A 55,709-nucleotide genomic window follows, 5' to 3' on the forward strand; every position below is an offset into this window, starting at 1 on the left:
CGGAGCTTGGCGTGCTGGTTCATGGGGTTTGTGTAGCGGGTTTTGGAGACGGCGTGTAGGGCCAGATGATTAGCCGATCTCCCCCCTCGTGGGGGAGATGGCCGGCAGGACAGAGGGGGGCGCGAAGGATCGCCAACTGTTGGCATGATCCGCAAGCGACCAAAGACCGATGGTCAGCCAGTGCAAGAGCTGGCAGGCAGGCGGGACAGCGCCCCCCTCTGGCCTGCCGGCCATCTCCCCCACAAGGGGGGAGATTACGCAATCACTCCGCCGTGCCTTCCTCGTACTCGGCCGACATGGTCAGCCATTTTTCCTCGTGGCCGGCCAGTGTCTGGGCAAGCTGCGAGCGCTCTTTGGCCAGGCGCGTCGCGGTCGAGGGATCCTTTTCGTAGATCGCCGGATTGGCCAGTTCGTCCTCGATGCCGTCGATGCGCTTGCGGATACGGTCCATCAGCGCCTCGGTGGCGCGGATTTCCTTGGCGAGCGGTTCGAAAGCAGCGCGGCGCTGCGCCGCCTCGCGCCGGCGGTCGGCTTTCGAAGCCTTCTCGGCCTCGCGCCGCTCGCGGCGGTCGCCGGACACGCCGGTGACCAGCGTCTTATAGTCCTCCAGATCGCCGTCATATGGGTTGACGGCGCCGTCCTTGACCAGCCACAGCCGGTCGGCGGTCGCCTCCAGCAGATGGCGGTCGTGCGAGATCAGGATGACGGCACCGGGAAATTCGTTCAGCGCGTGAATCAGAGATTCACGGCTGTCGATGTCGAGGTGATTGGTCGGCTCGTCGAGGATGAACAGGTTCGGCCCCTCGAAGGCCGACAGACCCATCAACAGCCGCGCCTTCTCGCCGCCTGAAAGATCCTTGGCGGCCGTGTTCATCTTCTCGGTGGTGAGACCAAACTGGGCGACGCGGCCGCGCACTTTCGATTCCGGCGCCTCCGGCATCAGCCGGCGGACATGCTCGTATGCGTTTTCTTCGGGACGCAGATCGTCGAGCTGGTGCTGGGCAAAGATCGCCACCTTCAGCCCGGGCGCCACCGTCATGGTGCCGCTCTCCTGCTTAAGCCGGCCGGACAGCAATTTGGCGAAGGTCGACTTGCCGTTGCCATTGGCGCCGAGCAGCGCGATGCGATCGTCGGCATCGATGCGCAACGTCATCTTCTTCAGGATCGGCTGCCCCTCGGTGTAGCCGACATTGACGTTGTTCAGCGCGATGATCGGCGATGCCACGGTCTTCCCCGGCTCAGGGAAGGAGAATGGCCGCGCCGTATCGTTGACGATAGCCGCGATTGGCTTCATCTTTTCCAACGCCTTGATGCGCGACTGCGCCTGCCTCGCCTTCGAGGCCTTGGCGCGGAAGCGCTCGACGAAGGATTCCATGTGCTTGCGGGCGGCTTCCTGCTTGACGCGGCCCTTCTCCTGCAATTCCTTCTGCTCGGTATACTGGCGCTCGAACTGGTCGTAGCCGCCGCGCCAGAACGTCAGCTTCTTCTGGTCGAGATGGACGATCGAATTGACGGCGCGGTTGAGCAGGTCGCGATCGTGCGAGATCAGCAGCACCGTGCGCGGATATTTCGAGACATAGTTTTCCAGCCACAGCGTACCCTCGAGATCGAGATAGTTGGTTGGCTCGTCGAGCAGCAGAAGGTCGGGCTCGGAAAACAGCACGGCCGCGAGCGCCACGCGCATGCGCCAGCCGCCGGAGAAAGAGGAAGCCGGGCGGCGCTGCGCCGCGTCGTCGAAGCCGAGGCCGGCAAGAATGGTGGCCGCGCGGGACTCGGCTGAATGCGCATCGATATCGGCCAGCCGCATGTGGATGTCGGCGATGCGGTGCGGATCGGTGGCGGTCTTTTCCTCTTCGAGCAGCGCCGTCCGTTCGAGGTCGGCCTTCAGCACGATCTCGATCAGCGGCTCCTCGGTGCCCGGGGCTTCCTGCGCCACCTGGCCGATGCGCGTGTTCTTCGGCAGGCCGATGGATCCGGTCTCGGAGGGAAAATCACCGGTGATGGCCTTGAACAGCGTGGTCTTGCCGGTGCCGTTGCGGCCGACAAGGCCGGCCTTGGTGCCGGCCGGCAAGGTCAGCGAGGCATGGTCGAGAAGCAGGCGTCCGGCCATGCGGAGCGAAAGGTCGTTGATGATCAGCATGGCCGCGCTTTTGCACTGGACATCAACGCTTCGCAAGGCCTTGCTGGCCAGTTGACCGCACAAGGCCTGGAAACGACGCCCGCAAAGGCGCCGTCAATGCAGCCGATCAGCGGCTTGCCACACGGGTCCGGGCAGCGCTCAGGCCGTTACCTTGCGCTTCGTTGCCTTGGCCGCGGCGGGCGCTGCCGCCGGCTTGCGGCCGAGTCCCGTCGACTTCGCCAGAGCGGACCGCGTCGCCGAATAGTTTGGAGCGACCATCGGATAGTCGGGCGGCAGGCCCCATTTGGCCCGATAGTCGTCCGGGCTCAGGCCATAGTCCGTCCGGAGATGCCGCTTGAGCGACTTGAATTTCTTTCCGTCCTCCAGGCAGACGATGTAATCGGGAAACACCGACTTCTTCGGGTTCACGGCCGGCACCAGGCTCGGGCTTTCCGCGACAACCGCGCCGGCCAGCTTCCGAACCGACGCGCTGACGCTGGCAATCAGGTCAGGCAGGCCGGAAGCCGGAAGCGGATTGTTGCCGACATAGGCCGAGACAATATCAGCCGTCAGCTCGATAACGGTCTTATCCTCGATATTTGACAATTCTTTTCATCCTATTTGCGACAAAGCCCTCCACCCCAGCGAAGACTTTTATCGATGTATCTCTTTAACCGAGCCCACCAACGGATCGTCAAGCCTAAACCGAATCAAGACTTGCCACCATATATCTTTTATGAAAATCGATGCGTTGCAAATTAGAAAATCTAATACTTAGTACTGACAGACTTCGCGCCTAGGTTGTGCGCCAATATCTCAAGAATATGCTTCCAACGGGCACAACGCCTGAAATTCATTTGCTCGACCGCCTTTTCGGCCCTCATCGCGGCATAAAGTGAGCGCCTCGGCGCCAAACTCCTGACCAGCAAATGCGCTTCCTGCCCGGCAGCACGTTCGTTTCGTCAAACACAGCTTTCCGCCTCCGAGCCGCTCCAAGCCGATCGCGACGCCGTGCAGATGCTGCCCAACGCCGAAGCTCGACACTTTCCAGGCGGTGCCGTGGCCGATGCTGGCTTCGCGACCCATCGCATAACACAGTCGGGAATGGCATAGGCGTTCGCTTTACTTCTCCAGGATGGGGACAACACTTGGCAATCACTCGATAAATTCGCCCACCCCTGTAAAGTTAGGAATGCTGGTGCTAGCGTAAGCCCAGCTTAAGGTCGAAACTGTGCGTTTGCTCAATCAGGTTAACCTCAATTCGTTGAAAATCGTGGAGAGTGCTGCCAGGCACGGGAATTTCACGCGCGCCGGCGAAGAGCAGTTCATCACCGCTTCGGCGGTCAGCCAGCGTGTCAAAAGCCTGGAGGACCAGCTGCGCTTCAAGATCTTCCAGCGCGGTGGCAATGCGGTATCTCTGACGCCGGAGGGCGAGACCTATGTGTCGCGCGTTCGCGAGGCGCTGGAGCGGATCGTCGCCGCCAGCATGGAAGCGACCGGGCAATCACAGGAACATGTGCTGAAGATATCGGTGCTGCCGACCTTTGCCGCACGCTGGCTGTTTCCGCGCCTGCCGCTGTTTCAGCAGCGATATCCCGACATCACCATGCGGGTCTCGACCTCCTATGCGACGCACGAATTCACGACTTCGGAGTTCGACCTCGAAATCCGCTATGGCTATGGCGACGGCGGACTTTCCGGGCTGCAGGCCGATCTGCTCTTTCGGGAAGACCTGACGCCTGTGTGCAGCCGCAAGCTGTTCCATGACGTTCTCGGCGACAAGCCGTCGAAGGTGACACCCGACGACCTCAAGCACTTCACGCTCCTGCATTCCGACACCTGCACCCAGAACTGGCAATCCTGGCTTGGCTTTGCCGGTGCAAGCTTCGTGCTCAGCGAGACCAGAAGCATCTATTTCGATTCGTGCATGATGTCCTACGAGGCAGCCAATGCCGGGATGGGCTTTGCGGTGGCCAATCGCGCCTACATGGCCAGCGATATCCACGCCGAAAGGCTGGTGGCTCCATTCGCCGTCCACCACCCGAACACGGCCGGCTGGTATTTCGTCTCCCCCCATAAGACGCTTGCGACACGCAAGGTGCTGCTGTTCAAACAATGGATCATGGCAGAGGCGGCTTTGACGCAGAGCCAATTGGATTGTGAGATCGACGCCTGACTGTCTGCCGGCGGCGAAATCACGCATATGCGCGCCCCTCCTCGGTGCGCTGAAAAGACGCCAGATCGAGCTGCACTGAAGGGCGGCCCAGAACCGTCAGGATCATATGCGCCTGGCCGCGGTGGTGGGTCTGGTGATTGAACACATGATCCAGCGCCGGCGCCAGCCTTTGCGAGACAGTGCGCATGTCCGAGACTGTCATGTAGGTGAAGCGACCCGTCAACGCTTTGTCGCTCAGGCCGCCGATCCAGTCGATGATCCTCCTGTCCTCCGCCTCGCGTGCCATTCGCAGGCCGGGCAAGGCCCGGTAGAGGATAGCATCCAGTGTCGTCGGCGCGTCGCCCTCGCCGGTGAAGCGCTTCATCCAGATGCGGTCGGCTGTCAGAAGGTGATTGAGCGTGCCCATCAACGAGCCGAAGAAGGCGCCGACATCGCGATTGAATTCCTCTTCGTCGAGTTCGGTGGCGGCATCGTAGATGCGGCCATTGGCCCATTGATTATAGGCCGCAAACATCATGAAGTGCTGTCTCATCTTCTTCTCCGCCGAGCCCGTTTCGGGTATCGGGAGCGATACCTAGACCGCAAGGGAGCCGACGCCAATGACCATTGTGCTTTATGATCTCGTCGGGCGCGACGAGAGCCGTCCGTTCAGCCCGCATTGCTGGAAGACGACGATGGCGCTGGCCCATAAGGGGCTCGAAATCAGCACCGTGCCGACGCGTTTCCTCGAAGTGCCCAGCGTCGAGGGCGGTGTATCGAAACTCGTTCCGGTGATCCGCGACGGGGACACCGTCGTCGCCGATTCCTTCGCCATCGCTCTCTATCTCGAAGAGGCCTATCCGGAGCGGCCGACGCTGTTCGGCGGCGAAGGCGGGAAGGCGATGGCGCGCTTCGTCGAGCGCTGGTCGCAGCTGACCATCCATCCTTATGTGACCACCGCCGCGATCATGGATCTCCACGCCATGCAGGACGCCGCGAACGCCGCCTATTTCCGCCAGAGCCGGGAGCAGCGCCTGGGCAAGAAACTGGAAGACGTGATGGCCGCGCGGGAAGCCGGGCTCACCAGTTTCAGGGCCTCGCTGGAGCCGCTGCGCTCGACGCTGAGCTACCAACCGTTCATCGGCGGCGCCTCACCGCTGTTTGCCGACTACATCGTCTTTGGCGCACTGCAATGGGCGCGTATAGCCTCGCCCTATCGGCTGCTCGACGACGGCGACCTGGTGGCGCAATGGTTCGCCCGCTGCCTCGACCTGCATGGCGGGTTGGGACGAAAGGTAGCCGCGGCGGCATGAGGTCGCGGCGCCTGGCCTTGCCGCAAGGCGAGCGCAATGGCCTTCAATCCTTGCGAACAGGTTGGAGCGAGACGGCCAGACCTACTTGGTCGCCGCCTTTTTTGGCTTGCTGGTCTTTGTGACGGCCTTGGCCTCGTTGGGGGCAGCTTTCGTGTTGCCGGCGCCGGTTGCCTTCTTGGCCGGTTTTTTGGCTGCCGGCGGCTTCCCCGTGGCATCCTCCCGATCGATATCGGCCGCGGCCTGGTTCCAGTGACGTTCGTGCTGACCGGCCGGTTGCCCTTCTTCCTGCCAGATCTGATGTGCACGGTTGCGAATGCGCTCCTGACGATCGTCTGTCATGGTCATATTGTCTCCATTCGGGCCGACTTCAGCGCGGCGCCGACACGCGACTATAGCAAGCAAAGCGCAGCATTGCAGCTCTCCGATCTCGCCTCTGGCCCATCCTGTCGACGCCGGCCCGCCACAGAAACGTGCACCGCGCCCGCCTCCCCTTGGCAATGGGCCGGGCGACTTGTATAGAGCCCGCCACTCTCAATTCCATTCTCAGAAGGACGACCCCATGGCGCTCGAACGCACCTTTTCCATGATCAAGCCGGACGCAACCCGGCGCAACCTCACCGGCGCCATCACCAAAATGCTGGAAGACGCCGGCCTGCGCGTCGTCGCTTCGCGTCGTGTGTGGATGAGCCGCCGCGAGGCGGAAGGCTTTTACGCCGTTCACAAGGAGCGTCCCTTCTTCGGCGAACTGGTTGAGTCCATGTCTTCGGCGCCGACGATCGTCCAGGTGCTGGAGGGCGAGAACGCCATTGCCAAGAACCGCGAAGTGATGGGCGCCACCAACCCGGCCAATGCCGCCGAAGGAACAATCCGCAAGGTGCATGCGCTGTCCATCGGCGAAAACTCGGTGCACGGCTCCGACGCGCCGGAAACCGCCGCGCAGGAGATCAAGTACTGGTTCTCCGATACGGAGATCGTCGGCTGAGCCGACCTCATCAAGCGTGACCTGGAAAGGCCGGCGTTCAGCCGGCCTTTCTCATTGGCTGAACGGTCAGGTCCCGCGCACGAATTGCAGCATATGCGCGCCACCCGGATCAACCTGGCCGACGGTATGCCGGTCGGCTCGAACGGCCCGCCGCCGCCCGCGACGGGTTCCGTTCACTTCGGCTGACGGTCTTTTACGTTCGCATGAGCGTTCGCTGCCTCGGTGTCGGTGGCCGGCGTCTGGGTGTCGGCGCCGGTGAACGGACTGCCCTGCCCAGGCGCGAGGTCGCCACTGTGGCCAGCCTTGTTGGTCTGGAAGGGTTGGCTGTCGGGGCTGAGACCATGCTGCTCGGCATTGAACAGATGGTCGTCCGCCCTCGCAAGGCCGGTAAGGGCAAGGAGCGATACGCCTGTGGCAGCAAGGATAAGCGCATGCGTTTTCATCTCTGGACTCCTTCGAGTTAAGGCCAGAACGAGCCGCAGCAGGTCTGGCGGCTTCAACGAAGGGACATTCGAGAACATCCCTTTTGCCTACCCGCCATATCTGAGAGAAACGCTCCTCCTGCCCGGATTATTCCGGCTGAAGCGCGTTGGTTACGAAATATGTGTCAGCTCGCGGCGCTGAAGCGCAGGATTTCGCGGCCGTCCTTGTCGGCGATGGTGAGCTTGCCGGCATCGATCTTGTACGACGCCGCTTTGGTCAATGCATCGAACAGCGCCTTTTCCTCGGCCATGACCTCCGGCGCACAAGCCTTGTAGGTCGAGCCGACATCGCTGATGGCGATCGCCTGGCCGTCGACCTTGACCGTGGCGAAATAGCTGTTGCAGGGGCCGTGGCCGCCGGCGTTGCCCGCTTCGCTGATTTTGAACGTCGCTTGCGGCGCGGTGATCGCGCCGATGCCATCGACATAGTCGACCAACCAGAGCTGCCCAACCACGGAAGCCCCCGGCTCGGTGCTCAGCGTGACGATCTTGAGCATGATCGTCTGCGGCACGTCGGTCAGCGGGTCGACCTGATGGCGCACGTCGCTGATGAACAGAAGCTTGTCATCGACTGTAATGCGCGCTTGCAGCGCATAGGTCATCTGCGACCGGATGACGGAAGGGTCGAACTTTATCTCGAAACCGATCGGCACCTGGCCGGTGGGTTTTACATTCTGCTCGCGGATGATTTTGGCCGGCGCATCGGCAAGCGAGACATCGGCAAGCTGGATCGAAAGAACGGCGCTGGGCGGCAAGGCGATGCGCTCACGATAGATCACTTCGCCCCTGATCGCCTTTTCGGCTGCAACCGACGTTTCCGGCACCGCCAATATGCCGACGACAAGCGGCAAGAAACCGAAGACCAGGAACTCCGCGATCCTGTCCAGCATGATCACCTCCCTTGCCCAAGCCGACCAACCGCGCCCAATTGGCCAAAGGATTACGGTCAATGCATGGCTGCGGCGCAGGTTTATTCGGACGGTTTCCAGCGCCGCGCGGCGTTGGCGTCGGTTTCCTTGGCGTCGACCCAGCCGCCCTCGGAGCCGTCGGCGCGATGCTCCTTCTTCCAGAAGGGCGCCCGCGATTTCAGATAATCCATAAGGAAATCGGCCGCCTCGAACGCCGCCTGGCGATGCGCAGACGCGGCCACCACCAGCACGATGTTCTCACCAGGCGTGATCTTGCCGTGCCGGTGAATGACCGTCAGGCCCTGCAGCGGCCAGCGCTGAACCGCCTCGGCGGCGATGCGGCCGATTTCAGCTTCCGCCATGCCGGGATAATGTTCGAGTTCAAGCGCCGAAAGCGTGCCTTGCTCGTCTCGGCAGAGACCGGAGAAGGTGACCACCGCGCCGATGTCGGCACGGCCTTGCGTCAGCCGGGCGATCTCGGCGGCGACGTCGAAATCCCCGGCCTGGATCCGCACGGTCGGCACCATGGCGGCCGACATGGTTGTCAGCCTCCGGTCATGGGCGGGAACAGGGCGATCTCGCGCGCGCCCGATATCTTCTCGCGATGGTCGACATGTTCCTGGTTGATGGCGACACGGATCACGTCGGGATATTGCAGCGCGTTCTCATAGCCCTCGCCGCGCGACTTCAGCCAGCGCAACAGGTCAGCAACCGTTTCGATGCCGTCAGGCAAGTCCACGTTTTCCTCGGGCATGCCTATGCGCTCGCGCACCCAGGCAAAATAGATAAGGCGGGTCGTCATCTCACTCGTCCATGATGTGCTTGAGGCCGGCGCGGAAATAATCATAGCCGGTGTAGAGCGTGACGAGCGCCGCGATCCAGAGCAGCACCAGGCCGGTCTGCGTGGTCAGCGGGAAGATCTTGTCGCCGGCCGGTCCCGCCAGCAGGAAGGCGATGGCGACCATCTGGATGGTGGTCTTCCACTTGGCAAGCTGCGTCACCGGCACCGAGACCTTGAGCGCCGCCAGATATTCGCGCAGGCCCGAAACCAGGATCTCGCGGCACAAGATGATGATCGCCGCCCACAGCGACCAGCCAGCGATACCGGCGTGACGATCCGTGTCGGCCGCCAGCAGCAAAAGACAGGTGGCGACCAGCAGCTTGTCGGCGATCGGATCGAGCATCTTGCCGATGTTGGAGGTCTGCTGCCAGGCGCGCGCAAAATAGCCGTCGAAGTAGTCGGTAACCGACGCCAGCAGGAAAATGACCAGCGCCGACCAACGGGCAAAATCGCTCGATTTCAGGTGTCCTTCCAGAAAAAAGCACAGCACGACCAGCGGCACCGCGATGATGCGGGCGTAGGTCAGTATGTTGGGCAGGTTGAACGCGCGCTGGGCCATATCTTGGGGACTCTTTCTGCCTGCGTACTCAAATCAGATGCGAATGTGGGGGGTCAACAGGCGAAAATCGATTGGCCAGTCGAAAATAGCCGAATCTGTCTTGGGGGCGATGCATGCCGCGACACGCATCAGCTCTCGTGGAAATGATTGTAGACCAGTTTCGCGACCTGCTCGGAAATGCCGTCCACTTTCCTCAGATCCTCGATCGCGGCGCGGCTGACCGCCTTGGCGGTGCCGAAATGCAGCAGCAGGGCGCGCTTGCGGCCGGGACCGATGCCGTTGATCTCGTCGAGCGGGCTCTTGGCCATCTCCTTCTTGCGCCTGGCCCGATGCGAGCCGATGGCGAAGCGATGAACCTCGTCGCGCAGCCGCTGGACGAAATAGAGCACGGGATCGCGCACCGGCAGCGAGAACGAGTCCCTGCCCTTGACGAAGAAGCGCTCCCGGCCGGCATCGCGGTCCTGGCCCTTGGCGATGCCGATGGCCACGACGCGGTCCTCGATGCCGAGATCCGAAAGGATCTTGCGCACCGCAGTCATCTGGCCCTGGCCGCCGTCGATCAGGATGACGTCGGGCCAGGCCGGGAAGCTGCCGGAGATGTCTTCTTCCATGTCGGCGCCGGCTTCACCGGCAGCCGCATCATCGGGCGCGACATCGCCATGCTCCTTGAGCAGCCGTGAAAAGCGCCGCTCCATCACCTCGCGCATCATGCCGAAATCGTCGCCGGGCGTAATCTCGGTCGAGCGGATGTTGAATTTCCGGTACTGGTTCTTCACAAACCCTTCCGGCCCGGCGACGACCATGGCGCCGACGGCGTTGGTGCCCATGATGTGCGAGTTGTCGTAGACCTCGATGCGCACCGGCGGCTTGGCAAGGCCGAAAGTCTCGGCGAAACCGGCGAGCAGCCGGCCTTGCGTCGAGGTCTCCGCCAGCCGGCGGCCAAGCGCCTCACGCGCATTCTGCAACGCGTTGTCGGTCAGGTCCTTCTTCTCGCCACGCTGCGGCACCGAGATTGCCACCTTGCGGCCGGCGCGGGTCGAAAGCGCCTCGGCAAGCAGTTCCTGGTCCTCGACGCCGTGCGATAGCAGGATCGAGCGCGGCGTCGGCTTGTCGTCGTAGAATTGCGCCAGGAACGAGCCTAGCACCTCCGATCCCTCCAGCGCCGGATCGGCCTTGGGGAAATAGGCGCGGTTGCCCCAGTTCTGGCCGGTGCGGAAGAAGAACACCTGGATGCAGACCTGGCCGCCTTCCTGATGGATGGCGAAGACGTCGGCTTCGTCGACGGTCTGCGGGTTGATGCCCTGGTGGCTCTGCACATGCGACAGGGCCGCCAGCCGGTCGCGGTAGATAGCGGCGCGCTCGAAATCGAGGTCCTGGGAAGCCTGCTGCATGGCGGCCGAAATTTCGGTCTTCACTTTCTGGCTGCGGCCGGAGAGGAAATCCTTCGCCTCGGCGACCAGTTCGGCATAGTCCTGATGCGATATCTCGCCGGTGCATGGGCCGGCGCAGCGCTTGATCTGGTAGAGCAGGCACGGCCGGGTACGGTTCTCGTAGAACGAGTTGGTACAGCTGCGCAGCAGAAAGGCGCGCTGCAGCGAATTGATGGTGCGGCCAACGGCGCCGGCCGAAGCGAAGGGACCGAAATAATCGCCTTTTCGCGACCGCGCGCCGCGATGCTTGTAGATGCCGGGCGAGACATGGTCGCCGGTCAGAAGAATGTAGGGGAACGACTTGTCGTCCCGCATCAGCACATTGAATCGCGGCCGCAGGCGCTTGATAAGATTGGCCTCGAGCAGCAGCGCCTCGATCTCGGTGCGGGTGACGACGAACTCCATCGTCGACGTCTCGCGCACCATGCGGCCGATGCGATTGGTGTGGAACCGGCCTTGCGCGTAGTTGGTGACGCGCTTCTTCAGGCTGCGCGCCTTGCCGACATAGAGCACGTCGCCGGCGGCGTTCATCATCCGGTAGACGCCGGGCGCGTTGGGCAGCCGCTTGACCAACGTCTGGATCACCTCGGCGCCGACCATGCCGTCGGCGTCGCCGGCATGCGGCGTCCAGTCGATGGCCGTGAACCCGACGTCCGGGCCTACCGGCTCGACAATCTCCTCGTGTGCCTCATCCTCGATGTCGATTTCGGGGGGAAGATCATCGGGGCCGCCCCGTGCCTTGTTTTTGTGATCCAAAGGACTCATTCCGCCATGCCTGTCACATCCGGCGTCTGCCATGCAAGATGCTGCCCGCCATCAAGTGCGATCATCTGGCCGGTGACGGAGCGCGCCTCCCAGAGATAACGGATGGTAGCGCCGAATTCCGGCAATTCCGGGCCGCGCTTCAGGATCAGGCCGGCGACCTGCGCGGCAAAATCGGAATCATCCTGGCGCGTGTTCTTCAGCGTCGGGCCCGGACCGATGGCGTTGACGCGAATGCGGGGCCCAAGCGCCTGGGCCATCATCTGCGTCTGCGTCCACAATGCCGACTTCGACAGCGCATAGGAAAAATAGCGCGGAGTCGGCCGCCAGACACGCTGGTCGATGATGTTGACGATCAGCCCCTCCTGCCCTGCGGGCAAGGACCGGGCTAAGTTCTGCGCCAACAGCGCAGGGGTTTTCACATGGATGGCGAAGTGGCGGTCCCAGGCCTGCCAGTCGAAATCCTCAACCGAATCGTCGACGAACAGCGATGCGTTGTTGACCAGCAGCGAGATCGGCCCGAGCGCTGCCTGTGCCTGGCCGATCAGGCCGGCGACATCGTCCATGTCGGTCAGATCGGCGCCGACCACCGCAGCGCGGCCGCCGGACCGGTTGATCCGGACGGCCAGGGCTTGCGCCTCATCATGCGAGCGGTTGGCGTGGATGGCGACGGCAAAACCATGGCCGGCAAGATCTTCGACGATCGCTTTGCCGATCCGTTTCGCCCCGCCCGTCACCAGCGCCGCGGTGGCTTTGCTCATGTGCTGTCAATCCTCGGTTTGGGCACGAAAAGACGGTGCCGGCAAAATATGGCCTGTCATCTCTTAAACGGCGTTCGCACCTGGGGCAGCATTGTGGCGAAACGCCCTGACGGGCATCGCGACTCGCCAGTCAACCAGGCCAGCCGAACCCCAATATAGGGCGCTGGACTCCTTGCACCAAGCGGCGTGCAGCGCGGCATGATCCGGCTGCTGACATTTCGCTGTTGCGAAGATGCAACGTCAAGTTTCTGCCTCATTCGTGCCGGGGAATGACCCAAGTTCAGGTTCGCTTCAGCCGCATTTCGACACGACATTTGGAACCGACGAACGCCAGATCCGTTTCACCCCCCGGACGGGTCGATGGCGATCGTGAAAAACAAGCCTGTGTCCTGTGGCTTAAGGAGTAAACAACAATGCAAGCCAATCTCAAATTCGCACGGCCGCTGGCCGTAGCGCTCGGGCTCTTTGCCCTCGGTGGTACCGCCTTTGCCGCGGATGTGGTTTCGGAAGAGCCGCCGGCACCCGCCCCGGTTGCCGAACTTCCGGTCGCCTCCTGGGCCGGCCCCTATGTCGGTCTCAATGTTGGCTACGGCTTCAGCGGCCGTACCAAGGAGAAGGATTTCGGCGTTGAAACCGATACCAAAGGTTTCGTCGGCAGCGTCTTCGGCGGCTATCAGTGGCAGCAGGAGAACTTTGTCTACGGTGCTGAAGCCGAACTCGGCTACAACGGCGTCAAGGGCGACGACAACGGCATCAACTCCAAGGCCGGCTTCGAAGGCTCGCTGCGTGCCCGTCTCGGCTACGCCGTGACCCCGGAAATCCTGCTCTACGGCACTGGCGGTCTCGCCGGCAGAAGCCTGAAGGTAGAGGACACCGTCCTTGGTGTCAGCGATACCGCTACCATGCTCGGCTGGACCGCCGGCCTCGGCACCGACATCAAGCTGACCGACAATGTGTTCGGCCGCGTCGAATATCGCTATACCGATTTCGGCAGCAAGAGCTTCGATGGCATTGGCAAGGTCAAGGCCACCGACAACCGCGTCACCTTCGGCGTCGGTATGAAGTTCTAAGTCGTCCAAGCCACGACACGAAAAAGCCGGGCCTCGCGCCCGGCTTTTTTTGTGTCCGCCGATCAGGCGGGTCATCAATCAGCTGGGGACGCAATCCTTCAGCTCTGGAAACTTCTCGTCGAAGCGCGCCGCCCAGCGTGTCAGCCGAGCGCGACCTTTCTCCCATTTGCCGGCGAAGCGAAGGGCGAGATAGCCAAGACAGGCGCGCAGCGCCATCTGACCGGCGGTGATCTTCTTGGGCAATTTTGGCGGGTTGGAATTGAGCAGGTCGAGCGCCTGCGTGATCTTCGCCCACTGGCGGTCCAGCCATGGTTGATAGACCATTTCTTCGGGCCGCGTGCGGCGCTCATAGACCATCGAAAGCGCGCAGTCGCAGATACCATCGGCCAGCGCCTCCAGCACTTCCGCCTCCAGCCGCTTGTCGGGATTGCGCGGGAAAAGCGCATTCTTCGAAACACGATTGAGATGCTGGGTGATGGCGCGGCTGTCATGGATCGAACGGCCGTCTTCGAGCACCAGGACCGGAATTTTGCCGAGCGGATTGGCGTCGATCAGGACAGCCTGTTTGTCCTCGGTCTTGACCGCTACCGCTTCGATGGCGATGCCGGCATAGGCTGCGGCCATGCGCACCTTGGAGCTGTAGGGGGAAGATGAGGCGTAGAGCAGCTTCGGCATGGTCGGGTTCCTGTTAGCATATGGGCAGTGTCGACCGGACAGATCTCTGCGATCAACGGCCAGGCGGCAACAAAATAATCGCCAGGAACCGGCTGCGGTTTCCACTCATGATCATCATGACAGGCCTACGGACTGGTATGCCGGAGATACAAGAAAAAGGCAGCAGGCCGACGGGACTCGAGCCTGCTTTCGGGCCTCACCGCGTGCATTGCGCTGGAGCCTTACGCACCGAGAAGGAGAGGACCAGATCGGGCGAGCGAGGCAGCCAACCGGCGCCTCGCTTTGCTTGCCCTCATTCCCTTCCTCCACGCCCAGCCCCGCAGGCTGGACCCATTGCCGGAAATGCCCCGATCCAGAGAGCGCCGGAGCGTCCTTGTCACGCCCGCAACGGACGCGACGCCCCAACGGTCCGGTTTACTTCTTGGCCGGAGCCTTCGCCTTCGCAGGTGCCGCCTTTGCCTTCGGAGCGGCGGCTTTTTTCACCGCCGGCTTTGTCGCGGCTGCCGCGGCCTTCTTTGGCGGAGCTTTGGCCGGAGCCTTGGCTGCAGCCTTCGCGGGCGCTGCTTTCTTGGCCGCGGGTTTTGCCGCCGCCTTGGCCGCAGGCTTCTTGGCCGGTGCTGCCTTGGCCGCAGGCTTCTTTGCCGGTGCTGCCTTCGCTGCGGGTTTTGCCGCCGCCTTGGCGGGCGCTGCTTTCTTGGCCACCGGCTTCGCGGCAGGCTTTGCCGCGGCTACGGGTTTTTTTGCCGGCGCCTTGGCCGCGGCTGCCTTCGGCTTGGCGGCGGGCGCTGCTTTCTTCACTGCGGTTGCGGCCTTCGCCGCCACTGCTTTTGCGGGTGCTTTCTTTGCCGGTGTCTTGGATGCCGGCGCTTTAGATGACTGCTTAGCCATGTCATGCCCCTTCACGTTATGCCGACGGCCGTGAATGACCCCGGCGCGCAATGCATATCTGACTCGCGGCTCGCTAGCCAGCGAAGCAATGTCATGATTTTCGCAGTGTAAATTTTGACCGCGGACGAGGCATGATCGCGCTGATCATCGCACGGATGCGATGCTGATCTTCGGATATCGTCAGCGGTTCGACACCGACATTCTCAATGCGTCACAAGACCGGTCTGCCGTGAAGTGCTGAAGGTCAGCGACGTATCTTGTGCATTGATCTTCGGCCGCCAACATCATGACCTGTCGCTTCATCGATACGGTTATCTTCTGTTGCGGGGCGGATCTACGCGGATCAGGAGAGCAAAGGGGTCACCAATTCGCCCGTTACCTTGTCAAACAGTTTTCCGTCACTCGGAGAATTGACAGATAACTCTATATTCCAGAGTATTCTGCAAGGGATAGGAGCGTGCTGAATGTCGGTTGCAGAGGAGCAAGCGTCGCCGTCCGAGATCGCCGGGATTGCGTCCGATAATATCGGTCCTGTCATCGATGGCCCGTGCCTTTGCCGCGCCGGAGCCGATCGATGAGCGCCGACGAGATCATCCATCAGAGTACGCGACTCAGGATCATGGCCGCCCTGAACATGCTGGAAAGGCGGGAGGCATTGGAGTTCACGCAGCTGAAAGCCATGATCGAAGCCACAGACGGCAATCTCGGCGCGCATCTCGACACGCTGGCAAGGGCCGGCTACGTCAATGTCGAAAAGCTGTTCGTCGGACGGCGGCCGCAGACGCGGATCAAGGCGACGACGATCGGACGGCGCGCGTTTCGTGGCCACGTTGCTTTTCTACGCAGGATTCTCGATCAGGCCGAGACGCCGCCGCGCAGAAAATAGGCCGTTGCCGATCGATGCCTCTTAGCGCGTGGCGACGCCGGCACCAATCATGACACCGCCTGCCGCGCGGCGGTGTGTCTCCGCTTCCAGCAGCCGGCTCGAACGCACCCGGTTCAAATAGCCATACTGGAAGAGTTTAAGCAGATCGGCCGGACCGTAACCGGGACGACCGTTCCCCTGGGCTCGATACGGGGCAAATCCTGACGCCTGCAAATCCAGCCCATCGACGAAGCGAACCGGATTGTCTGACATAGTATCCAACGCTCAGGCCGAAGCAGCATCTGCGAGCGATCAATCCCAGAGCCGGCGATCGACTCTTGGCAGGTACGCGCACCTGTGGGATCTTCTTTTATGTTCCGATGAGAAGATTTGTCATGGATGGCTTGAAGACTTTTATCCTGGAAGCAAAATCGGCGACATATGTCGGAGGCGGCAGCCCGTCACCGGCATGCCGGAATGCGTCACACGACATCGGTTACAAGCGTGGTTCTTGGCACTATCTGGATAGCTATTTTGGAGGTACCGATTTTCTTGGACAGGAAGTCGTCTGGCAAGGTGACGATCCCGTTTGGGCCATGAACTATTATGGCCGTATCCTAGATCCGGAAATGATCGACGCGACCATTGCCGGTACAGTTATCAAGGAGTCGTTGTCAGCCTTGTACGGACTCGGCAGATTCCTCGGTGCATTCGAATATGTCGTTCGACAATACCGTTACGTTGACAACAGCAACGAGAACGTTGAGGGGTTCCTCGGAATCGAGCGGATCTACGTCGAACACAAGGAGGTCTATCGGTTAGACTATCACGGAGGACTTGTTAGGCCATAACCGCAAGTTGCGGATCAAACGCGCCTGCATAGCTCACACAATTGCGGATCGCCGTAATGGGCGGGCCGGCCCCAACGCGAAGGCGGCCACCATGGCGCATAGGCCAAAAGCGCATACAGACCGCCGCCGAGCGCCTTCCAGGTTTCCGGCGCGCGTGGGTCGACGGTGAACCGGCCGCGACAGGCCACGAGGTCACCGACAGCAATGCGCCGTAGATCAGCAGGACCCAAAGCCCGCCGTATAGGCGATCATGCAATTCGCCCAGTCCAGCCACTGTATCCTCTCGGGCGCAAGGTCGCTGCCGCCCGAAAAAACCGGCTGCTGGGATTTAGCGCAGGACGCGGCAGCGGCCGTTGTAGACCATCCAGCGGTCGAAGCCCGAGACGCAGAATTCGACGTTGTCGCCGATCGAGGCAAAGCCCTGCCCTTCTTCGATCAGATACCAGATCGTCCGGTCGCGGCCGTCGGACAGGCTGACGGTGGCGCCGCAGTAGCGGCGACCGATCGGCCAGGTCTCGTTGGCGGGCAAATAGCGGTGCTGGTGGATGCGCTGGAAATCGGTGATCTGCACATCGGGCAGATGCGGCACGTGATGCACCTGATAGGAGAAGCGGCTGGTGATCTTGTTCAGCACCCAGGGCTGGCCGCAGACGCCACTGTCCTCATCAATATAGACGGCAAGGTCGGCCGCGTGTGCCGCCTGGGTGACGCCGAGAGGTGCGGCAAGCGGGGTGCAGAGCGAAATCAGGGCAGCAAGTGCGGATTTGGCGAAGCGAGTCATGACAGCCTCTCAAGGTCGATTGCGCGCACTGTGCGGATTCGCTGACGTTCGGTCAAGCGATTGTGATTGACTCGGTTTCCGCCTTCGAAATAGCCAGAGCCGGCGCTCGCAAGCGGTTGTCGCTGTCGCCTCTACGCGGCCTCGCCCGCCAACCACTCCAGCGACCAGTGCGCGGGTTTTTCCACGGCGAGCAGTTTGTGCAGTGCCGGCAGCACGCCTCGCAACTCGGCTTCCAGCGTGAAGGGCGGATTGACCACCACCATGCCGCTGCCGTCGAGGCTGGGTTCCGAAGAGGCCGGCCTGATCTCGAATTCGATGTCGAGCAGTTTCGGAATGCCGGATTGCTTCAGCGCTTTCCTGAAGGCGATGATCGCCCTGCGGTCCTTGATCGGATACCACAGCGCATAGATGCCACCCGGCCACCGCTTGTGCGCTCTTATAAGCCCGTCGGCGAGGCGGTCGAACTCGCCCGCCTCCTCGAAAGGCGGATCGATGAGCACCAGCCCGCGCTTTTCCTTCGGCGGCAGGTGGGCGCCGAGCGCCAGCCAGCCGTCGAGTTCCATCACCCTGGTCTGGAAATCTCCGGCGAACTCCGCCTTCAGCTTCGCGGCATCCTTGGGATGCAGTTCGATCGCCGAAAGCCGATCCTGCTTGCGCAGGAGATTGCGCGCGAGCCGGGGCGAGCCCGGATATTTCTTCACGCCGCCCTCAGGATTGAGCGACCGCACCGTCTCCAGATAGGGCGCGAGCAGCGCCGCCGTCCTGGCGTCGAGCGAAGCATCGATGAGGCGACCGATGCCGCCTTGCCATTCGCCGGTCTTTTGCGCCTCGAGCGACGACAGATCGTAGCGGCCGATGCCGGCGTGGGTGTCGACGACGCGAAACGCCTTGTCCTTCTGCTTCAGATATTCGAGCAGCCGCGTCAGCACGACATGCTTGACGACGTCGGCGAAATTCCCGGCGTGATAGGCGTGGCGGTAGTTCACTTGGAGCCCCTGCCCCAGCGCGGCGGTGGCGGCTGCGAGTTCGGATTCTCCGGCCGGCCGGCACGCGTACGCAAGGACAGCATGAAGCCGATCAGGCCAACCGCCATCAGCGAGAAGCCGACCGGCCGCGCACGGCTGTCGGTCTCGCCGATACCGGAGCGCAAGACGAGATCGACCGCCCGCATCGGAATGTCCTCGGCATCGCCCGGGCCGACGGTGAAGACGTAAGGGCCAGGGCTGACGGCCGCGATCACGCCGGCCTCGTCACGAAAGATCTTGTCGGGCAGTTGCGGGCTGGCCTGGCGCGGATTGTCCACGTGGTTGAACTGCAAAGTCGAGGCAAGCACCGTGCGGCCGCTGGCGGCCGCGGTCAGCGTCAATATCGTGCGCTGCTGCGAAACGATGCGCTCGGCCCTGGCAGTGAGGTCGACCAGCACCCGCACCGGCGCGTCGCGGCCGGAGAGCGGCACTGTCACCGGCCTGAAACGGCCCTGCTCATAGACCCGCCACGTACCGATCTCATGGCCGGAAAAATTGGTCATCGCCCAGGGGTAGATGACACCGATGCCGGTGCCGGCCAGCAAGATCAGGACAAACAGAAAGCGCATTCAGACAATCACCAGAGATATCGTGACCTTGCCCATAGCGCCCCGACGATCAAAAGGCGATGGCCAGCTTCAGCAGCCATCCCGTTCCAGGGCTTCGCGACTTGCGCACATCGAGCAAGACGGCAAGGGCCGGTGCGCGCCATCGGTGCACGAATAGCATTTCATTCACACTTGAGCGACCGCCAAAGCCGACGCTGGGCTCACTGCTCCGCCCGGATATTCCAACTGAGGCGCAGTACTGCCCGCCTATGCCTTGCGCTCCCAGCGGCGGGCTGGCGTCTGCTGCCAGTAGGTCACCATATGGCCGGCGCCCTTCATCGTCTTCCAGCGGCCGCGGGCGGCCTCGACCTGGGCGGCGTCGTGGCCGTCGAACAGGAACACGGCACGCTCATAGCCGGCAAGTTCGGGTGGCACCGCGCCATCGACCAGGAACCTTATCTTGGCCCCGTTGGGATTGCCGTCGCCGGTGGTCAGGAGAATCGGCTGCTCGTCCGGAAAGGCTTCGCGATCGGTCGCATGGGCGAGAAACGAATCGTCGCGGAAGGTCCACAGATGCTGGTCGAGCGCGTCGCGGCGCTCCTCGGTGCCAGTCTGCACCACGGCGCGCCAGCCACGGTCGACGCTGCGTTCCAAAAGGCCTGGCAGCGTGTCCTCCAGCGTCGATTCGGTCAGGTGATAGAACAGGACGTCGGCCATGGATCCAGGTCAGCTCTCGTAATGGTCGCGCACCAGCCGGTCGAGCAGCCGAACACCGAAACCCGAAGCCCAGGACTGGTTGATCTCGTTCGACGGCGAGCCGATCGCCGTGCCGGCAATGTCGAGATGCGCCCAGGGCGTGTCCTTGACGAAGCGCTGCAGGAATTGCGCCGCGATGATGGCGCCGCCATAGCGGCCGCCAATATTCTTCATGTCGGCGTTCTTGGAATCGATCAGCTTGTCATATTCCGTGCCGAGCGGCATGCGCCACAGCCGTTCCTGCGTCGCCTGTCCCGCCGCCGTCAGCCTTTGCGCCAGTTCGTCATTGTTGGAGAACAGGCCGGCATAGTGCTGGCCGAGCGCGACCATGATGGCGCCGGTGAGCGTCGCCAGATTGACCATGAATTTCGGTCGAAAGCGGTCGTTGCAGTACCACAGCGCGTCGGCCAGCACGAGGCGTCCTTCCGCGTCGGTGTTGAGCACCTCGATGGTTTGGCCCGACATCGAGGTGACGATGTCGCCGGGGCGCTGCGCGTGGCCGTCGACGGCATTTTCGACCAGCCCGATGATGCCGACGACATTGGCCTTCGCCTTGCGGGCGGCCAAAGCGTGCATCAAGCCGGTGACGGCGGCAGCGCCACCCATGTCGCCCTTCATGTCTTCCATGCCCGATGCCGGCTTGATCGAATTGCCGCCCGTGTCGAAAGTCACGCCCTTGCCGACAAAGGCCACCGGGCTGTCCTTGGGCTTGCCGCCGTTCCATTGCATGACGACCATGCGGGCACCGCGCGGCGAACCTTGCGCGACGCCGAGCAGCGAGCCCATGCCGAGCTTCTTCATCTCCTTCTCGGTCAAGATCTCGACCTTGACACCGAGCGCCTCGAGTTCGTCTGCGCGGGCGGCGAACTCGACCGGCCCCAACGCGTTGGCCGGCTCGTTGACCAGGTCGCGCGCCAGGAGCACGCCGTCGACCACCGCTTCAAGCTCGGCGAAGGCCTTCTTGGCGCCTGCCGGGTCGGCGGTGTGGATGGTGACCTTGACCGGCTTTTTCGGATCGGGCTTGCCGTTGTCCTTGTCCTTCCTGGTCTTGTATTTGTCGAAGGAGTAGCCGCGAAGAAGGATGCCCGCGGCAAGGTTCGCGGCGTCCTTACCATTGGGCGAGGCACCGATCAGGTCGAGCACCACGGCCGCGTCGGTCGCCTTGCGCAGCGACGACGCGATGCTGCCGCCAAGCTTCAGCCAGGCATATTCGTCGAGCCCCGACACCTTGCCGGCACCGATCGCCACCAGCCTGTCGAGCGAGCCTCCTTCCGGCGCCAGGATTTCGAGGACGCTGGCGAACTTGCCCGTGAACTCGCCGACAGGGAAAGCCCGCTCCAGCGTCTTGCCGGAATCGTAGGCCCTGGCGGTGTCGCTCAGGCCACCATCATCCGCCGACAGCACGAAGACCGTGCCCTTCCTGTTCGCCGCCGCTTGAGGCGCAGCGAATTTTGCGAAGGCGATCGACGGTCTCTGGTTCATCATGTCCTGCTTTCGGGGAGTGCGTGGTTCTGCGGGAAGCGGTTAATGCGCTCCGCGACATTTGGTCGTTTTCCGGCATTTGGCAAGACTTTGCCGAATTCGCTCCCCATATGACACATGGAATCGATGGCGATTCGTCGCGGCACGGCCCCGCTTCTTGCCGCAACCTCTTGTTAACCATCGATGTTCGCCCTTTCTTATCCATTCCCCCCGACACTCCGGCCAACCGCGGCGCGCGATGTGGGACGGGACCGGATCGCCTGCCTGACCGGGCCCGAGGGGGCCAGTTGTGCGGGCGTCGCCGGACAGCTACCTTTACGCGGTGGCATGATGCCGTTCGAGAAAATCGAGTAAAGCCTTCATGAAGGTCATTGAACGCTACATCATGCGCCGCGCTCTCGTGGTCTTCATGGCAGCGCTGGTCTGGACGCTGGCGATCGTCTGGACCACGCAGGTACTGGCCAAGATCGACCTCGTCACCGACAGCGGTCAGTCGGCGCTGACCTTCTTCGAGGTCGCATCCCTCATCCTTCCTTCGATTATCCCCATCGTCGTGCCTTTCGCGCTGGTGGTGGCGGTCGCCCAGACACTCAGCGTCATGAATTCGGATTCGGAACTCGCTGTCGTCAACGCATCGGGTGCTTCGCGCTGGACCATTGTGCGGCCGATCATGCTTCTGGCGCTCGCGGCCAGCGTCTTCTCCTTTGCCGTCGACAACGGCATCGATCCCTATGCGCGGCAGAAAAACCGCGCGCTGGTGGCTGAGTCGCACGCCGATCTGCTGTCGCTGATCATCCAGGAAGGCACCTTCCGCAAAATAGAGGACGGGCTGTTCCTGCAGATCGGCGAGCGGCTTCCCAATAATCGGCTGGGCGGCATTTTCGTCGCCGATTCGCGCGAGGAAGGCGTCAACCTCGTCTATTACGCCAAGACGGGCAGCATCATCGAACGCGGCGGCGAGAAGGTGCTGATGATGAATGACGGCGTCATCCATCGCAAAACGCTGACCGGCGACCTGTCGATCATCCGGTTCACATCCTACGCCTTCGACATGTCGGCCTTCATGACGGCGGCGTCCGAGGTGACGCTGCTGCCGAAGGACCGGACGACGCAGTACCTGCTCAATCCGAGTGCCAACGACAAGCATTATCAGCAAAGTCCCCAGGAGTACCGGGCCGAAGTCGACCAGCGGTTTTCGGAATGGACCTATTCGATGGTCTTCGCACTCATTGCACTCGCCGTCGCCGGCGACGCGCGCTCGCACCGCGAAGCACGCGTCAATCCGCTGATCACGGCCATCGCGATATCGCTGTTCGTGCGCTGGCTGGGCTTCTTTGCCGCCAGCAAGGCCGATGAGATCCCGCAATATGGCTATATGGTCTATGGCGTGCCCATCGTGGCATCGGCGGTGGCGATCTGGTTCATCGTCTCCAACCGGACCATGGAACTGCCGGTGGCCTGGGCGGACTGGATGACAAACCTGGCCACGCGCGTCGGCGACGGCTGGAACGCCCTCAAGCTGAGACTTTCCAGGCGCGACACTTCAGGGCAAAGGGTCGGCTGATGGGTTGGACGCTGGGCCGCTACTTCTTCTTCCGCTACGTGACGATAACCATCTGGTTCTTCATCGGCCTGCTGGCATTGGTGTTCCTGATCGATTTCACCGAACTGTCCGGCCGCACCACCGGCCTGCCCGGCTTTACCTACGGGACGGCGGTGGCCATCTCGGCGCTCCGGATGCCGATGATCATGCTGCAGACGGTGCCGTTTGTCGGCCTGTTCTCGGCGATGGCGACATTGGTCTCGCTCAATCGCAGATATGAACTGGTCATCGCACGCTCGGCGGGGGTGTCCGCCTGGCAATTCCTGTTGCCATGCTGCATCGGTGCGTTGCTGTTCGGCATCGTGTCGGTCGGGATCATCAACCCGCTCGCCGCGCATGCCTTTTCCTGGTCCGAGCAGATCGAGACCCAGCTGCGCTCCGGCAAATCAAACGTGGTTTCGGCCGATGCAGCCCCCTGGATCCGCCAAAAAACCGGCTCGGTGGACACCATCATCGGCGCGCGGGCGATTCTCAACCAGGGCCTGGAGATGGCCGACGCCGTCTTTTTCATCCTCGACCAGCAGGGCAATATCGTCGAGCGCAAGGACGCCGCGCATGCCTACCTTCGGGAAGGCTATTGGGAATTGCAGGATGTGAAGACGTTCCAGAACGGCACTATCCTGCCTGCCGCAAGCGATCGCGTGCCGACCAATCTGAAGCCCGAATTCGTGCAGGAGCGGCTGGCGCGCCCGGAAACCATTCCGTTCTACGACCTGCCCGGAAAAATCGAGGTTGCCCGCTCGTTCGGCCTCAAGGCAAATGCCTTTGCCATGCAGTTTGATTCGCTGGTGGCGTTGCCGTTCCTCCTCGTCGCCATGACGCTGATTGCGGCAACAGTTTCAATGCGATTTGCGAGGATGGGGCAGTCGGCGACGATGATTCTGGGTGGCGTCGTTGCCGGGTTTCTGCTTTATGTCGTTTCGGTGCTGGTAAAGGCATTCGGCGTGGCGGGGTTCGTGCCGACTGTCATAGCCGCCTGGGTGCCGGTCGTGGTAGCTATGTTCTTCGGGGTGACTTTCCTGCTATACAAGGAAGACGGCTAGTGAGGGAGGCGTTTTTGCCCAGCAACAGGCAGGCCGGTTTGGCGCGCCTCTATGCGGCGACCGCCTTGGCGTGCCTGTTCGCCTGCGCCGTCCCGCTGCCGGTGTTCGCGCAGGACGTTGGCGACATGTCGACCAGCGTTCCGTCGGGCTCGCAGATGCTGCTGGCGGCCGATACGCTGGTTTACAACAACGACAACCAGACCGTGACCGCCGTCGGTGGTGTGCAGATCGACTATGGCGGCAATCGCCTTGTCGCCCAGAAGGTCGAGTATAACCGCAACACCAAGCGGATGGTCGCGAGCGGCAATGTCGAGGTCGTCAACAGCGACGGCACCAAGATCAATTCGCAACATATCGACATCACCGACGATTTCGCCGACGGCTTCGTCAATGCATTGCGCGTCGAAACCATCGACAAGGCCTATTTCGCCGCCGAAAGCGCCGAACGCATGGGTGGTGTGCTGACCACCTTCCACAATGGCGTCTACACCGCCTGCGAGCCGTGCGAGGACAAGCCCGACAAAGCGCCGACCTGGCGCGTGAAGGCGAAAAAGATCATCTGGAACGGCGAGAAGAAGACGGTCCGCTTCGAGAACGCGAATTTCGAGTTCTTCGGCTTCCCGCTCGCCTATCTCCCGGCATTCGAGATCGCCGACCCGACGGTCAAGCGCAAGAGCGGCTTTCTGATCCCCGGCATCATCTACAAAAGCGATCTCGGCGTCGGCGTGAAGGTTCCCTACTATTTCGCGTTGTCGCCGACCTATGACCTGACCGTCACCGGCACCGGCTATACCAAGCAAGGCTTCCTCGGCGAGGCCGAATGGCGCCAGCGCTTCAACAATGGCGAATACAGCTTGAAGATCGCCGGGATCCATCAGCGGGATCCCGACGCCTTCATCGATGCCGCCGGTCGCAATGTAGATTCGGGTCCGGCGGGCGATCCCAACAAGTTCCGCGGCATGATGGGCACCCAGGGCCAGTTCGCCATCAATTCGCGCTGGAATTTCGGCTGGGACGTGCTGTTGCAGACCGACAAGAACTTCTCGAATATCTACAACATCGACAAGTACAATGCGTATGTCCACCAGTCTTCGGTCTACCTGAACGGCCTCAACGGCCGCAATTATTTCGACGTGCGCGCCATGCATTTCGAGGTGCAGGAAAATACGCTCGACGACAATCCGGCGGCGCGAAGCGGTCAGCAGCCCTGGGTGCTGCCGTCGCTCGACTATGCCTACATCCCCGACGCATCGGTTGCCGGCGGCCAGTTGTCGCTCAACGTCAACACGCGTGTCATCCGTCGCGACGATCTCGACCAGACTTTCAACACTCCATACGACTCCGCCACGCCCGTGCAGCGTGTCCGTGGCATCGAAGGCGAATCGGGCCGGCTCACCGCCGAAAGCGAGTGGAAGCGAAGCTACGTCACCGATGACGGACTTGTGCTGACGCCGTTGCTCGCGCTGCAGGGCGACGTGGACTACCTCGACGCGTCATCTGGTTCGCTCGCCGCCATCAACGAGATGGCGGCCAATCCCCTCATAGCCACCAGCGACGACATGCGCTCGTCGTTTGCACGTTACATGGCGACCGCCGGGCTCGAGATGCGCTGGCCGTTGCTGTTTTCCATGGCCAGCGGATCCAGCCATGTGTTCGAACCGATGGCGCAGGTCTTCATGCGGCCGAACGAGCAATATGTCGGCGGCCTTTCCGTCCCGAACGAAGACGCCCAGAGCATGGTCTTCGACGCGACCACATTGTTCGAACGCGACAAATTCTCCGGTTACGATCGCGTGGAAGGCGGTTCGCGTGCCAATGTCGGCCTGCGTTATTCCGGCTCCTACAACAATGGCTGGGGCACCAATGCCATCCTGGGCCAGTCCTACCAGATCGGTGGCGAGAACTCTTTCGCCGCGCCGGACCTGGTCAATGTCGGCGCCTATTCCGGCCTTCAGACGACCACGTCGGATTATGTAGGCCTGTTTGGCATCAACAGCCCCAACGGCTTCGCGGCCTCGGTCAGCGGTCGTTTCGACGAACAGACCTTCGAGGTCCGCCGTGCCGAGGTGAAGGCCGCCTATTCAGGCCTGCCGGTGTCGCTGAGCGCCAAATATGCCTTCATCCAGGCCCAGCCGCTCTACGGTTTCACGACCGACCGTCACGAGGTCACGCTCGGTGCATCGACGCATCTTGCCGAGAACTGGCGCGTCTTCGGGACCGGAACCTACGATCTGCAGCAGAGCCTGCTGGTCAAGGACGGGGTCGGCTTCGCCTATAACGATTCCTGCTTCACCTACCTGATGACGTACTCGCAGTCGCGCGACCTGAACACCAGGGAGGTGACGCAGAGCATCGGTTTTAACCTGTCGTTCCGCACCCTCGGTGATTTCGGTACATCGAGCAGCGCCATCGACACGATCCAGTAGTCCGCGACATCGTTTCGCCGCATAGGGCTGGCACGGATTCGTGCATCCTGGACAGGACAAGGTTGGGCGGAACCGAGATAGAATTGGGATGCTAACGATGAGGAAATACCTCTTTTCGGCAGGGTTCGCGCTGCTTGTGGCGGCGACATCCGTGTCGATGACCGTGATGACGCCGCCGGCTTTCGCCAGCGAGATCAAATATGTCGTCAACGACATACCCGTCACCACCGGGGATATCGCGCATCGCGCCGCCTTTCTGAAGCTGCAGCGCAAGAAGGGCGATGCCGGCCAGGAAATGATCGACCAGACGCTGCGCATGGCAGAGGCCAGGCGGCTTGGCATCCGCATCAGCGACGCCCAGGTCGAGACCGCGTATCAGCGCTTTGCCTCCAACAACAAGATGCAGCTCGGCCAGCTTGACGGCGTCATGGAAAAATCCGGCGTCGGCAAGGACCATTTCAAGGAATTCATCCGCGCCCAGATGGCCTGGAACCAGGCCTTGAGCGCGCGTTACCGCTCCGGCGAAGGCGGCAGCGTGACCGAGCAGGACGCGGTCCGGCGTATGCTCGACAAGGGCGGTTCCAAACCGAGCGCCACCGAATACATGCTCCAGCAGGTCATCTTCGTCGTGCCGGCGGCCGAACGCAGCGCGACCTTGGCCAAGCGCAAGCGCGAGGCCGATGCCATGCGTGCCCGCTTCAACGGCTGCAACTCGACGCGCGAATTCGCCAAGGGCCTGCTCGACGTCACCGTCCGCGATCTGGGCCGGGTGCTGGCGCCGCAATTGCCGCCGGACTGGGCCGAGCAGATCAAGGCAACCAAGGTCGGCGGCGCCACCGTCACGCGTGCGACCGAACGCGGCGTCGAGTTCATCGGCATCTGCTCTTCGCGCGAAGTGTCCGACGACAAGGTCGCCCAGATGGTGTTCCAGAATGAAGGCTCCGGCGACAAGAACGCCGACGAGCTCAGCAAGAAATATGTAGACGAGCTGAAGGCGAAAGCCCGCATCGTCAAGCGCTGATGGGCAGCGCAATGACTGCGCTCGCGTTGAGCGTCGGCGATCCCTCGGGCATCGGGCCGGAGATCGCCATCGCCGCCTTTCTGGTGCGCGACACCGTTGGCGTGCCTCCCTTCTATCTGCTCGCCGACCCGGCGCTGATCGCTTCGCGGGCAGGCCTTCTCGGCATTTCGCTACCGGCGGTCGAAACAACACCTGCGCAAGCGGTGCAAGCCTTCTCCCACGCGCTGCCGATCGTCCCATTGGCCGCCCGCAGCATCGACAGCCCCGGCCGGCCGGACCCGGCCAATGCGGCCGGCATCATCGAGGCCATCGACCGCGCCGTTGCCGATTGCCTTGCCGGCGTCGCCGCGGCCGTCGTCACCTGCCCCATTGCCAAGAAGCCGCTCTACGATGCCGGCTTCCGCTTTCCCGGCCACACCGAATATCTGGCCTATCTGGCCGCAAGGCACAGCGGGGTCGACGCGGTGCCGGTGATGATGCTGGCAGGCCCGGACCTGCGCACGGTTCCCGTCACCATCCACATCGCGCTGGCCGAAGTGCCGAAAGCCCTGACCACCGAGTTGATCGTCGCCACCGCTCGCGTGACCGCCACCGACCTCGCCAGCCGCTTCGGCATCGCCAGGCCGCGGCTCGCCATCGCCGGTCTCAATCCGCATGCGGGCGAAGGTGGCTCCATGGGCCTGGAGGACGAGCGCATCGTGCGCCCGGCGGTCGACATGCTGCGTTCCGAAGGGATCGACGCTTTCGGCCCGCTACCGGCCGACACCTTGTTCCACGCCCGGGCACGCGCCGGCTACGACGTGGCACTTTGCATGTATCACGACCAGGCGCTGATCCCGGCCAAGGCGCTGGCCTTCGACGAGGCGGTCAACGTCACGCTCGGCTTGCCCTTTATCCGCACCTCGCCCGACCACGGCACCGCCTTCGATATTGCCGGCAAGGGTATTGCGCGGCCCGACAGCCTGATCGCGGCGCTGAAGCTTGCCAGACAGCTCGCCGAAACCGATGCAAGCGCCACATGAGCGCTTCCGCTTCGAGTCCAAAAGCATGAGCATCGATGGGCTGCCGCCGTTGCGCGACGTCATCGAGCGTCATGAACTGCAAGCGAAGAAGTCGCTCGGCCAGAACTTCCTGTTCGACCTCAATTTGACCGGCAAGATCGCACGTGCCGCAGGCGATCTGACAAACGCCACGGTAATCGAGGTGGGGCCGGGGCCCGGAGGGCTGACAAGGGCGCTGCTTTTCAACGGCGCGCGCCGCGTCGTCGCCATCGAGCGCGACGAACGCTGCCTGGCTGCCCTTGCCGAAGTGTCCGCTCATTATCCCGGCCGGCTGGAGGTGGTTCCCGGCGACGCGCTGAAGACCGATTTCGCGGCCCTCGCCGCAACCGCCGCCGGAAATGGAGGCCCGGTAAGGATCGTCGCCAATCTGCCCTACAATATCGGCACGGAACTGCTGGTCCGATGGCTGACGGTGGCGGACTGGCCGCCCTTCTACGCCTCGATGACGCTTATGTTCCAGCGCGAAGTGGCCCAGCGCATCGTCGCGGCGCCGGGCAGCGATGCCTATGGCAGGCTTGGCGTGCTGGCCGGTTGGCGCACGCAAGCCAGGATCGCCTTCGACGTGCCGCCCCAGGCGTTCACGCCGCCGCCCAAGGTCACCTCTTCGGTGGTGCAGCTGGAGCCGCGCGCGACACCCTTGGCTACCGATGTGAAGAAACTCGGCCGCGTCACCGAAGCCGCCTTCGGCCAACGGCGCAAGATGCTGAGGCAGAGCGTGAAAAGCCTGGGCGGCGAGGCCCTGCTCGAACGCGCGGGCATCGACCCGACCCGCCGCGCCGAAACGCTCAGCGTCGAGGAATTCGTAAGGCTGACGAATTTGGTGTAGCTCTTCTTCGCCCCGTTTACGGGGAGAAGATGCCGGCAGGCAGATGAGGGGCGGCACGAACCTCCAAAGGCATGGCGCAGCCCTCATCCGGCCCTTCGGGCCACCTTCTCCCGTAAACGGGGCGAAGGACGAGGGATCAGTCCGTCTTCTCGTCCAGCAGTCCCGAGACGAAGTCGAACAGACCAGGCCGGCGATCGCGTCTTAGCCGCTCGGCGACGACGATGCCGCGCACCTCGGCGAAGGCGCGGTCGAGATCGTCGTTGACGATGACGAAATCATACTCCTTCCAGTGCTCGATCTCATTGCGGGCGTTCTTCAGCCGTGTCTCGATCACCGCTTCCTGATCCTCGGCGCGGCGCTTCAGGCGCGCCTTCAATTCCCTCATCGACGGCGGCAGGATGAAGATCGAGACGATGTCGGCGCGCATCTTCTCCTTGAGCTGCTGGGCGCCTTGCCAGTCGATGTCGAACAGCATGTCGCGGCCTTGCGCCAGCGCCAGTTCGGCCGGTTCGCGCGGTGTCGCGTAGCAATTGCCGTGCACTTCGGCCCACTCGAGCAGCGCGTCGGAATCGCGCAGCCGTTCGAACTCACGCATCGTTCGGAAATGATAGTGAACGCCCTCGATCTCGCTGCCACGGCGCGGTCTGGTGGTGACGGAAACAGACAGTTCGAGGCTGGAATCGCTCTCCAGAAGATTGCGCGCGATCGTCGACTTGCCGGCACCCGAGGGTGACGACAGGACGAGCATCAGGCCTCGGCGACGAATGCGAGACCCCAAATCCCTGGCAACCATCGGCTACTCCAGATTCTGGACTTGTTCACGAAACTGGTCGACCACGGACTTCAGTTCCAGTCCAATCGCGGTGACGGCGGCGGCGTTCGACTTCGAGCACAGCGTATTCGATTCGCGGTTAAATTCCTGTGCCAGGAAATCGAGCTTGCGGCCGACGGCGCCGCCCCCTTTGAGCAATATCCGGCCGGACGCGACATGCGTTTTCAGCCGGTCGATCTCTTCGCGAATATCCGCCTTGGTAGCAAGAAACGCCGCTTCCATGTGCAGCCTGGCTGCATCCAGATTGGCGGAGGCGTCCATCAGTAGCCCGACCTGCTCGGCGATCCGCTCGCGGATCGCCGCCGGATCGCGTGACGGATCCGCCTCGGCGCGCAGCGTCAGCATTTCGATGGTATCGACATGGCCGGAAAGCAGCAGCGCCAGCGCAGCACCCTCGCCCTGTCGCGCCTGTTCCAGCCCTTCCAGCGCAACCTCGAGCGCGGCGGTGATGGCGGTGTCGAGCGCGGCCCGTACTTCCTCGGTTTCGACGGTTTCGGGAATGTCGAGCACGCCACGAAGCGACAGCAGACCGTCAGCCGTCGCCGGGGCAACCCCGAATTGTTCCTGCAGCCGCCGGGCAAGGCCGGCGAGGTCTTTTAGAAACGCTTCATTGACGACCGGCTGCGCCTGGGCGCCGGCGGCACGGCCAATGGTCAAAGTTGCCTGGAAATTACCGCGCGAAAAACGCTTCTGCAGCGTTTGCCTGACCGCCGGTTCCAACCGCTCGAAGCCTTGGGGCAGCCGCAGCCGCACCTCCACGCTCTTGCCGTTGACCGACTTGACCTCCCAGGCGATCGACGTGCCTTCATGCTCGGCGACCGCACGCGCAAAACCGGTCATGCTCTGCAAATTCATATCGCCCGCACATCCCTGGTGCATCGCCCCGAAACCAGCTTCCGGACAGGGCAAATGCTGCTTAAAAATGACCACGCCGCGAGCGCGTCGAAACCGGACGCGCGGCGCTCTTTCAAATGTCAGGCCGCTACCTTGTCGGCAACGCCTTTTTTCAGTCTATTGGGCGGTACTTGCATCGCCCCCGGCGTCGCCACCGCCGCTCTCGTCGATGGCGCCGTCAGCAGGCTTGTCAGCATCGCCGACACCGCTGGCGCTGGCCGCCTTGGCGGCCTCATCGGCCTGCTTCTTCTGCAATGCGCGATAGCGGGCGACATTCTCGTTGTGCTCGTCCAGCGTCGCGGCGAAAACGTGCCCGCCGGCTCCATCGGCGACGAAATAGAGATCGTCGGTCTTCGACGGATTGGCCACCGCCTCAAGCGCCGCCCGCCCCGGATTGGCGATCGGCGTCGGCGGCAGGCCGCTGATCACATAGGTGTTGTACGGCGTCTGCTTCTGGATATCCGACTGGTAGATCGGCCGGTCCGCCGGCTTGCCCTTGCCGCCGAACAGGCCATAGATGATGGTCGGGTCGGATTGCAGGCGCATGCCCTTGGCCAAGCGGTTCAGGAAGACGGCGGCGACGCGCGAGCGCTCATCGCCCTTGCCTGTTTCCTTCTCGACGATCGACGCAAGCGTGACGAATTCCTCGATGTTGGCCAGCGGCAGGTCCGGCGCACGCCGCTGCCAGACCTCATCGACCAGCTTCTTCTGGTCGGCCAGCAGCTTGTCGACCATCTGCTGGCGTGTAGCGCCGCGCGTGAAGCGCAGCGTGTCGGTGGCAAGGCTGCCCTCGGGAGGCTTGGTCCCCGGCATGTCGCCACTCAAGGCGGGTTCGTCGGCGATGCGCTGCAGCGCCTGTTCGACCGTCAGCCCCTCTGGAACGGTCAGCGAATACATCACCGACTTGCCGCTCTTCAGAAGTTCCATGATGTCGCGCATGGATGCCCTGGGCTTGACCTCGTATTCGCCGGCCTTGAGCGCGGAATCATTGCCGAAGGCGCGCACACCAAGGCGGAATACCCGGGCGTCGCTGATCAATCCGCGGCGTTCGAGCTGGTCGGCGATATCCTGGACACCGGTGTTCGGCTTGACCAGGAAAGTGTCGCCATTGGCGGATGGACCAGGCTCGGTGAATTCCTGCTTACCGAAATAGAGGGCGACGCCCGCCGCCAGGATGATCAACATCACCGAGGAGAGGACGAAGTTCGTGAACACGACGACCTGGCTGCGCGAAGCACGCGAGCGCTTCGGCGGCGGCGTGCCGGCTTCCGGCCGCAGGGCCTCGCTGGCCGTCTTCGGCACGATCGGTCCCGGTGTCGGCCGCTGCCCGAATTCTCCGCTGTCAGCCGGATTTGTGTTCATTTCGCCCTGCCGTTTGATTGCTCAACGAATCCCCCGAGGCAGAGTAAGGGCGAATATGGCAAAATTGACGACAAGCCTAAGCGTCGCCCGGTAGCTGGACGATCAGCCATTGTAGCGCTGGAAGACGAGCGAAGCGTTGGTGCCGCCAAAACCGAAGGAATTGGACAGCGCAACGTCGATCTGGCGGGCGCGTGGCTTGTTCGGCACCAGGTCGATCGCGGTTTCACGCTCGGGGTTGTCGAGATTGATGGTCGCCGGCGCGATGTTGTCCCTGATGGCAAGGATCGAGAAGATCGCTTCGGCGGCACCCGCCGCCCCCAGCAGATGGCCGATCGACGACTTGGTCGACGACATCGAAATCCCGGACGCAGCATTGCCGACAAGCCGCTCGACGGCGCCGAGCTCGATCGTATCGGCCATGGTCGAGGTGCCGTGCGCATTGATGTAGTCGACATCGGCGGGCGTCAGCTTGGCCCGGTTCAGTGCCGCCGTCATGCAACGGAAAGCGCCGTCGCCATCTTCGGCGGGCGCGGTGATGTGATAGGCGTCGCCCGTGAGGCCGTAACCGGTGACCTCCGCGTAGATCTTGGCGCCGCGCGCCTTTGCGTGTTCGAGTTCTTCAAGCACGACGACACCGGCGCCCTCGCCCATGACGAAGCCGTCGCGATCGCGGTCGTAGGGGCGAGATGCGGTCTGCGGCGCGTCGTTGCGCTCGGTCGACAGCGCCCGGCAGGCAGCGAAGCCGGCGATCGACAGCCGCGTCACCGGCGCTTCGGCGCCGCCGGCAACCATGACATCGGCATCGCCCCACATGATCAGCCGGGCAGCATCGCCTATGGCGTGCGCGCCGGTCGAACAGGCGGTGACGACGGCGTGGTTCGGGCCTTTCAGTCCGTGCCGGATCGAAACCTGGCCGGAGACGAGATTGATGATCTGGCCCGGGATGAAGAACGGGCTGATGCGGCGCGGGCCGCGCTCCTTGAGGATCATCGCATTCTCGGCGATGCCCTCGATGCCACCGATGCCAGAGCCGATCAGGACGCCGGTGGCGCACTGTTCGGCATGGGTTTTCGGCTCCCAACCGGAATCCTTCAGCGCCTCGTCGGCGGCAGCGATTCCGTACAGGATGAAGTCGCCGACCTTGCGCAATTCCTTCGGCTCGAGCACGGCCTCGGGATTGAAGGTGGCATTGCTGCCGTCGCCGCGCGGAACGACGTGGGCGATCTTGCAGGCAAGATCCTCCACCTCGAACTCGGTAACGCGCTTGGCGGCGCTGCGGCCGGTCAGAAGTTCCTTCCAGCTGTGCTCAAAGCCCATGCCGAACGGCGACAACAATCCAAGGCCCGTGACGACGACACGCCTCATCGCAGGTCCTCCCCGGTGATAACTGCGGAAAGCGTCAGGCCGAAGCCTTGTCGATATACTTCACCGCGTCGCCGACGGTCAGGATGGTTTCGGCCGCGTCATCGGGGATTTCGACGCCGAACTCTTCTTCGAACGCCATGACGAGTTCAACCGTGTCGAGGCTGTCAGCGCCCAGATCATCGATGAAGCTCGCCTGCTCCGTCACTTTGTCGGCATCGACGCCAAGGTGCTCGATGACGATCTTCTTGACGCGCTCTGCGGTGTCACTCATTTGGGCATCCTCGTCTTTTGGTTGTCTGTCTTCGTTAGCGGGCAGAATGCCGCTAATCAAGCTGAAAGATGGTCCTGCCGGTAACGCAATGGCTACGGACCGGTTTTTGCCCGAACCGCCGGGTTGCAGGCCGCATTACACGAAAATTGGCTCAGGTCCAAGGCGAAATGGGCTCTTTTCACAAGCCGGCAGCCTTGCCGCAGGAACCTCATTCAGATCATCGCCATGCCGCCATTCACATGGATGGTCTGGCCGGTGACATAGGCCGCTTCATTGGAGGCGAGATAGGCGACGGCGGACGCGACCTCGGCGCTGCTGCCCATGCGGCGCGTCGGGATCGCCGCCATGATCGCCTCTTTCTGCTTGTCGTTGAGCTTGTCGGTCATCGCCGATTCGATGAAGCCCGGGGCGACGCAGTTGACGGTGATGTTGCGGGTGGCGATCTCCTGCGCCAGCGATTTGGAAAAGCCGATCATGCCGGCCTTGGAGGCGCAGTAATTGGTCTGGCCGGGATTGCCGGTGACGCCGACCACCGAGGTGATGTTGATGATGCGGCCGTGGCGGCGACGCATCATGGGGTGGGTGAGTTCGCGCGTCAGCCTGAACACGGCCGTCAGGTTGACCTCGATAACATTATCCCAGTCGGCGTCAGCCATGCGCACGAACAGGCCGTCCTTGGTGATGCCGGCATTGTTGACCAGGATGTCGACCCCCTCGAGATCGACCTCCGCCTTCTGGCCGAGCGCCTTGACTTCGTCGCGGTCCGACAAATTGGCCGGGAACAGCTTGACCCGGTCGCCCAGCTCGCTGGCCAGTGTCTCCAGTTTCTCGATGCGCGTGCCATGCAGGCCGACGATCGCGCCCTGCGCATGCAGCACCCTGGCGATCGCCTCACCGATGCCACCCGATGCGCCGGTAACGAGCGCCTTGCGGCCAGTCAGTTCGAACATTTTTGTCTCCTGATTGAGAACAGAGCACACTCTATAGGGATGAGATCAAACGGCACTTTATGCAAGCGCCGCCAATGCCGCCTCGACCTCGGCCGCGGTGCCGACCGCCGCGGTGGCGATGTCACGGTTGATGCGGCGGGCCAGCCCCGAAAGCACCTTGCCGGCGCCGACTTCGTAAAGCGTGGTGACGTCGTTTGCGCCGAACCACTCCACCGTCTCGCGCCAGCGCACGCGGGCAACCACCTGCTCGACCAGACGGCGCGCGATCTCGTCCGGGTCGTTCGTTGGGGTGACGGTGACGTTGGAGATGATCGGGACCACCGGCGTGGCCTTGGCCACGCCAGCCAATGCCTCGCGCATGATCTCGGCCGCCGGCGTCATCAGCGCGGAATGGAACGGCGCCGACACCTGCAGCATCAGCGCCCGCTTGGCGCCTTTCTCGGTGCACAGTTTCGCCGCCAGTTCGACCGCGGCCTTGGCTCCCGAAATCACCAGCTGGCCGCCGCCATTGTCGTTGGCGACCTGGCAGACGGAACCTTTGGCGGCCTCGGCGCAGGCGGCTTCCACATCCGCCTGTTCCAAACCGATGATCGCCGCCATGGCGCCCTCGCCGGCCGGCACCGCCGCCTGCATGGCATTGCCACGGATACGCAGCAGCCGCGCGGCATCGGCGACCGAAACGAAACCGGCGGCGGCGAGCGCTGAATATTCGCCCAGCGAATGACCCGCGACATAGGCGATCTTGTCCTTCAGCGAGAAGCCGCGCGATTCCAGCGCCCTGACCGCCGCCAGCGAAACCGCCATCAGCGCGGGCTGGGCATTGGCCGTGAGCGTCAAGATCTCTTCGGGACCTTCCCAGATCAGCTTCGACAGGTTCTCGCCGAGCGCATCGTCGACTTCCTGGAAAACCCTGCGTGCTTCGGGAAAGGCGTCGGCGAGATCCTTGCCCATGCCGACAGCCTGGCTGCCTTGTCCCGGAAAGGTGAATGCGACGGCCATGCGTGGGCTCCCGAGGCTTGGTTCTGCTTGCCTGATACACGATTTTTCATGCCTGTGACGCAAGGCGGGCCGCCAAGTCAAGCCCGGTTCGGCTTCTTCGCGGGGCAGCATGGCAAGCCGAGTGCCTGTTCCAAAAGGCTTTTTGGCGATCACTCCTGATGAAAACCGCTCACGAATCGTTTGCTGGCTCTTCTTATTTTCGCCACAGGCGCTAGCTTTGCGTGACAATTCCATGACAATCGAGTGACGCGCTTGTCGCTGGGTGGGAAAGTTGAAAGTGGCCAAGAGTTTGAAACGCGCCGGCAAAGCCGTGCCGCAGTTCCTGGAAGACGATCCGTCCACCGGCTATCTGCCGGGCCGGAGATGGCCGGTCGTCCGCTATGGGCTGATCAGCCTGGCGATCTCGGCTGTCCTGGTGTTCGCCATTGAATTGACCGTTCGCGGCGATGTCGCCGGCACCGTTTCCTTCTTCCTGCAGCCGCTCAAGCCGGGGTGGACCACCATCGTCGTCTTCGCGCTGGTTCTGATCGGTCTCGACGCCGTGCTCGGCCGCAGTCATCAGAGCCTGATGATCGTCGCGCCGCTGACCTTGTCGCTGGCCTTCGTCGGCCACCAGAAATCGCATTATCTAGGCGACCCGCTCTATCCGACGGATTTCCTCTACGCCCGCCAGATCTTCGCTCTGCTGCCGCTCCTAGTGCGCGACAGGCCGATGACCGCGCTGGCAATGGTCGCCGGCATCGTCGCCGGCCTGTCGCTGCTCGTCTATGGCTGGCGGCTCTGGCGCCGCAAGGTTCCAGCACTCAGCCGCAAGGGCCGCCTGGCCCGGCTGACGCTGGCGGTGCCGTTGCTTGCCTTTTTCGTCTCGATCATGGACTACGCCACGTTTTCATGGACCCGCGACCGGCTGCAGATCATCCCGATCATGTGGGACCAGAAGGAAAACTATGCCTCCAACGGTTTTGCGCTCGCCTTCGCGCTCAACGTGCCGATGGCGCATGTGTCGGCGCCGCCGGGATATTCCGACAAGGCAATCGCGGCGATCGACCGGCCACCGGTGACCGCTTCGGTACCCGACGAAAAACCCGACATCATCATCGTCATGAGCGAATCCTTCTGGGATCCAACCACGCTGCCCGGCGTCACCATCACCCCGGATCCCATTTCCACCGTGCGGTCGCTGCGTTCCGGCTCGATGTTCTCGCCTGAATTCGGCGGCATGACCGCCAACATCGAATTCGAGGCGCTGACCGGCTTCTCGAACGCCTTCCTGCCGGCCGGCAGCATCCCCTACCAGCAATATGTGCGCACGCCAACGCCTTCGATGGCGACCTTCCTGAAGAGCGAAGGCTACAAGGCGCGCGCCATCCATCCAGGCACCAACTGGTTCTGGAACCGTGGCGCGGTCTACGCCGATTTCGGTTTCAACGACTTCAAGTCGGAAGAGACGCTGCCGCCCATGGAAAAGCGCGGACCGCTGGCATCGGACGCCGCGATGACCGACGAGATCATCCGCGAGGCCGACAGCAGCGACCAACCAGTGTTCTTCTTCGCTGTCAGCCTGCAGAACCATGGCCCTTACGAGCCCAACCGCTATTACAATCCGACCCACACGGTGAAAGCACCGATCAGCCAGTGGGCGCGCGATTCGCTGCTTTCCTACGCCGAGGGTTCAGCCGACGCGGACCGCGGCCTCGAACGCCTTGTCGAATGGGCCAAGAAGCGCGAGCGGCCGACGGTTCTCGCCTTCTTCGGTGACCATCTGCCGCCGTTGGGGCCGGTGTATGTCGAGACCGGCTTCCTGAAGGACAACGTCGCGCCACGCAAGGAGCCGACGCCGGAAGCCGCCCTTGACCATCACCAGACACCGCTGGTCATCTGGTCGAACCGCTCCGGTCCAGTCGAGAACCTGGGCGCGGTGAGCCCCGCATTCCTGCCCTATCATATCCTCACCACCGCGGGCATCACCCACCCTTATTACACGGGCTTCCTGGGCGAGATGCGGGAACACTATCGCGTGGTCGACCGCAACCTGCTGCTGACCCCGACCGGCGAGGCCACGTCGGATTGGTCGCGGCAGAAGGAGATCGACCCGACGATACGCGATTTCCGGTTCATTCAGTACGACATGATGTTCGGCAAGCGCCACGCGGCGCCCGACTTCTTCCCCGAAACGGTCGGCAAGGCTGTCGCCCACACGAGTTGAATTCCCGATCCATCGAGGACTGCCGCCGCACCTCCCGGGTCGATTTCAATTCGTCAGCTGGAGTTTCGAGAACTTGTTGGCGATCTCCAGGAACACATTTGGCAGCTTGTTCGGATCGTTGACGGCATAATAGCCGCTCGGATCCGAGGCGCATGCGCTGTAAAGTGCGCGGTTGGCCGCGGTGTCGGATTGCAGCACCATGGTGTAGATCTGCACGCCCTCGTTCTTCAATTGCGTACAAACGCCTTTGGTCCAGCCGTCGACATTGCGCGCCGCGGTGGTCTGGTTGTCCGATCCGAAACGGCCACCCGCCAGATAACCATAGGATGTGTAATCCGACTTCGTCGCCGGCTGTTCGCTGGCGCCATAGACGACGTTCTCTCCGTCGGTGAGCAACAGCACGATCTTGCTCACGCCGGGCGTCTTCCACGGCGCTCCACCGGTGTAGGGTGGGCTGGGCGACAGCACCCGCATGCCCCACGACAGGCCTTCGGAGACATTGGTACCCGAACCGTTCCACTCGGTCATTGCGCTTGCCGCCTTGCGCAGCTTGTCGAAATCGTCGGTGAGGGGGACGACGGGCGTGGGGCACGCGCGGTTCGGGCCGACAGTGATGGTGGAGCCCGTCTCGGTGATGATCTCCTTGGCTGGCGCAACATATTTGGCGACCTTTTCCTTGTCGGGATCGCCGGTAGTCCCGCTGAGATCGATTCCGAGAATGTTGGCGTCCTGCTTATAGAGCTTGGTCTTGTCGCTGACGTCATCGAGATAGGAATTGTTGTAGTATTTGGCGGAATTGCCGTAGGAACTCGACGGCGCCTGGGCAATTTCCGGATCATCCGGTGCGAAATACGGAACGAACAGCGTGTCGGGCTTGGCCGAGTCGGGCGCGGCGTCGGAGATGTTGTAGGCGCCCGGCCGCGCCTCGACGCAGCCTTTCCATCCGGTGCCGTTCCATCCAGCCCCGGTCCATCCGGTCTTCTTGAGCTGCTTGAACAGCGCCATGTGATTGGGACGTGTGCCCTTGATGACCGGGAAATTGACGCCGTTGGTGGAAGACTTGCCGTCCATGTCGATCCAGGATGGGTCGAACTCGTCGCCGTTGACGTTGACGGCCGTGACGAATGGAACCAGCGAGGCCCGGACATCGCGTGTCGGCGATTTTGCCGCTTCGAGGGTGTCGAGCAACGATTTCGTCGCCGTCCTCAATGCGTTCATGCGGGCGCCGGCCATCGAGCCGGTATTGTCCAGCACCAGCACCACTTCGAGCTGATTGTTCGATTCCGTGGCGGCGGCATCGACCTGGATGTGCTTGCTGTTGCCGAACAGGAAGGCGAAGTTCAGGTTGACGTCCGCCGAGGCGACCGCCTTCGTCGTGACGAAGTTGACCCCCCTGTCGACGGTCAGCGTGGCCTGGGCGTTGGCGAGTTCGCCATGCTCGGCGATGTTGGCTTGGAAATAGCGGCCGAAAGCGTCGGTGCGCGTGATCTCGAGATCGCCAAGATGCGAGGAGGCGAGATTCGCCGCATCCAGCGCATTCTGCAGATTGCTCTTGGCCCGCATGAGGGTGGAGACATCGGTTGCGAAGGCGACAGCCGTCAAGATGGCCGGCAGGCCCATTGCCAGCACAAGTGCAAAATTGCCGCTCGTCGAGCGCCAGAACTTATTGAGAAGCATCCTTACCCCCGGAAATGCTTGGCTTCCCGTTCCGACCACGGGACGTCGCCTTTTGCGCCTGTCATGATGAATCACCGGTTGATGCCACGCCTCAACCCTGTACAACCTGACATGGTGGTTAAGGCTTGGTTTCGCAAAATCTTGCCGTTGCAGCTATCCGATTGGCCGACCGTGCGACATCAGCAACACCGCTTGCCCTGTCGCTTGCCCTTGTCTTCCCCGCGGATTGCTATATAGACGCCCTCAATCTGCCGGTCCCAGCTGGGGGCTGAACGGAGGGCCGGAGGTTTTTTCGAAAACCTTCGTGTGAAGCCAGAAGCGCTTCCGCCTCCCGTGTCTCCGCTCTCGACCGTCTCGTCATGCTCCTTTCTTCCCCCTGCCCTTCTAGGGTTTGCGGGTCAGAGAAGTTGCAGAGGCTTTTGCCGCCGGGAACCGGGAGAGAAACGAAGAAAGGCGAAAAGACATAATGGCTCTTTACGAACATGTGTTTCTTGCCCGGCAGGACCTCTCGCAGCAGCAGGTCGATGCGCTTGTCGAACAGTACAAGGGTGTCATCTCCGCTAATGGCGGGTCGGTCGGACGGGTCGAGAACTGGGGACTGAAGTCCCTCACCTACCGGGTCAACAAGAACCGGAAGGCCTACTACACGCTGATGGACCTTAACTGCCCGCCGGCAGCGCTCAACGAGATGGAGCGCCAGATGGGCCTGTCCGAAGACGTGCTGCGTTTCCTGACCATCAAGGTCGAGGCGCATGAAGAAGGCCCCTCCGCCATGATGCAGAAGCGCGAAGAGCGCTCGGAACGCGGCGGCTTCGGCGACCGTGACCGTGGCGACCGTGGTCCGCGCTCGTTCGGCGACCGTGATCGCGGCGACCGCGGCGATCGTCCGCCGCGCAGCTTCGGCGACGCCGGTGGCGATCGTGGTCCGCGCCGTCCGCGCGAAGGCTTTGAAGGGGGGGCAGAATAATGGTCGACATCAACCAGATCCCGACCCGGCGCCCGTTCCATCGCCGCCGCAAGACCTGCCCGTTCTCCGGCGCCAACGCGCCCAAGATCGACTACAAGGACGTGCGTCTCCTGCAGCGCTACATTTCCGAGCGCGGCAAGATCGTGCCGTCGCGCATCACCGCCGTCAGCCAGAAGAAGCAGCGTGAACTCGCCAAGGCGATCAAGCGCGCCCGCTTCCTCGGTTTGCTGCCCTACGTGGTCCGCTAATTCCTACCCAAGCGGGCGGTTTTGCCGCCTGCTTTTCTACCGATCGCGACGGGCGCGATCGGTTCGAACCAAAATCCCGAGTTGGATTTCAAAAGAGATCCTAACTGCCTGGACAGGCAGGACAGCGATACCGGCGCCAAGGCGCCCGAGCTTCCTGACCTGTTCCGTGAGAATTGGCGCCGATCTTGATGATTGGTGCCCAACCTGAAAGGAACAAAACCATGGAAGTCATTCTTCTCGAACGCGTTTCCCGCCTCGGCCAGATGGGCGAGACCGTCAAGGTCAAGGACGGCTTTGCCCGCAATTTCCTGCTGCCGCAGGGCAAGGCGCTGCGCGCCAACGAGGCCAACAAGAAGAAGTTCGAAGGCCAGCGCGCCCAGCTCGAAGCCCGTAACCTCGAGCGAAAGTCGGAAGCCAGCCAGGTCGCCGAACAGCTCGACGGCAAGAGCTTCGTCGCCGTTCGCTCGGCCGGCGAAACCGGCCAGCTCTACGGTTCGGTGTCGACGCGCGACATCGCCGATCTGCTGACGGCGGAAGGTTTTTCGATCAACCGCAACCAGATCCTGCTCAACCAGCCGATCAAGACCATCGGCGTCACCAACGTGGCGATCGCGCTTCATCCGGAAGTCGAAGTCACGATCACGCTCAACATCGCCCGCACGGCGGACGAAGCCGAGCGCCAGGCCAAGGGCGAGACGCTGACCACCGCCGAAGCCATCTATGGCGAAGACATCAACGACAACGCCCGGCCGGAAAACTTCTTCGACCCGAACAGCGAGTTCGAAGGCGGCGAAGACAACGCCTGATCGCATGCGATCCTAGCGCCGGACCGGGCGCTCGGGTCATCTTGCCAGTGCCAGTTTGTTCTGGACTAATGCCCGGGCCTCTCGCCCGGGCATTTTTGTGCCAAAAGGAACTTTTCGAAACCCTATATATTGATGCAGAGTACCGAGAGGGGACATTAGGTCATGAATATTCTGTTGAAGCGCGTTCTCGATCGCCTGGTGCGCACCGGCAATCTCAAGGTAACCGGCCCCAAGGGCGCGTCGGTGATTTTCGGTGACGGCAGCGGCGAGCCGGTGCACATGCACATCAAGACCGCGCATGCCGAGCGCGCCATCACCTTCGATCCCATGCTGGCGGTTCCGGAAGCCTACATGGACGGCGAACTCGACATTCTCGAAGGCGGGGTGCTGGGCGTGATGCGCATCGCCTTCCAGAACATGGGCAGCGGCGGCATCGACGCCACCTGGTCGAAGGCCATCGAAGGCCTGCGCCACGCTTTCCGCCGCCTGCAGCAAATCAACACCGCTTCGCGCTCGCGCCGCAACGTGCAGCGCCACTACGATCTTTCGGGCGAGCTCTATCGGCTCTTCCTCGACGAGGACATGCAGTATTCCTGTGCGTATTTCGAGCAGCCGGACATGACGCTCGACGAGGCGCAGGCCGCCAAGAAGCGCCACATCGCCGCCAAGCTCAGGCTGAAGGCGGGGCAGACGGTGCTCGACATCGGCTCCGGCTGGGGCGGGCTCGGCCTCTATCTCGCCAAGGCCTTCGACGTCGACGTGCAAGGTGTGACGCTGTCGACCGAACAGCATGGCGTGGCCACCGACCGGGCGCACGCGCAGGGCCTGGAAAGCCACGTCCATTTCGAGCTGAAGGATTACCGCGAACTCAACGAACGTTTCGACCGCATCGTTTCGGTCGGCATGTTCGAGCATGTCGGCGTCAACCACTTCCGCACCTTCTTCGAAAAGAGCGCGACATTGCTCAAGCCGGACGGCGTCATGCTTCTGCACACGATCGGCCGCTCGGGGGTGCCGTGGGCGACCAGCGCCTTCATCCGCAAATACATCTTCCCGGGCGGCTACATCCCGGCAATGTCGGAAGTGCTGCCGGCGATCGAGAAGTCCGGCCTGGTGGTCACCGACATCGAGATCCTGCGGCTCCACTATGCCGACACGCTGAAGCACTGGGGCCAGCGCTTCGCGGCAAACCGCGACAAGGCCAAGGCGATCTACGACGAACGCTTCTGCCGCATGTGGGAATTCTACCTGGCCGCATCGGAAGCAGCTTTCCGCTGGCAGGACCTGGTCATCTTCCAGATCCAGCTCGCCAAGAAGAACGACACGCTGCCGACGACGCGCGACTATATGGCCAAATGCGAAAAGGCGCTGGACATGCGCGACATGGGACGCCGCGAACCGGCGCCCGTCGAAAAGCCGGCCAAGCCCGCCCGGCGCCGCAAGGTGGCGGAGTAGCAACAGCACGCTTTCGCCATTGGTGCTTGCCATCGCAGGCCCGTGCCCCGACAAAGGCCTCGTGACCGTCACGAGGCCTTTTTCCATGACCTATCTCCTCTATGCCGCCGCCGCACTGGCCGAGATCGCCGGCTGCTTTTCGGTATGGGCCTGGTGGCGGCTGGAGAAATCGTCGCTATGGCTGGCGCCGGGCTTCGTCTCGCTGCTTCTGTTCGCCTGGCTTCTGGCGCTGGTCGACACCAATGCCGCCGGCCGCGCCTATGCCGCCTATGGCGGCATCTACATTGCGGCCTCGCTTGGCTGGCTGTGGCTGATGGAAGGCGTGCGGCCCGACCGCTGGGATCTTGGCGGCGCGGCGCTGTGCCTGGCCGGTGCCTCGGTCATCCTGCTCGCACCGCGAGGGGTATAACCGTGGAACTGCCCATCCCGCTTCGACAGGCTGTCGACCGCATCCTCGAAAAAGTGCCGTTGCCGGAGCTGAAACAGGCGGCGAAAACGCTCTCCGACCGCTACCGCGCCGAGCTGCGCGACGGCCGCTTTCACATGGCGCAGGAAATGGCGGTCAAAGCCTACCTGGCCACCCGGCTGCCGGCGACTTATGCAGCGGTCCGCGCCAGCCTCGATGCACTGAACGAGGCCCGGCCGGAATTCGCGCCGAAAACCCTGCTCGATGTCGGCGCCGGCCCGGGCACGGTGCTTTGGGCCACGAGCGATCTCTGGCCCGAGCTCGAACAGGCAACATTGCTGGAAGCGAGTGCTGCGGTGCGCAAGGTGGGCGAGACGCTCGCCGCCGATGCAATCGCGGCGCGGACCGTCTGGCAGGCCGGCGACGTCACCATCGATCTTGCCGACCTGCGGCCGGCAGACCTCGTCACCTGCGCCTATGTGCTCGATGAGATCGCGCCGGCATCTTTGCCCAAAATGGTCGACCGGCTGTGGCAGCTCACGACAGACACGCTGCTGATCGTGGAGCCGGGCACGCCGGCGGGCTGGCAGCGTGTCCTCGCGGTTCGCCGGCAACTGATCGAAGCGGGCGCGCATGTGCTGGCACCTTGCCCGCACGAAGCCCCCTGCCCGCTCATCGCGCCCGACTGGTGCCATTTTTCGCGGCGCGTCGCCCGCTCGCGCCTGCACCGGCTGTCCAAGGACGCCGAAGTGCCGTGGGAAGACGAGAAGTTCATCTATGTCGCCGCCTCGCGGCAACCAGCCGCTTCCCGTCAGGCGCGGGTTCTCGCACCACCGAAATCCGGCTCCGGCAAGGTTTTGCTCAAGCTGTGCGAGCCGGACGGCCGCGCCGACGAAAAACTCTTCACCAAACGCGACGGCGAACTGTTCAAGGTGGCGCGGCGGCGAGACTGGGGCGATTCCGTTTAGAGCCAAATCTTGGCATTTGACTTTGTTCTCTTTTTGTTCTAAATCATCGAGAATCATGACCTTGCCAAGTCAACCGGAATCGGAGCACGGGAATTATGTCCTGTGGACGGTGTAGCCCTCCTGTGAACAGTGGGCATCAAAGTTGGTTGGGTAGTAACTGTTGCAGATAAGTCAGCACTGAATTTTCCCATTCTGATATCGAGAAGCCGGGATCGAAATTGGGGACATCATGGCTGAGGCAGCGCGAAAATTCGGCGTCGCGGAGCAACCGCTCTATCGCGAGGCACCAAACAACATCGAGGCGGAGCAGGCACTGCTCGGCGCCATCCTTGTCAACAACGATGCCTTCTACCGTGTCTCGGACTTCCTCAAGCCGGGTCATTTTTACGAGCCGCTGCACAGAAAAATCTTCGAGGTGGCGGCCGAGCTCATCCGCATGGGCAAGGTCGCGACGCCGATCACCTTGAAGACCTTCCTGCCCGCCGACGGAAAGGTCGGCGACATGACCGTGGCGCAATATGTCGTGCGGCTGGCCGTGGAAGCCGTCACCGTCGTCAACGCCACCGACTACGGCCGCGCCATCTACGATCTGGCCACACGCCGGGCGTTGATCACCGTCGGCGAGGACATGGTCAATATCGCCTATGACGCGCCGGTCGACATGTCGCCTTCCGAGCAGATCGAGGACGCCGAACGCCGCCTTTTCGAACTGGCCGAGACCGGGCGCTATGATGGCGGCTTCGAGAGCTTCACCGACGCGGTCAAGACCGCGGTGGACATGGCGAACGCCGCCTATATGCGTGACGGCCATCTGTCGGGTCTCGCTACCGGCATGCGCGATCTCGACCGCCGCATGGGCGGCCTGCAGTCGTCCGATCTGATCATCATCGCCGGCCGTCCAGGCATGGGCAAGACATCGCTCGCCACCAACATCGCCTTCAACATTGCCGAGATGTACGAGCCGGCCCAGCAAGCCGATGGCTCGTTCAAGGCCGCCAATGGCGGTGTCGTCGGCTTCTTCTCGCTCGAAATGTCGTCCGAACAGCTCGCTACCCGCATCATTTCCGAACAGACCGAAATCTCGTCTTCGAAGATCCGCCGCGGCGAAATCACCGAAATGGACTTCGAAAAGCTTGTCGCCTGTTCGCAGACCATGCAGAAGATCCCGCTGTTCATCGACCAGACCGGCGGTATCTCGATCGCCCAGCTCTCGGCCCGCGCCCGTCGCCTGAAGCGCCAGCGCGGCCTCGACCTGATCGTCATCGACTATATCCAGCTGATGCAGGGTTCGAGCGCCAAGTCTTCGCAGAACCGCGTACAGGAAATCACCGAGATCACCACCGGCCTCAAGGCACTGGCCAAGGAACTCGCCGTGCCGATCATCGCGCTGTCGCAGCTGTCGCGCCAGGTCGAAAGCCGCGAGGACAAGCGCCCGCAGCTCTCCGACCTGCGTGAATCCGGGTCGATCGAGCAGGACGCCGACGTCGTGATGTTCGTCTACCGCGAGGAATATTACCTCAAGAACCGGGAGCCGAAGCTTGGCACGGAAGAATACGTCAAGTGGGAAAACGAGATGAACGAGATGCGCGGCAAGGCCGAGGTGATCGTCGCCAAGCAGCGCCACGGCCCGACAGGCTCGGTCACGCTCGCCTTCCACGGCGAATTCACCCGCTTCTCCGATCTCGCGGAGGAACACCACATCGCGGAGAGGTTTGAGTAGCCGCTTGTCCGACTTTCCAGCAAAGATGCCGGACAACGCTTTACGGCGCCCCCCTCTGTCCTGCCGGACATCTCCCCCACGAGGGGGGAGATCGGACTGCGCGTCGGATTTCGCCAATTTTCAGCATTGCAAAAAAGAGCATCGGCGTGGGCGACGGCCAATCTCTCCCCTCGTGGGGGAGATGTCCGGCAGGACAGAGGGGGGCGCGAAGGATCGCGGCGCCCGCCAGCGGGCGAGAAGGTAACAGCGTGGCTAAATCGCGCGTCCAGTTCATCTGCCAGAACTGCGGATCGGTGCATCAGCGCTGGGCCGGCAAATGCGATGGCTGCGGCGAGTGGAACACGCTGGTCGAGGAAGGCACTTCCGGCGGCATCGGTTCCGGCCCGGCCAACACGCGCAACGCCCGCAAGGGCCGCGCGGTGGTGCTGACCACGCTTTCCGGAGACATCGAGGATGCACCGCGCATCGTCTCGGGCATCGGTGAACTCGACCGCGCCACCGGCGGCGGTTTCGTGCGCGGCTCGGCGCTTTTGGTCGGCGGCGATCCCGGCATCGGCAAGTCGACGCTGCTCACCCAGGCGGCGGCCGCCCTTGCCTCCAGGGGCCACCGCATCGTCTATGTCTCGGGCGAAGAGGCCGTCGCGCAGATCAGGCTGCGCGCCCAGCGGCTCGGCGTCGCCTCGTCGCCAGTGGAACTGGCGGCCGAGACCAATGTCGAGGACATCCTGGCGACCATAGCCGACGGCAAGCGCCCGGATCTGGTCATCCTCGATTCCATCCAGACGCTGTGGACCGATCTCGCCGATTCGGCCCCGGGCACGGTCACCCAGGTTCGCGCCGCCGCCCAGGCGATGATCCGCTATGCGAAATCCACAGGGGCGGCGATCGTTCTCGTCGGCCACGTCACGAAGGAAGGCCAGATCGCCGGCCCGCGCGTCGTCGAGCACATGGTCGACGCCGTGCTCTATTTCGAGGGCGAAGGCGGCCATCATTACCGCATCTTGCGCACGGTGAAGAACCGCTTCGGGCCGACGGACGAGATCGGCGTCTTCGAAATGTCGGACAAGGGCTTGCGTGAGGTCGCCAATCCGTCCGAGCTTTTCCTTGGCGAACGCCATGCGAAATCACCGGGTGCCGCGGTTTTCGCCGGCATGGAGGGGACAAGGCCAGTGCTGGTCGAGATCCAGGCACTGGTCGCGCAATCCTCGCTCGGCACGCCGCGCCGGGCCGTGGTCGGCTGGGACGGTGCCCGGCTGTCGATGATCCTGGCGGTGCTGGAGGCGCATTGCGGCGTTCGCTTCGGCCAGCATGACGTCTATCTCAATGTCGCCGGCGGCTATCGCATCAGCGAGCCCGCGGCCGATCTCGCGGTTGCCGCCGCACTGGTTTCCTCGCTCACCGGTCTTGCCCTTCCCGCCGATTGCGTCTATTTCGGCGAAATCAGCCTTTCGGGCGCGGTGAGGCCGGTTGCGCATGCGCAGCAGCGCCTCAAGGAAGCCGAAAAGCTGGGTTTCGGAAGTGCGGTTCTGCCCTCGGGCAGTGGAGACCTTGCTGGTGGCAATGGAGCCGGGGGGATAGGGGCCGGCGCTTTCCAGCCCAGCGAGCTTGCCGACCTCGTGGCGCGTATAGCCGGATCGCGGCGCAGCCGCGCCAACGATGAAGAGTGACGCGGCCCGCCGGGTCGTGAAAGAGAAATCGGAGTGGGGCGAAAGACATGCCGATTACGCTGCTTGACGGAATCCTCGTCGGCTTCACCCTGGTCTCGGCGATGCTCGCCATGGTTCGCGGTTTTTCGCGGGAGGTTCTCTCGGTCGTGTCCTGGGCCGCGGCAGCGGCGGCGGCCTTTTTCTTCTACAAGCCGGTCCTGCCTTATCTCGCGCCGTATATCGACAATGAGAAGATCGCCATGGCGGCCTCGGCCGGCGTCGTCTTCATCGTCGCGCTGATCGTCGTCTCGGTCATCACCATGAAGCTCGCCGACTGGATCATCGATTCCAGGATCGGCGCACTCGACCGCACGCTCGGTTTCCTTTACGGCGCGGCGCGCGGCATCCTGGTCGTCGCGGTCGCACTGCTGTTCTTCAACTGGCTGGCCGGCGCCAAGGCCCCAGCCTGGGTCACGGAAGCCAAGTCGCGGCCGCTGCTGGAACAGATCGGCGCCAAGCTCGAAAGCCTGCTGCCGGAGGATCCGGAAAACGCCATCCTCAAGAAGCTCAATCCGAATCAGCCGGCCACCGAGACGCCCTTGGCGCCGGGCGCACCGGCTACGGATGCCCCTGCCGGCGGCGACGACGCCAATGCGCCGGCGCCAGACGACAACGACACCGAGACACCGCCCGCGGACAACGCGCCGGCCACTCCGGCGCCGGCAGCCCCGGCGAATTGACGCCGGAATCGGACGCCGGAAAACGCCGGTGGTGTGAACGGCTGCGCGGAACGCGTTGCTTTCGGTGCGAACCGGCCTTATATGGCGATTTTAGCGGAGCTTAAGATGGCAGACGCAGACGACGTGCTTTCCGCCGAGGCTGACGATCACTTCCACGACGAATGCGGTGTGTTCGGTATTTTCGGCCGGCAGGACGCGGCAGCCATCGTCACGCTGGGCCTGCACGCGCTGCAGCATCGCGGCCAGGAAGCGGCAGGCATCGTTTCCTATGACGGCACCCAGTTCCATGTCGAACGCCATGTCGGCCTGATCGGCGACACTTTCACCAAGCAGCGCGTCATCGACAGCCTGCAAGGCAATCGCGCCATCGGCCATACCCGCTACGCCACGACCGGCGGCGCCGGTATGCGCAACATACAGCCCTTCTTCGCCGAACTGGCGGACGGCGGCTTTGCGGTTGCCCACAACGGCAATCTCACCAACGCCATGACCGTACAGCGCGCGCTGCAGAAGCAAGGCGCGATCTTCTCGTCCACCTCCGATACCGAGACGCTCCTGCACCTCGTCGCGACCAGCAAGGAGCGCGATCTGAACTCGCGCTTCATCGACGCGGTGCGGCAGGTCGAGGGCGCCTTCTCGCTGGTGGCGATGACGGCCAAGAAGATGATCGGCTGCCGCGATCCGCTCGGCATCCGCCCACTGGTGCTCGGCGATCTCGACGGCGCCTGGATCCTTGCTTCAGAGACCTGCGCGCTCGACATTATCGGCGCGCGCTTCGTGCGCGACCTGAAGCCCGGCGAGATGGTCGTCGTCACCTCGAAGGGCATTGAAAGCCTATTCCCGTTCGAGCCGCAGAAGACCCGCTTCTGCATCTTCGAATATGTCTATTTCGCACGCCCGGACTCTTCGGTCGAAGGCCGCAACGTCTATGAGGTGCGCAAGCGCATCGGTGCGGAGCTGGCGCAGGAAAACCCGGTCGATGCCGACATCGTCGTGCCGGTGCCGGATTCCGGCACGCCGGCGGCGATCGGCTTCTCGCAAGCCGCCGGCATTCCCTTCGAGCTCGGCATCATCCGCAATCACTATGTCGGCCGCACCTTCATCCAGCCGGGCGATTCGATCCGCCACATGGGCGTCAAGCTGAAGCACAATGCCAACCGCCGCATGATCGAGGGCAAGCGCGTGGTGCTGGTCGACGACAGCATCGTGCGCGGCACCACCAGCCAGAAAATCGTGCAGATGGTGCGCGACGCCGGCGCCAAGGAAGTGCACATGCGCATCGCCTCGCCGCCGACACGCGCCTCCTGCTTCTACGGCGTCGACACGCCGGAAAAGTCGAAGCTGCTGGCGTCGCGCATGTCGGTGGAAGAGATGGCCGAGTTCATTCGTGTCGATTCGCTCGGGTTCCTGACCATCGACGGGCTTTACCGCGCCGTCGGCGAGGCCAGCCGCGACAACGATCAGCCGCAATTCTGCGACGCCTGCTTCACCGGCCAGTATCCGACCCGCCTGCTCGACTTCGAAGGCCACGACAATGTGCGCACGCTGTCGCTGCTGGCGACGAGCGGGGCTTAGGATTGCTGGACCAATATTTGCCTTCGCCAGAGGGGGTGTTTTCGCGCGCACTCATGGAAGCTATCGCATGATCCCCGCCCCTCCCCTCGACCTTACCGGCCGCGTCGCGGTCGTCACCGGCGCCTCGCGCGGTATCGGCTATTTCATCGCCAGGGAACTGGCCGCCGCCGGCGCGCATGTCATCGCCGTCGCCCGTACCGTCGGCGGGCTGGAGGAACTCGACGACCAGATCAAGGCCGAACACGCCAAAACCGGCAAGGGCGAAGCAACGCTGGTGCCGCTCGATCTCGCCGACATGCCCGGCATCGACCGGTTGGGTGGCGCCATCCATGAGCGCTGGGGCAAGCTCGACATTCTCGTCGCCAATGCCGGCGTGCTCGGCGTCATCTCGCCGATCGGCCATGTCGAAGCGAAAACCTTCGAGAAGGTGATGACCATCAACGTCACCTCGACCTGGCGGATGATCCGCTCGGTCGACCCGCTGCTCCGGCTTTCGGATGCGGGCCGGGCCATCATCCTGTCCTCCAACGCGGCGCATTCGGCGCGCGCCTTCTGGGCACCTTACGCTGCGTCGAAGGCGGCGGTCGAAACCATGATGCGGTCCTGGGCGCATGAGACGCAAAATCTGCCGCTGCGCGTCAACGCGGCCGATCCGGGCGCTACCCGCACGGCCATGCGGGCGCAAGCCGTTCCCGGCGAGGATGCGGCAACGCTGCCGCACCCGTCGGAAGTCGCCAAGCGCATCTTGCCTCTGGCCAGCCCCGACCTGAAAGAGACAGGGCTGATCTTCCAGGCCAAGCACAATCGCTTCGTCGCCTACCGCCAGCCCGAATAGCTGCATGCTTTCGCCGAACTGAGTGGCCCGGATAAACAGCCCTATCATCACGCGGCCGTGATCAAAGGCGAAAGGCTGCGCCGCGGTCATGCTTTCGTCATTTCCGCGGAGTTGGTAGGATCGTACCGACTCCCGCAACAAGCGCCCGTCCGGGCAGAATAGGGAAATACTCATGGCTACGACCGCAGCGTTGGTCTGGTATCTGGTAATCGCCGGCCCGCAAGGCGGCATGGTCGTGCTGCCCAGCACCTTCGACAAGCGCGAACAATGCACCGCCGCCATCACCGAATATCAGAAGCAGCCGACGCCGGCCGGCTGGTCGGTGCAATGCGTGCCGAGCGCCTCGCCCTTTACCGACGAGGGCGACGCCGAAGAGCCGGCGGCGCAGTAACGAGCGTGATCTCCCCCTCAAGGGAGGAGATTGGCCACGTCAGCGCCGCGCTGAAACCGTCAGCTCCGGCTTGCTGTTGATGGTCTGGAACACCACGCAATAGCGCTCGGTCAGCTTCAGCAGCGAGTCTATGCGCTCCTGCGGCTCATCCGTGTCGAGATCGAAGTTGAGCCGAATGGCGCGAAAGCCGACCGGCGCATCCTTGGCGACGCCGAGCGTGCCGCGAAAATCGAGGTCGCCCTCGGCTTCCACCGTGGCGGCGCCGAGCTTGAATTCGAGTGCCGTCGCCACGGCCTTCAGAGTCACGCCGGCACAAGCCACCAATGCCTCAAGCAGCATGTCGCCCGAGCAGAGTTCGAGCCCTGAACCGCCGGTGGCCGGATGCAGGCCGGCAATCGCCAGCGCCCTGCCCGTCTCCACCTTGCAGGCCACCGACCGGTCGTCGATCGAGCCTTTGGCCTTGAGCGTGATCAGCGCGCGCGAAGCGTCGTCGCGATAGGCCTGCTTCAGCGGCGCCTGCATCGCCTTCAGTTCGGTCGCATCCATTTCGCTGCCCCTTTCGTCGACTGTCTCTGTTCGCATGTGCCACTCGCCAAGAGTGGCCCGATCATACGGGAAAGCAAACGATATTCATTCCCGCCAAGATACAGGCCAGCCGCTGCTGGCTGGCCGATGTCCCAAATGGGACATTGACGGACGGGTTCCCAAAACCGTCTGATCCGCAAATGCCATCGTTCCATTCCCGGTGACTTCGCAATGCCACGCACCCTTCCGACGAAGCCGAAACAGGATGGGTTTCGAGCACCTGGCGAATTCGAGCCGAAATCGGGCTGTTGGCTGACCTGGCCGGAGCGTTCCGACATGTGGCGTTAACGAGGGCTGGCGACGGCCAGCCGGGTTGTGCCTGTATCTCCCGCGATAGGAATTTTTTCTTGACAGGTGAGTGCAGCTATGGTAGATATTTGGTTATGGTGCTGAGTTGCGCCAGGGATGCGCCGCACAGGCGGGTTTTTTCGTTCAACGTTCCATCAACAGCGCGCCGGCGAAGGCTCCGAAGGAATCCGCTGACCCGGATTCGTTGCCCTGACGGCAGGCGATCCATCTTCAACCAGATAAGCCTTTCCTTTGACTTCGATCGCATCGGCTATAGCTATGCGACAAGCGTTCTCGCGGAGGCGTCATGCCGTTTAAGTTGAAACTGATCTGCTTCATCCTCCTGATGCTTGCCGTCTTCGCGCAGCCTGGCCTGTCCCAAACAGCGGAGCGGCCGGCACCAACGGGCGGCGTGCTGTCGCTGCTGCCGGAACCGCAGACCACCAGCCATTCGATCCAGCTCGCCGGGCGCAAGCTGGACTATCAGGCAAAGGCCGGCACGCTGTCGCTGCTTTCGGGCAAGGCCGAGGTCACGGCGGAGATCTTCTATGTCGCCTACACGCAACGGGCGCCGGCGGACGCCGCGGAAGGCTCGCCGCGCCCCATCACCTTCGTCTTCAACGGCGGACCGGGAGCGGCATCCGCCTATCTGCATCTCGGTGCCCTCGGCCCGCGCATAATCACCACCGGAACCGACGGGGAATTCCTGCCTTCGCCGCAAAAACTCGTCGACAATCCGGACAGTTGGCTCGACATGACCGACCTGGTCTTCGTCGATCCGGTCGGGACCGGCTACAGCCGCGAGGCACCAGGCCAGAACACGCATGATTTCTGGGGCGTCAACCAGGATGCCAGTTCGATGGGAGCCTTCATCCGGCTCTACCTCGCGCAGAACGGCCGCACCGGATCTCCGCTCTTCCTCGCCGGGGAAAGCTATGGCGGGTTCCGCGCGGCGCTGCTGGCCAGGACGCTGCAAGAGGATATCGGCATCAGTCCGAACGGCATCGTGCTGATCTCGCCGGCGCTGGAGTTCATGCTTGTCCAGCCCGACGAATTCGAGCCGCTGCATTGGGCGCTCGAACTCCCCTCGCTGGCGGCGGTGCGGCTGCGGGCCGAAGGCGTCGGCGGCGATGCGATGCGCGAGAAGCTCGCCGAGGTCGAGCATTATGCGCTCGGCGACTACCTCACGGCTATCGCCAGCGGGCTGGAGCAAGGCGGCCGGACGGCGAGCCAGCATGTGGCCGACATCACCGGGCTGCCGCTCGACCTCGTCCAGCGGAACTTCGCCCGCATCCCCACCGGCCTGTTCGCAAGGGAGTTCGCCCGCGCCGGCGGCAAGGTGCTCAGCCCATATGACGGCACGATCGGTACGGCCGACATCGCTCCTGAAAGCGCTCGCATCGCTGGACCCGATCCGGTGCTCGACCGCAGCGTACCAGCATTGACCTCTGCCTTCGTCGGCTATGCCCGCGACGAGCTGAACTATCACACCGATGTCAGCTATCGGCTGCTCAATGGCGAGATCAGCGGCAATTGGGACTACGGCACTTCGCGGCAAGGTTATGCCGGCGTGATGAACGATCTGCAGCGGGCGCGCTCGCTCAATCCTGCGCTCGGCGTGGTCATCGTCAACGGCTATACCGACCTGGTCACGCCTTATCTGGCCTCGCGCTATCTGGTGAACCAGATACCCTCGCTCGCCGGGGCAAAACCCATCCGGCTCGATGTCATCGAGGGCGGGCACATGATGTATTTAAGGCCGGACGGCCGGCGTGCGCTGAAGGAGGCGGCTTCAGAGCTCTACCAGGCAACCCAATGAGGGCGGCGCGCGCTGTGCGTGCCGGACGAGGGTGTGAGAAGCGCGGCTTGGCGCATGCGCATCAACACCGCCCGCCGGCGGGGGCGATCCAGCCGGCGGCGAGTGAGCGAGAAGTCTCAGGCCTTGGCTTGCGACTTCACATGGGCGATGTAGCCGCGTACGTCGCCGGCCGGGCCTGCATAGGCATTGCCGAGCTTCTTCTCCATCGCCGCCATGTAGTCGCTGGCCCATTTGGGCAGGGCGTAGTCGATGACGGCCAGGAATTCGAGTGTCGCCGCCAGCCGGATATCGGCGATCGACGGGTTCTTGCCGCCGATGAAGGGCTTGCCATCCCTGAAGAAGGAGTGGAACACCTCCAGCGGTTCGGAGATGGCGGCGATCGCCGCCTTCTGCGCCTCCGACTTTCTGTCGGGATGAGCGTCGCTATGGCCGACCTCGCCGGCATATTGCGGGAAGCCGAGCACCGGATAGGTGGCGCGCGCCACATAAGGATAGAGCGTGCCGATAAGGTAGAACATGGCGCTGTCGATCATCGCCCGCTTGGCAGGCGCCTTGGGGTAGAATTTCTCCAGCCTGTGCTTGTTGGCGAGATACTGCATGATGGCGCAGCTCTCCCAAAGCACCCCCCGCGGCAGGCCCTTGTCCTCGATCATCGGCGTCAGATGCGCCGGGTTGCGCGCCATGAATTCGGGCGAGCGCGTGCTGCCCCAGGCGTCGGCCTCGGCATGGTCCAGCCCGGCGGCACGGGCAAACACCCGAACTGTCATGTTGTTGACGCTCGGCTTCAGCATGCTGATCATCAGGGCGGGTTTCTTCGCCGATTTCCCCTTGGCTTTGGCCATGGTTTTGCCGGCGGCTGCCTTTGAAGTCGCCTTGGCGGCAGGCTTTGCCGATGCCTTAGTCGCCGGCTTGGCTGAAGCTTTTACCGCAGCTTTTGGTGCCGCCTTGGCCGCCGGCTTCTTCCCGCTCTTCGTCCCTGTGCTTGCCATGTGTTCCTCCCTTATGTTTGGCAAAAATCAATATGGGTTCCTTGGCCCACGGTCCGCCGACAATGTCGCGCGCGAGCGCTCAACCAGTGCCTGGATGGCGTCGGCCAGATGCACCTCGGCGATGTTGTAGTCGCCGCGCCCGACGCGGAGCTTGTGAGCTTCCATCAGCACGTCGGCATGGGTAAAGCCCGCCGGCGGCTCGAACCGGTAGGAAGCAAGTTCGATCAGCAGACCGAGCGGGTCCTCGAAATAGATCGAATCCATGAAACCGCGATCCTTGACGCCGCTGTGCTTGATGGCGCGCTCGTCGAGCCGGACGACGGCCTGCAGGAAGGTGACGCGCGACACGGCAAAGGCGATGTGATGCACGCATCCGGTGTCGGTCGGGGTGCGGCGCTTTACCGGCGTGCGGGTCTCGTCGGTGAAGATGGTGATCAGCCGCCCGTCGCCCGGGTCGAAGTAGAGATGGCTTTCGGTTGCCT

General features: G+C 63.0%; 55 protein-coding genes and 1 pseudogene (1 of these 56 running past the window's edge). 26 read left to right on the top strand and 30 right to left on the bottom strand.

Annotation, left to right across the window (positions count from 1 at the left end; genetic code table 11):
- Positions 1-262: 262 nt before the first annotated feature.
- Positions 263-2,140, bottom strand: coding sequence for an ABC-F family ATP-binding cassette domain-containing protein (locus NKJ26_RS21000; protein WP_352696846.1), 1,878 nt, complete (start codon positions 2,138-2,140; stop codon positions 263-265).
- Positions 2,141-2,278: 138 nt separating this feature from the next.
- Positions 2,279-2,725, bottom strand: coding sequence for a Ros/MucR family transcriptional regulator (locus NKJ26_RS21005; RefSeq protein WP_352598600.1), 447 nt, complete (start codon positions 2,723-2,725; stop codon positions 2,279-2,281).
- Positions 2,726-3,350: 625 nt separating this feature from the next.
- On the opposite strand from NKJ26_RS21005, the gene NKJ26_RS21010 reads away from it, so the two are divergent.
- Positions 3,351-4,295 carry a LysR substrate-binding domain-containing protein gene (locus NKJ26_RS21010; protein ID WP_352696848.1) on the top strand — a complete coding sequence of 315 codons (945 nt, stop codon included), beginning with the start codon at positions 3,351-3,353 and terminating at the stop codon, positions 4,293-4,295.
- A 19-nt stretch (positions 4,296-4,314) separates the two neighbouring features.
- Here NKJ26_RS21010 and NKJ26_RS21015 read toward each other — a convergent pair whose 3' ends face one another.
- Positions 4,315-4,827 carry a DinB family protein gene (locus tag NKJ26_RS21015; protein ID WP_352696850.1) on the bottom strand — a complete coding sequence of 171 codons (513 nt, stop codon included), beginning with the start codon at positions 4,825-4,827 and terminating at the stop codon, positions 4,315-4,317.
- A 67-nt stretch (positions 4,828-4,894) separates the two neighbouring features.
- Here NKJ26_RS21015 and NKJ26_RS21020 point away from each other — a divergent pair, with 67 nt between their 5' ends.
- Positions 4,895-5,587, top strand: coding sequence for a glutathione S-transferase family protein (locus NKJ26_RS21020; protein WP_352696852.1), 693 nt, complete (start codon positions 4,895-4,897; stop codon positions 5,585-5,587).
- A gap of 81 nt (positions 5,588-5,668) precedes the next feature.
- On the opposite strand, the gene NKJ26_RS21025 is transcribed toward NKJ26_RS21020, so the two are convergent.
- Positions 5,669-5,932 carry a DUF2934 domain-containing protein gene (locus tag NKJ26_RS21025; protein WP_352598604.1) on the bottom strand — a complete coding sequence of 88 codons (264 nt, stop codon included), beginning with the start codon at positions 5,930-5,932 and terminating at the stop codon, positions 5,669-5,671.
- Positions 5,933-6,146: 214 nt separating this feature from the next.
- Between NKJ26_RS21025 and ndk the strand changes: the two genes are divergently transcribed.
- Entirely contained in the window at positions 6,147-6,569 is a 423-nt protein-coding gene (ndk, locus tag NKJ26_RS21030) for a nucleoside-diphosphate kinase (protein ID WP_352598605.1), read from the top strand.
- A 173-nt stretch (positions 6,570-6,742) separates the two neighbouring features.
- Here the strand turns inward: ndk and NKJ26_RS21035 are convergent, their stop codons facing one another.
- From NKJ26_RS21035 to NKJ26_RS21065, 7 genes are all read right to left on the bottom strand, one after another.
- Positions 6,743-7,012: a hypothetical protein gene (locus tag NKJ26_RS21035; protein WP_352696854.1), complete on the bottom strand. Its 270-nt coding sequence runs from the start codon at positions 7,010-7,012 to the stop codon at positions 6,743-6,745.
- Between the two features lie 164 nt (positions 7,013-7,176).
- Positions 7,177-7,941 (bottom strand): YbaY family lipoprotein, encoded by a 765-nt coding sequence (locus NKJ26_RS21040; protein WP_352696856.1) that lies wholly within the window; start codon positions 7,939-7,941, stop codon positions 7,177-7,179.
- Positions 7,942-8,021: 80 nt separating this feature from the next.
- The gene (locus tag NKJ26_RS21045) at positions 8,022-8,498 is read right to left on the bottom strand and encodes a molybdenum cofactor biosynthesis protein MoaE (protein WP_352696858.1); all 477 of its coding nucleotides are present in this window, start codon (positions 8,496-8,498) and stop codon (positions 8,022-8,024) included.
- A 5-nt stretch (positions 8,499-8,503) separates the two neighbouring features.
- Entirely contained in the window at positions 8,504-8,761 is a 258-nt protein-coding gene (gene moaD / locus NKJ26_RS21050) for a molybdopterin converting factor subunit 1 (protein ID WP_352696859.1), read from the bottom strand.
- Between the two features lies 1 nt (position 8,762).
- Positions 8,763-9,359, bottom strand: coding sequence for a CDP-diacylglycerol--glycerol-3-phosphate 3-phosphatidyltransferase (gene pgsA / locus NKJ26_RS21055; protein ID WP_352598610.1), 597 nt, complete (start codon positions 9,357-9,359; stop codon positions 8,763-8,765).
- A gap of 128 nt (positions 9,360-9,487) precedes the next feature.
- Entirely contained in the window at positions 9,488-11,554 is a 2,067-nt protein-coding gene (gene uvrC / locus NKJ26_RS21060) for an excinuclease ABC subunit UvrC (protein WP_352696861.1), read from the bottom strand.
- Positions 11,551-12,312: an SDR family oxidoreductase gene (locus NKJ26_RS21065; protein ID WP_352696863.1), complete on the bottom strand. Its 762-nt coding sequence runs from the start codon at positions 12,310-12,312 to the stop codon at positions 11,551-11,553. Before NKJ26_RS21065 ends, uvrC begins: the two co-directional genes overlap by 4 nt.
- Positions 12,313-12,725: 413 nt before the next feature.
- Between NKJ26_RS21065 and NKJ26_RS21070 the strand changes: the two genes are divergently transcribed.
- The gene (locus tag NKJ26_RS21070; RefSeq protein WP_352598613.1) at positions 12,726-13,382 is read left to right on the top strand and encodes an outer membrane protein; all 657 of its coding nucleotides are present in this window, start codon (positions 12,726-12,728) and stop codon (positions 13,380-13,382) included.
- Positions 13,383-13,460: 78 nt separating this feature from the next.
- Here the strand turns inward: NKJ26_RS21070 and NKJ26_RS21075 are convergent, their stop codons facing one another.
- Positions 13,461-14,057 carry a glutathione S-transferase family protein gene (locus tag NKJ26_RS21075; protein ID WP_352696865.1) on the bottom strand — a complete coding sequence of 199 codons (597 nt, stop codon included), beginning with the start codon at positions 14,055-14,057 and terminating at the stop codon, positions 13,461-13,463.
- Positions 14,058-14,471: 414 nt separating this feature from the next.
- Positions 14,472-14,855 (bottom strand): hypothetical protein, encoded by a 384-nt coding sequence (locus NKJ26_RS21080; protein WP_352598615.1) that lies wholly within the window; start codon positions 14,853-14,855, stop codon positions 14,472-14,474.
- A 664-nt stretch (positions 14,856-15,519) separates the two neighbouring features.
- Here NKJ26_RS21080 and NKJ26_RS21085 point away from each other — a divergent pair.
- Positions 15,520-15,831, top strand: a complete 312-nt coding sequence (locus tag NKJ26_RS21085) for a transcriptional regulator (RefSeq protein ID WP_352598616.1) — start codon at positions 15,520-15,522, stop codon at positions 15,829-15,831.
- 69 nt (positions 15,832-15,900) lie between these two features.
- On the opposite strand, the pseudogene NKJ26_RS21090 reads toward NKJ26_RS21085, so the two are convergent.
- Positions 15,901-16,112: pseudogene (locus tag NKJ26_RS21090) on the bottom strand (transposase); the annotation flags it as partial.
- A 93-nt stretch (positions 16,113-16,205) separates the two neighbouring features.
- On the opposite strand from NKJ26_RS21090, the gene NKJ26_RS21095 reads away from it, so the two are divergent.
- Positions 16,206-16,661, top strand: coding sequence for a DUF5680 domain-containing protein (locus tag NKJ26_RS21095; protein WP_352598617.1), 456 nt, complete (start codon positions 16,206-16,208; stop codon positions 16,659-16,661).
- Between the two features lie 328 nt (positions 16,662-16,989).
- Here the strand turns inward: NKJ26_RS21095 and NKJ26_RS21100 are convergent, their stop codons facing one another.
- The 5 genes from NKJ26_RS21100 to NKJ26_RS21120 form a co-directional block, all read right to left on the bottom strand.
- Positions 16,990-17,442 carry a hypothetical protein gene (locus NKJ26_RS21100; protein ID WP_352696867.1) on the bottom strand — a complete coding sequence of 151 codons (453 nt, stop codon included), beginning with the start codon at positions 17,440-17,442 and terminating at the stop codon, positions 16,990-16,992.
- A 131-nt stretch (positions 17,443-17,573) separates the two neighbouring features.
- Positions 17,574-18,428: a 23S rRNA (adenine(2030)-N(6))-methyltransferase RlmJ gene (locus tag NKJ26_RS21105; RefSeq protein WP_352696869.1), complete on the bottom strand. Its 855-nt coding sequence runs from the start codon at positions 18,426-18,428 to the stop codon at positions 17,574-17,576.
- On the bottom strand, positions 18,425-19,036 hold the full coding sequence (locus NKJ26_RS21110) for a hypothetical protein (RefSeq protein WP_352696870.1): 612 nt from the start codon (positions 19,034-19,036) through the stop codon (positions 18,425-18,427). The genes NKJ26_RS21105 and NKJ26_RS21110 overlap by 4 nt, the downstream gene beginning before the upstream one ends.
- A 246-nt stretch (positions 19,037-19,282) precedes the next feature.
- Positions 19,283-19,732 (bottom strand): DNA polymerase III subunit chi, encoded by a 450-nt coding sequence (locus tag NKJ26_RS21115; RefSeq protein WP_352696871.1) that lies wholly within the window; start codon positions 19,730-19,732, stop codon positions 19,283-19,285.
- 9 nt (positions 19,733-19,741) lie between these two features.
- Positions 19,742-21,253: a leucyl aminopeptidase gene (locus NKJ26_RS21120; RefSeq protein ID WP_352696873.1), complete on the bottom strand. Its 1,512-nt coding sequence runs from the start codon at positions 21,251-21,253 to the stop codon at positions 19,742-19,744.
- A gap of 361 nt (positions 21,254-21,614) precedes the next feature.
- Here NKJ26_RS21120 and lptF point away from each other — a divergent pair, with 361 nt between their 5' ends.
- From lptF to rsmA, 6 genes are all read left to right on the top strand, one after another.
- Complete coding sequence (gene lptF / locus NKJ26_RS21125; protein ID WP_352696875.1) at positions 21,615-22,817, top strand: LPS export ABC transporter permease LptF; 1,203 nt, start codon at positions 21,615-21,617, stop codon at positions 22,815-22,817.
- A complete protein-coding gene (gene lptG / locus NKJ26_RS21130) occupies positions 22,814-23,899 on the top strand; it encodes an LPS export ABC transporter permease LptG (RefSeq protein WP_352696988.1) in 1,086 nt (361 codons plus the stop codon). The genes lptF and lptG overlap by 4 nt, the downstream gene beginning before the upstream one ends.
- Positions 23,899-26,325, top strand: a complete 2,427-nt coding sequence (locus NKJ26_RS21135; RefSeq protein ID WP_352696877.1) for an LPS-assembly protein LptD — start codon at positions 23,899-23,901, stop codon at positions 26,323-26,325. Before lptG ends, NKJ26_RS21135 begins: the two co-directional genes overlap by 1 nt.
- 88 nt (positions 26,326-26,413) lie before the next feature.
- Positions 26,414-27,346, top strand: a complete 933-nt coding sequence (locus tag NKJ26_RS21140; RefSeq protein WP_352598625.1) for a SurA N-terminal domain-containing protein — start codon at positions 26,414-26,416, stop codon at positions 27,344-27,346.
- A complete protein-coding gene (gene pdxA / locus NKJ26_RS21145; protein WP_352696879.1) occupies positions 27,346-28,368 on the top strand; it encodes a 4-hydroxythreonine-4-phosphate dehydrogenase PdxA in 1,023 nt (340 codons plus the stop codon). Before NKJ26_RS21140 ends, pdxA begins: the two co-directional genes overlap by 1 nt.
- Positions 28,369-28,393: 25 nt before the next feature.
- Positions 28,394-29,233: a 16S rRNA (adenine(1518)-N(6)/adenine(1519)-N(6))-dimethyltransferase RsmA gene (gene rsmA, locus NKJ26_RS21150; protein WP_352696880.1), complete on the top strand. Its 840-nt coding sequence runs from the start codon at positions 28,394-28,396 to the stop codon at positions 29,231-29,233.
- A gap of 136 nt (positions 29,234-29,369) precedes the next feature.
- Here rsmA and gmk read toward each other — a convergent pair whose 3' ends face one another.
- From gmk to fabD, 7 genes are all read right to left on the bottom strand, one after another.
- Complete coding sequence (gmk, locus tag NKJ26_RS21155) at positions 29,370-30,026, bottom strand: guanylate kinase (protein WP_352696882.1); 657 nt, start codon at positions 30,024-30,026, stop codon at positions 29,370-29,372.
- A gap of 3 nt (positions 30,027-30,029) precedes the next feature.
- On the bottom strand, positions 30,030-30,920 hold the full coding sequence (locus NKJ26_RS21160; RefSeq protein WP_352696884.1) for a YicC/YloC family endoribonuclease: 891 nt from the start codon (positions 30,918-30,920) through the stop codon (positions 30,030-30,032).
- Positions 30,921-31,076: 156 nt separating this feature from the next.
- Positions 31,077-32,321: an endolytic transglycosylase MltG gene (gene mltG / locus NKJ26_RS21165; RefSeq protein WP_352696885.1), complete on the bottom strand. Its 1,245-nt coding sequence runs from the start codon at positions 32,319-32,321 to the stop codon at positions 31,077-31,079.
- A gap of 102 nt (positions 32,322-32,423) precedes the next feature.
- Positions 32,424-33,686: a beta-ketoacyl-ACP synthase II gene (gene fabF / locus NKJ26_RS21170; RefSeq protein WP_352598630.1), complete on the bottom strand. Its 1,263-nt coding sequence runs from the start codon at positions 33,684-33,686 to the stop codon at positions 32,424-32,426.
- 34 nt (positions 33,687-33,720) lie between these two features.
- Positions 33,721-33,957 carry an acyl carrier protein gene (locus NKJ26_RS21175; protein ID WP_006203723.1) on the bottom strand — a complete coding sequence of 79 codons (237 nt, stop codon included), beginning with the start codon at positions 33,955-33,957 and terminating at the stop codon, positions 33,721-33,723.
- 212 nt (positions 33,958-34,169) lie between these two features.
- On the bottom strand, positions 34,170-34,907 hold the full coding sequence (fabG, locus tag NKJ26_RS21180) for a 3-oxoacyl-[acyl-carrier-protein] reductase (RefSeq protein ID WP_352696888.1): 738 nt from the start codon (positions 34,905-34,907) through the stop codon (positions 34,170-34,172).
- 57 nt (positions 34,908-34,964) lie between these two features.
- Entirely contained in the window at positions 34,965-35,906 is a 942-nt protein-coding gene (gene fabD, locus NKJ26_RS21185) for an ACP S-malonyltransferase (protein ID WP_352696889.1), read from the bottom strand.
- Positions 35,907-36,183: 277 nt separating this feature from the next.
- Between fabD and NKJ26_RS21190 the strand changes: the two genes are divergently transcribed.
- On the top strand, positions 36,184-38,112 hold the full coding sequence (locus NKJ26_RS21190) for an LTA synthase family protein (RefSeq protein ID WP_352696891.1): 1,929 nt from the start codon (positions 36,184-36,186) through the stop codon (positions 38,110-38,112).
- A 45-nt stretch (positions 38,113-38,157) separates the two neighbouring features.
- Here the strand turns inward: NKJ26_RS21190 and NKJ26_RS21195 are convergent, their stop codons facing one another.
- Complete coding sequence (locus NKJ26_RS21195; RefSeq protein WP_352696893.1) at positions 38,158-39,789, bottom strand: pilus assembly protein TadG-related protein; 1,632 nt, start codon at positions 39,787-39,789, stop codon at positions 38,158-38,160.
- A 466-nt stretch (positions 39,790-40,255) separates the two neighbouring features.
- Here NKJ26_RS21195 and rpsF point away from each other — a divergent pair, with 466 nt between their 5' ends.
- The 12 genes from rpsF to NKJ26_RS21255 all read left to right on the top strand — a co-directional run bounded on the left by rpsF (position 40,256) and on the right by NKJ26_RS21255 (position 51,546).
- Positions 40,256-40,756 (top strand): 30S ribosomal protein S6, encoded by a 501-nt coding sequence (gene rpsF / locus NKJ26_RS21200; RefSeq protein WP_027026331.1) that lies wholly within the window; start codon positions 40,256-40,258, stop codon positions 40,754-40,756.
- Positions 40,756-41,004 (top strand): 30S ribosomal protein S18, encoded by a 249-nt coding sequence (gene rpsR, locus NKJ26_RS21205; protein WP_006203718.1) that lies wholly within the window; start codon positions 40,756-40,758, stop codon positions 41,002-41,004. The genes rpsF and rpsR overlap by 1 nt, the downstream gene beginning before the upstream one ends.
- A 221-nt stretch (positions 41,005-41,225) precedes the next feature.
- Complete coding sequence (gene rplI, locus NKJ26_RS21210; RefSeq protein ID WP_352598638.1) at positions 41,226-41,810, top strand: 50S ribosomal protein L9; 585 nt, start codon at positions 41,226-41,228, stop codon at positions 41,808-41,810.
- A gap of 162 nt (positions 41,811-41,972) precedes the next feature.
- A complete protein-coding gene (locus tag NKJ26_RS21215; protein ID WP_352598639.1) occupies positions 41,973-43,265 on the top strand; it encodes a cyclopropane fatty acid synthase in 1,293 nt (430 codons plus the stop codon).
- Between the two features lie 85 nt (positions 43,266-43,350).
- On the top strand, positions 43,351-43,674 hold the full coding sequence (locus tag NKJ26_RS21220) for a YnfA family protein (protein ID WP_352696896.1): 324 nt from the start codon (positions 43,351-43,353) through the stop codon (positions 43,672-43,674).
- Positions 43,675-43,676: 2 nt separating this feature from the next.
- Positions 43,677-44,639 (top strand): small ribosomal subunit Rsm22 family protein, encoded by a 963-nt coding sequence (locus NKJ26_RS21225; RefSeq protein WP_352696898.1) that lies wholly within the window; start codon positions 43,677-43,679, stop codon positions 44,637-44,639.
- A 229-nt stretch (positions 44,640-44,868) separates the two neighbouring features.
- Positions 44,869-46,359 carry a replicative DNA helicase gene (locus tag NKJ26_RS21230; protein WP_027026336.1) on the top strand — a complete coding sequence of 497 codons (1,491 nt, stop codon included), beginning with the start codon at positions 44,869-44,871 and terminating at the stop codon, positions 46,357-46,359.
- A gap of 248 nt (positions 46,360-46,607) precedes the next feature.
- A complete protein-coding gene (radA, locus tag NKJ26_RS21235; protein ID WP_027026337.1) occupies positions 46,608-48,026 on the top strand; it encodes a DNA repair protein RadA in 1,419 nt (472 codons plus the stop codon).
- Between the two features lie 47 nt (positions 48,027-48,073).
- Positions 48,074-48,745 carry a CvpA family protein gene (locus NKJ26_RS21240; protein WP_352696900.1) on the top strand — a complete coding sequence of 224 codons (672 nt, stop codon included), beginning with the start codon at positions 48,074-48,076 and terminating at the stop codon, positions 48,743-48,745.
- Between the two features lie 105 nt (positions 48,746-48,850).
- Positions 48,851-50,320: an amidophosphoribosyltransferase gene (gene purF, locus NKJ26_RS21245; protein ID WP_352598644.1), complete on the top strand. Its 1,470-nt coding sequence runs from the start codon at positions 48,851-48,853 to the stop codon at positions 50,318-50,320.
- A 67-nt stretch (positions 50,321-50,387) separates the two neighbouring features.
- Positions 50,388-51,155, top strand: coding sequence for an SDR family NAD(P)-dependent oxidoreductase (locus NKJ26_RS21250; protein ID WP_352696902.1), 768 nt, complete (start codon positions 50,388-50,390; stop codon positions 51,153-51,155).
- Between the two features lie 172 nt (positions 51,156-51,327).
- The gene (locus NKJ26_RS21255) at positions 51,328-51,546 is read left to right on the top strand and encodes a hypothetical protein (RefSeq protein ID WP_015318519.1); all 219 of its coding nucleotides are present in this window, start codon (positions 51,328-51,330) and stop codon (positions 51,544-51,546) included.
- A 39-nt stretch (positions 51,547-51,585) separates the two neighbouring features.
- Here the strand turns inward: NKJ26_RS21255 and NKJ26_RS21260 are convergent, their stop codons facing one another.
- Entirely contained in the window at positions 51,586-52,092 is a 507-nt protein-coding gene (locus NKJ26_RS21260) for an OsmC family protein (RefSeq protein ID WP_352696990.1), read from the bottom strand.
- 634 nt (positions 52,093-52,726) lie between these two features.
- Here NKJ26_RS21260 and NKJ26_RS21265 point away from each other — a divergent pair.
- Positions 52,727-54,238, top strand: a complete 1,512-nt coding sequence (locus NKJ26_RS21265) for a S10 family peptidase (RefSeq protein ID WP_352696904.1) — start codon at positions 52,727-52,729, stop codon at positions 54,236-54,238.
- Between the two features lie 116 nt (positions 54,239-54,354).
- Here NKJ26_RS21265 and NKJ26_RS21270 read toward each other — a convergent pair whose 3' ends face one another.
- Both NKJ26_RS21270 and NKJ26_RS21275 read right to left on the bottom strand, forming a co-directional pair.
- Positions 54,355-55,227 (bottom strand): glutathione S-transferase family protein, encoded by an 873-nt coding sequence (locus tag NKJ26_RS21270; RefSeq protein WP_352696905.1) that lies wholly within the window; start codon positions 55,225-55,227, stop codon positions 54,355-54,357.
- Between the two features lie 27 nt (positions 55,228-55,254).
- A protein-coding gene (locus NKJ26_RS21275; protein WP_352696906.1) for a VOC family protein crosses the window boundary here: on the bottom strand, positions 55,255-55,709 show its 3' portion. Its footprint extends 127 nt past the window's final position; only the last 455 of its 582 coding nucleotides appear in the window; the start codon falls outside the window, past its right edge; it ends in the stop codon at positions 55,255-55,257.

This window comes from Mesorhizobium sp. M0152 (genome assembly GCF_040322415.1).
In the GTDB taxonomy this organism is placed as follows: Bacteria; Pseudomonadota; Alphaproteobacteria; order Rhizobiales; family Rhizobiaceae; genus Mesorhizobium.

Bases quoted from the DNA above. Each gene is read 5' to 3' on its own strand.
- NKJ26_RS21000 (WP_352696846.1), bottom strand. From the start codon at position 2,140: ATGCTGATCATCAACGACCTTTCGCTCCGCATGGCCGGACGCCTGCTT.
- NKJ26_RS21015 (WP_352696850.1), bottom strand. From the start codon at position 4,827: ATGAGACAGCACTTCATGATGTTTGCGGCCTATAATCAATGGGCCAAT.
- NKJ26_RS21020 (WP_352696852.1), top strand. From the start codon at position 4,895: ATGACCATTGTGCTTTATGATCTCGTCGGGCGCGACGAGAGCCGTCCG.
- NKJ26_RS21025 (WP_352598604.1), bottom strand. From the start codon at position 5,932: ATGACCATGACAGACGATCGTCAGGAGCGCATTCGCAACCGTGCACAT.
- ndk (WP_352598605.1), top strand. From the start codon at position 6,147: ATGGCGCTCGAACGCACCTTTTCCATGATCAAGCCGGACGCAACCCGG.
- NKJ26_RS21035 (WP_352696854.1), bottom strand. From the start codon at position 7,012: ATGAAAACGCATGCGCTTATCCTTGCTGCCACAGGCGTATCGCTCCTT.
- NKJ26_RS21040 (WP_352696856.1), bottom strand. From the start codon at position 7,941: ATGCTGGACAGGATCGCGGAGTTCCTGGTCTTCGGTTTCTTGCCGCTT.
- NKJ26_RS21045 (WP_352696858.1), bottom strand. From the start codon at position 8,498: ATGTCGGCCGCCATGGTGCCGACCGTGCGGATCCAGGCCGGGGATTTC.
- moaD (WP_352696859.1), bottom strand. From the start codon at position 8,761: ATGACGACCCGCCTTATCTATTTTGCCTGGGTGCGCGAGCGCATAGGC.
- pgsA (WP_352598610.1), bottom strand. From the start codon at position 9,359: ATGGCCCAGCGCGCGTTCAACCTGCCCAACATACTGACCTACGCCCGC.
- uvrC (WP_352696861.1), bottom strand. From the start codon at position 11,554: ATGAGTCCTTTGGATCACAAAAACAAGGCACGGGGCGGCCCCGATGAT.
- NKJ26_RS21065 (WP_352696863.1), bottom strand. From the start codon at position 12,312: ATGAGCAAAGCCACCGCGGCGCTGGTGACGGGCGGGGCGAAACGGATC.
- NKJ26_RS21070 (WP_352598613.1), top strand. From the start codon at position 12,726: ATGCAAGCCAATCTCAAATTCGCACGGCCGCTGGCCGTAGCGCTCGGG.
- NKJ26_RS21075 (WP_352696865.1), bottom strand. From the start codon at position 14,057: ATGCCGAAGCTGCTCTACGCCTCATCTTCCCCCTACAGCTCCAAGGTG.
- NKJ26_RS21085 (WP_352598616.1), top strand. From the start codon at position 15,520: ATGAGCGCCGACGAGATCATCCATCAGAGTACGCGACTCAGGATCATG.
- NKJ26_RS21095 (WP_352598617.1), top strand. From the start codon at position 16,206: ATGGATGGCTTGAAGACTTTTATCCTGGAAGCAAAATCGGCGACATAT.
- NKJ26_RS21100 (WP_352696867.1), bottom strand. From the start codon at position 17,442: ATGACTCGCTTCGCCAAATCCGCACTTGCTGCCCTGATTTCGCTCTGC.
- NKJ26_RS21110 (WP_352696870.1), bottom strand. From the start codon at position 19,036: ATGCGCTTTCTGTTTGTCCTGATCTTGCTGGCCGGCACCGGCATCGGT.
- NKJ26_RS21115 (WP_352696871.1), bottom strand. From the start codon at position 19,732: ATGGCCGACGTCCTGTTCTATCACCTGACCGAATCGACGCTGGAGGAC.
- NKJ26_RS21120 (WP_352696873.1), bottom strand. From the start codon at position 21,253: ATGAACCAGAGACCGTCGATCGCCTTCGCAAAATTCGCTGCGCCTCAA.
- lptF (WP_352696875.1), top strand. From the start codon at position 21,615: ATGAAGGTCATTGAACGCTACATCATGCGCCGCGCTCTCGTGGTCTTC.
- NKJ26_RS21140 (WP_352598625.1), top strand. From the start codon at position 26,414: ATGCTAACGATGAGGAAATACCTCTTTTCGGCAGGGTTCGCGCTGCTT.
- pdxA (WP_352696879.1), top strand. From the start codon at position 27,346: ATGGGCAGCGCAATGACTGCGCTCGCGTTGAGCGTCGGCGATCCCTCG.
- rsmA (WP_352696880.1), top strand. From the start codon at position 28,394: ATGAGCATCGATGGGCTGCCGCCGTTGCGCGACGTCATCGAGCGTCAT.
- gmk (WP_352696882.1), bottom strand. From the start codon at position 30,026: ATGGTTGCCAGGGATTTGGGGTCTCGCATTCGTCGCCGAGGCCTGATG.
- NKJ26_RS21160 (WP_352696884.1), bottom strand. From the start codon at position 30,920: ATGAATTTGCAGAGCATGACCGGTTTTGCGCGTGCGGTCGCCGAGCAT.
- mltG (WP_352696885.1), bottom strand. From the start codon at position 32,321: ATGAACACAAATCCGGCTGACAGCGGAGAATTCGGGCAGCGGCCGACA.
- fabF (WP_352598630.1), bottom strand. From the start codon at position 33,686: ATGAGGCGTGTCGTCGTCACGGGCCTTGGATTGTTGTCGCCGTTCGGC.
- NKJ26_RS21175 (WP_006203723.1), bottom strand. From the start codon at position 33,957: ATGAGTGACACCGCAGAGCGCGTCAAGAAGATCGTCATCGAGCACCTT.
- fabG (WP_352696888.1), bottom strand. From the start codon at position 34,907: ATGTTCGAACTGACTGGCCGCAAGGCGCTCGTTACCGGCGCATCGGGT.
- fabD (WP_352696889.1), bottom strand. From the start codon at position 35,906: ATGGCCGTCGCATTCACCTTTCCGGGACAAGGCAGCCAGGCTGTCGGC.
- NKJ26_RS21195 (WP_352696893.1), bottom strand. From the start codon at position 39,789: ATGCTTCTCAATAAGTTCTGGCGCTCGACGAGCGGCAATTTTGCACTT.
- rpsF (WP_027026331.1), top strand. From the start codon at position 40,256: ATGGCTCTTTACGAACATGTGTTTCTTGCCCGGCAGGACCTCTCGCAG.
- rpsR (WP_006203718.1), top strand. From the start codon at position 40,756: ATGGTCGACATCAACCAGATCCCGACCCGGCGCCCGTTCCATCGCCGC.
- rplI (WP_352598638.1), top strand. From the start codon at position 41,226: ATGGAAGTCATTCTTCTCGAACGCGTTTCCCGCCTCGGCCAGATGGGC.
- NKJ26_RS21215 (WP_352598639.1), top strand. From the start codon at position 41,973: ATGAATATTCTGTTGAAGCGCGTTCTCGATCGCCTGGTGCGCACCGGC.
- NKJ26_RS21220 (WP_352696896.1), top strand. From the start codon at position 43,351: ATGACCTATCTCCTCTATGCCGCCGCCGCACTGGCCGAGATCGCCGGC.
- NKJ26_RS21230 (WP_027026336.1), top strand. From the start codon at position 44,869: ATGGCTGAGGCAGCGCGAAAATTCGGCGTCGCGGAGCAACCGCTCTAT.
- NKJ26_RS21240 (WP_352696900.1), top strand. From the start codon at position 48,074: ATGCCGATTACGCTGCTTGACGGAATCCTCGTCGGCTTCACCCTGGTC.
- purF (WP_352598644.1), top strand. From the start codon at position 48,851: ATGGCAGACGCAGACGACGTGCTTTCCGCCGAGGCTGACGATCACTTC.
- NKJ26_RS21250 (WP_352696902.1), top strand. From the start codon at position 50,388: ATGATCCCCGCCCCTCCCCTCGACCTTACCGGCCGCGTCGCGGTCGTC.
- NKJ26_RS21255 (WP_015318519.1), top strand. From the start codon at position 51,328: ATGGCTACGACCGCAGCGTTGGTCTGGTATCTGGTAATCGCCGGCCCG.
- NKJ26_RS21260 (WP_352696990.1), bottom strand. From the start codon at position 52,092: ATGGATGCGACCGAACTGAAGGCGATGCAGGCGCCGCTGAAGCAGGCC.
- NKJ26_RS21265 (WP_352696904.1), top strand. From the start codon at position 52,727: ATGCCGTTTAAGTTGAAACTGATCTGCTTCATCCTCCTGATGCTTGCC.
- NKJ26_RS21270 (WP_352696905.1), bottom strand. From the start codon at position 55,227: ATGGCAAGCACAGGGACGAAGAGCGGGAAGAAGCCGGCGGCCAAGGCG.